The 55,944-nt window shown below is 59.1% G+C and carries 56 protein-coding genes (2 of these 56 running past the window's edge); 20 read left to right on the top strand and 36 right to left on the bottom strand.

Annotated elements, in window-relative coordinates; translation table 11 throughout:
* From ACFSE1_RS15005 to ACFSE1_RS14995, 3 genes are all read right to left on the bottom strand, one after another.
* On the bottom strand, positions 1–459 hold the 5' portion of the coding sequence (locus tag ACFSE1_RS15005) for a YciE/YciF ferroxidase family protein (protein ID WP_377403023.1). It extends 39 nt beyond the left edge of the window; only the first 459 of its 498 coding nucleotides appear in the window; its start codon is at positions 457–459; its stop codon lies beyond the left edge, outside the window.
* 167 nt (positions 460–626) lie between these two features.
* Complete coding sequence (locus ACFSE1_RS15000) at positions 627–788, bottom strand: LPXTG cell wall anchor domain-containing protein (protein WP_377403021.1); 162 nt, start codon at positions 786–788, stop codon at positions 627–629.
* Complete coding sequence (locus ACFSE1_RS14995) at positions 778–999, bottom strand: hypothetical protein (protein WP_377403019.1); 222 nt, start codon at positions 997–999, stop codon at positions 778–780. The genes ACFSE1_RS15000 and ACFSE1_RS14995 overlap by 11 nt, the downstream gene beginning before the upstream one ends.
* Positions 1,000–1,135: 136 nt before the next feature.
* On the opposite strand from ACFSE1_RS14995, the gene ACFSE1_RS14990 reads away from it, so the two are divergent.
* Positions 1,136–1,465 carry a hypothetical protein gene (locus ACFSE1_RS14990; RefSeq protein WP_377403017.1) on the top strand — a complete coding sequence of 110 codons (330 nt, stop codon included), beginning with the start codon at positions 1,136–1,138 and terminating at the stop codon, positions 1,463–1,465.
* Between the two features lie 2 nt (positions 1,466–1,467).
* Here ACFSE1_RS14990 and ACFSE1_RS14985 read toward each other — a convergent pair whose 3' ends face one another.
* Both ACFSE1_RS14985 and ACFSE1_RS14980 read right to left on the bottom strand, forming a co-directional pair.
* Entirely contained in the window at positions 1,468–1,647 is a 180-nt protein-coding gene (locus ACFSE1_RS14985) for a hypothetical protein (protein ID WP_377403015.1), read from the bottom strand.
* Between the two features lie 185 nt (positions 1,648–1,832).
* On the bottom strand, positions 1,833–2,207 hold the full coding sequence (locus ACFSE1_RS14980; protein ID WP_377403013.1) for a hypothetical protein: 375 nt from the start codon (positions 2,205–2,207) through the stop codon (positions 1,833–1,835).
* Positions 2,208–2,336: 129 nt separating this feature from the next.
* Here ACFSE1_RS14980 and ku point away from each other — a divergent pair, with 129 nt between their 5' ends.
* The gene (gene ku, locus ACFSE1_RS14975) at positions 2,337–3,131 is read left to right on the top strand and encodes a non-homologous end joining protein Ku (protein ID WP_377403011.1); all 795 of its coding nucleotides are present in this window, start codon (positions 2,337–2,339) and stop codon (positions 3,129–3,131) included.
* Positions 3,132–3,167: 36 nt separating this feature from the next.
* Here ku and glgX read toward each other — a convergent pair whose 3' ends face one another.
* The 3 genes from glgX to ACFSE1_RS14960 all read right to left on the bottom strand — a co-directional run bounded on the left by glgX (position 3,168) and on the right by ACFSE1_RS14960 (position 5,810).
* Entirely contained in the window at positions 3,168–5,249 is a 2,082-nt protein-coding gene (glgX, locus tag ACFSE1_RS14970) for a glycogen debranching protein GlgX (protein ID WP_377403009.1), read from the bottom strand.
* An 85-nt stretch (positions 5,250–5,334) separates the two neighbouring features.
* On the bottom strand, positions 5,335–5,535 hold the full coding sequence (locus ACFSE1_RS14965; RefSeq protein ID WP_377403007.1) for a hypothetical protein: 201 nt from the start codon (positions 5,533–5,535) through the stop codon (positions 5,335–5,337).
* Between the two features lie 5 nt (positions 5,536–5,540).
* A complete protein-coding gene (locus ACFSE1_RS14960) occupies positions 5,541–5,810 on the bottom strand; it encodes a hypothetical protein (RefSeq protein ID WP_377403005.1) in 270 nt (89 codons plus the stop codon).
* Between the two features lie 107 nt (positions 5,811–5,917).
* Between ACFSE1_RS14960 and ACFSE1_RS14955 the strand changes: the two genes are divergently transcribed.
* The gene (locus ACFSE1_RS14955; RefSeq protein WP_377403003.1) at positions 5,918–6,184 is read left to right on the top strand and encodes a hypothetical protein; all 267 of its coding nucleotides are present in this window, start codon (positions 5,918–5,920) and stop codon (positions 6,182–6,184) included.
* Positions 6,185–6,435: 251 nt separating this feature from the next.
* Here the strand turns inward: ACFSE1_RS14955 and ACFSE1_RS14950 are convergent, their stop codons facing one another.
* The 5 genes from ACFSE1_RS14950 to coxB are packed head-to-tail and all read right to left on the bottom strand — an operon-like array spanning position 6,436 to position 11,977.
* Positions 6,436–7,491: a c-type cytochrome gene (locus tag ACFSE1_RS14950; protein ID WP_377403001.1), complete on the bottom strand. Its 1,056-nt coding sequence runs from the start codon at positions 7,489–7,491 to the stop codon at positions 6,436–6,438.
* Positions 7,492–7,493: 2 nt separating this feature from the next.
* Positions 7,494–8,132: a cytochrome c oxidase assembly protein gene (locus ACFSE1_RS14945; RefSeq protein WP_377402999.1), complete on the bottom strand. Its 639-nt coding sequence runs from the start codon at positions 8,130–8,132 to the stop codon at positions 7,494–7,496.
* Positions 8,129–8,512 carry a hypothetical protein gene (locus ACFSE1_RS14940; protein WP_377402997.1) on the bottom strand — a complete coding sequence of 128 codons (384 nt, stop codon included), beginning with the start codon at positions 8,510–8,512 and terminating at the stop codon, positions 8,129–8,131. The genes ACFSE1_RS14945 and ACFSE1_RS14940 overlap by 4 nt, the downstream gene beginning before the upstream one ends.
* A 4-nt stretch (positions 8,513–8,516) precedes the next feature.
* Positions 8,517–11,036: a cytochrome c oxidase subunit I gene (ctaD, locus tag ACFSE1_RS14935; protein WP_377402995.1), complete on the bottom strand. Its 2,520-nt coding sequence runs from the start codon at positions 11,034–11,036 to the stop codon at positions 8,517–8,519.
* Entirely contained in the window at positions 11,033–11,977 is a 945-nt protein-coding gene (coxB, locus tag ACFSE1_RS14930; RefSeq protein ID WP_377402993.1) for a cytochrome c oxidase subunit II, read from the bottom strand. The genes ctaD and coxB overlap by 4 nt, the downstream gene beginning before the upstream one ends.
* A 321-nt stretch (positions 11,978–12,298) precedes the next feature.
* Between coxB and ACFSE1_RS14925 the strand changes: the two genes are divergently transcribed.
* Together ACFSE1_RS14925 and ACFSE1_RS14920 are read left to right on the top strand one after the other, a co-directional pair.
* Entirely contained in the window at positions 12,299–12,496 is a 198-nt protein-coding gene (locus tag ACFSE1_RS14925) for a hypothetical protein (RefSeq protein ID WP_377402991.1), read from the top strand.
* A gap of 36 nt (positions 12,497–12,532) precedes the next feature.
* Entirely contained in the window at positions 12,533–13,093 is a 561-nt protein-coding gene (locus ACFSE1_RS14920; RefSeq protein WP_377402989.1) for a type 1 glutamine amidotransferase domain-containing protein, read from the top strand.
* 71 nt (positions 13,094–13,164) lie between these two features.
* On the opposite strand, the gene ACFSE1_RS14915 is transcribed toward ACFSE1_RS14920, so the two are convergent.
* Entirely contained in the window at positions 13,165–14,211 is a 1,047-nt protein-coding gene (locus ACFSE1_RS14915) for a DNA topoisomerase IB (protein WP_377402987.1), read from the bottom strand.
* 42 nt (positions 14,212–14,253) lie between these two features.
* On the bottom strand, positions 14,254–15,951 hold the full coding sequence (locus tag ACFSE1_RS14910; RefSeq protein ID WP_377402985.1) for an HWE histidine kinase domain-containing protein: 1,698 nt from the start codon (positions 15,949–15,951) through the stop codon (positions 14,254–14,256).
* A gap of 447 nt (positions 15,952–16,398) precedes the next feature.
* Here ACFSE1_RS14910 and ACFSE1_RS14905 point away from each other — a divergent pair, with 447 nt between their 5' ends.
* The gene (locus tag ACFSE1_RS14905; RefSeq protein ID WP_377402983.1) at positions 16,399–17,454 is read left to right on the top strand and encodes a LacI family transcriptional regulator; all 1,056 of its coding nucleotides are present in this window, start codon (positions 16,399–16,401) and stop codon (positions 17,452–17,454) included.
* A gap of 42 nt (positions 17,455–17,496) precedes the next feature.
* On the opposite strand, the gene ACFSE1_RS14900 is transcribed toward ACFSE1_RS14905, so the two are convergent.
* The 5 genes from ACFSE1_RS14900 to ACFSE1_RS14880 all read right to left on the bottom strand — a co-directional run bounded on the left by ACFSE1_RS14900 (position 17,497) and on the right by ACFSE1_RS14880 (position 23,992).
* Positions 17,497–19,002 carry a tripartite tricarboxylate transporter permease gene (locus tag ACFSE1_RS14900; RefSeq protein ID WP_377402981.1) on the bottom strand — a complete coding sequence of 502 codons (1,506 nt, stop codon included), beginning with the start codon at positions 19,000–19,002 and terminating at the stop codon, positions 17,497–17,499.
* A gap of 10 nt (positions 19,003–19,012) precedes the next feature.
* Entirely contained in the window at positions 19,013–19,474 is a 462-nt protein-coding gene (locus ACFSE1_RS14895) for a tripartite tricarboxylate transporter TctB family protein (protein WP_377402979.1), read from the bottom strand.
* A gap of 129 nt (positions 19,475–19,603) precedes the next feature.
* The gene (locus ACFSE1_RS14890) at positions 19,604–20,584 is read right to left on the bottom strand and encodes a tripartite tricarboxylate transporter substrate-binding protein (RefSeq protein WP_377402977.1); all 981 of its coding nucleotides are present in this window, start codon (positions 20,582–20,584) and stop codon (positions 19,604–19,606) included.
* A 208-nt stretch (positions 20,585–20,792) separates the two neighbouring features.
* The gene (locus ACFSE1_RS14885; RefSeq protein WP_377402975.1) at positions 20,793–22,154 is read right to left on the bottom strand and encodes a sigma-54-dependent transcriptional regulator; all 1,362 of its coding nucleotides are present in this window, start codon (positions 22,152–22,154) and stop codon (positions 20,793–20,795) included.
* An 11-nt stretch (positions 22,155–22,165) separates the two neighbouring features.
* Entirely contained in the window at positions 22,166–23,992 is a 1,827-nt protein-coding gene (locus ACFSE1_RS14880) for a sensor histidine kinase (RefSeq protein ID WP_377402973.1), read from the bottom strand.
* Between the two features lie 158 nt (positions 23,993–24,150).
* On the opposite strand from ACFSE1_RS14880, the gene asnB reads away from it, so the two are divergent.
* From asnB to ACFSE1_RS14865, 3 genes are all read left to right on the top strand, one after another.
* Positions 24,151–26,103, top strand: coding sequence for an asparagine synthase (glutamine-hydrolyzing) (asnB, locus tag ACFSE1_RS14875; protein ID WP_377402971.1), 1,953 nt, complete (start codon positions 24,151–24,153; stop codon positions 26,101–26,103).
* A 63-nt stretch (positions 26,104–26,166) separates the two neighbouring features.
* Positions 26,167–26,379 (top strand): hypothetical protein, encoded by a 213-nt coding sequence (locus ACFSE1_RS14870; RefSeq protein ID WP_377402969.1) that lies wholly within the window; start codon positions 26,167–26,169, stop codon positions 26,377–26,379.
* 174 nt (positions 26,380–26,553) lie between these two features.
* Positions 26,554–26,748 carry a hypothetical protein gene (locus ACFSE1_RS14865; protein ID WP_377402967.1) on the top strand — a complete coding sequence of 65 codons (195 nt, stop codon included), beginning with the start codon at positions 26,554–26,556 and terminating at the stop codon, positions 26,746–26,748.
* A 125-nt stretch (positions 26,749–26,873) separates the two neighbouring features.
* On the opposite strand, the gene ACFSE1_RS14860 is transcribed toward ACFSE1_RS14865, so the two are convergent.
* Complete coding sequence (locus ACFSE1_RS14860) at positions 26,874–27,380, bottom strand: ferritin-like domain-containing protein (RefSeq protein WP_377402965.1); 507 nt, start codon at positions 27,378–27,380, stop codon at positions 26,874–26,876.
* Between the two features lie 142 nt (positions 27,381–27,522).
* Here ACFSE1_RS14860 and ACFSE1_RS14855 point away from each other — a divergent pair, with 142 nt between their 5' ends.
* Entirely contained in the window at positions 27,523–27,684 is a 162-nt protein-coding gene (locus ACFSE1_RS14855; protein ID WP_377402963.1) for a hypothetical protein, read from the top strand.
* 87 nt (positions 27,685–27,771) lie between these two features.
* On the top strand, positions 27,772–29,268 hold the full coding sequence (locus tag ACFSE1_RS14850; RefSeq protein ID WP_377402961.1) for a phospholipase D-like domain-containing protein: 1,497 nt from the start codon (positions 27,772–27,774) through the stop codon (positions 29,266–29,268).
* Here the strand turns inward: ACFSE1_RS14850 and ACFSE1_RS14845 are convergent.
* Complete coding sequence (locus ACFSE1_RS14845; RefSeq protein ID WP_377402959.1) at positions 29,242–30,192, bottom strand: putative bifunctional lysylphosphatidylglycerol flippase/synthetase; 951 nt, start codon at positions 30,190–30,192, stop codon at positions 29,242–29,244. The two genes, ACFSE1_RS14850 and ACFSE1_RS14845, sit on opposite strands and share 27 nt — an antisense overlap.
* 90 nt (positions 30,193–30,282) lie before the next feature.
* Here ACFSE1_RS14845 and ACFSE1_RS14840 point away from each other — a divergent pair, with 90 nt between their 5' ends.
* Positions 30,283–31,038 carry an endonuclease/exonuclease/phosphatase family protein gene (locus ACFSE1_RS14840; RefSeq protein WP_377402957.1) on the top strand — a complete coding sequence of 252 codons (756 nt, stop codon included), beginning with the start codon at positions 30,283–30,285 and terminating at the stop codon, positions 31,036–31,038.
* Between the two features lie 4 nt (positions 31,039–31,042).
* Here ACFSE1_RS14840 and ACFSE1_RS14835 read toward each other — a convergent pair whose 3' ends face one another.
* The gene (locus tag ACFSE1_RS14835) at positions 31,043–31,276 is read right to left on the bottom strand and encodes a hypothetical protein (RefSeq protein ID WP_377402955.1); all 234 of its coding nucleotides are present in this window, start codon (positions 31,274–31,276) and stop codon (positions 31,043–31,045) included.
* A 14-nt stretch (positions 31,277–31,290) separates the two neighbouring features.
* A complete protein-coding gene (locus ACFSE1_RS14830) occupies positions 31,291–31,554 on the bottom strand; it encodes a hypothetical protein (protein WP_377402953.1) in 264 nt (87 codons plus the stop codon).
* 319 nt (positions 31,555–31,873) lie between these two features.
* Here ACFSE1_RS14830 and ACFSE1_RS14825 point away from each other — a divergent pair, with 319 nt between their 5' ends.
* Positions 31,874–33,301: a cytochrome ubiquinol oxidase subunit I gene (locus tag ACFSE1_RS14825; protein WP_377402951.1), complete on the top strand. Its 1,428-nt coding sequence runs from the start codon at positions 31,874–31,876 to the stop codon at positions 33,299–33,301.
* The gene (gene cydB, locus ACFSE1_RS14820) at positions 33,291–34,295 is read left to right on the top strand and encodes a cytochrome d ubiquinol oxidase subunit II (RefSeq protein WP_377402949.1); all 1,005 of its coding nucleotides are present in this window, start codon (positions 33,291–33,293) and stop codon (positions 34,293–34,295) included. Before ACFSE1_RS14825 ends, cydB begins: the two co-directional genes overlap by 11 nt.
* Before the next feature lie 171 nt (positions 34,296–34,466).
* Here the strand turns inward: cydB and ACFSE1_RS14815 are convergent, their stop codons facing one another.
* The 4 genes from ACFSE1_RS14815 to ACFSE1_RS14800 all read right to left on the bottom strand — a co-directional run bounded on the left by ACFSE1_RS14815 (position 34,467) and on the right by ACFSE1_RS14800 (position 37,720).
* Positions 34,467–35,279, bottom strand: a complete 813-nt coding sequence (locus ACFSE1_RS14815; protein WP_377402947.1) for an ABC transporter permease — start codon at positions 35,277–35,279, stop codon at positions 34,467–34,469.
* Positions 35,276–36,007: an ABC transporter permease gene (locus tag ACFSE1_RS14810; protein ID WP_377402945.1), complete on the bottom strand. Its 732-nt coding sequence runs from the start codon at positions 36,005–36,007 to the stop codon at positions 35,276–35,278. Before ACFSE1_RS14810 ends, ACFSE1_RS14815 begins: the two co-directional genes overlap by 4 nt.
* 127 nt (positions 36,008–36,134) lie before the next feature.
* Entirely contained in the window at positions 36,135–36,917 is a 783-nt protein-coding gene (locus ACFSE1_RS14805) for a transporter substrate-binding domain-containing protein (protein WP_377402943.1), read from the bottom strand.
* Positions 36,918–36,946: 29 nt separating this feature from the next.
* On the bottom strand, positions 36,947–37,720 hold the full coding sequence (locus ACFSE1_RS14800) for an ABC transporter ATP-binding protein (RefSeq protein ID WP_377403325.1): 774 nt from the start codon (positions 37,718–37,720) through the stop codon (positions 36,947–36,949).
* A gap of 287 nt (positions 37,721–38,007) precedes the next feature.
* On the opposite strand from ACFSE1_RS14800, the gene ACFSE1_RS14795 reads away from it, so the two are divergent.
* From ACFSE1_RS14795 to ACFSE1_RS14780, 4 genes are all read left to right on the top strand, one after another.
* On the top strand, positions 38,008–38,640 hold the full coding sequence (locus ACFSE1_RS14795; protein WP_377402941.1) for a TetR family transcriptional regulator C-terminal domain-containing protein: 633 nt from the start codon (positions 38,008–38,010) through the stop codon (positions 38,638–38,640).
* Between the two features lie 29 nt (positions 38,641–38,669).
* On the top strand, positions 38,670–39,875 hold the full coding sequence (locus tag ACFSE1_RS14790; RefSeq protein ID WP_377402939.1) for a pyridoxal phosphate-dependent aminotransferase: 1,206 nt from the start codon (positions 38,670–38,672) through the stop codon (positions 39,873–39,875).
* Positions 39,876–39,985: 110 nt separating this feature from the next.
* A complete protein-coding gene (locus ACFSE1_RS14785; protein WP_377402937.1) occupies positions 39,986–41,740 on the top strand; it encodes an ABC transporter ATP-binding protein/permease in 1,755 nt (584 codons plus the stop codon).
* A gap of 113 nt (positions 41,741–41,853) precedes the next feature.
* A complete protein-coding gene (locus tag ACFSE1_RS14780; RefSeq protein ID WP_377402935.1) occupies positions 41,854–44,037 on the top strand; it encodes a putative bifunctional diguanylate cyclase/phosphodiesterase in 2,184 nt (727 codons plus the stop codon).
* Positions 44,038–44,078: 41 nt separating this feature from the next.
* On the opposite strand, the gene ACFSE1_RS14775 is transcribed toward ACFSE1_RS14780, so the two are convergent.
* Both ACFSE1_RS14775 and ACFSE1_RS14770 read right to left on the bottom strand, forming a co-directional pair.
* Positions 44,079–45,995: a PAS domain S-box protein gene (locus ACFSE1_RS14775; protein ID WP_377402933.1), complete on the bottom strand. Its 1,917-nt coding sequence runs from the start codon at positions 45,993–45,995 to the stop codon at positions 44,079–44,081.
* 26 nt (positions 45,996–46,021) lie between these two features.
* Positions 46,022–46,771: a Crp/Fnr family transcriptional regulator gene (locus ACFSE1_RS14770; RefSeq protein WP_377402931.1), complete on the bottom strand. Its 750-nt coding sequence runs from the start codon at positions 46,769–46,771 to the stop codon at positions 46,022–46,024.
* Positions 46,772–46,901: 130 nt separating this feature from the next.
* On the opposite strand from ACFSE1_RS14770, the gene ACFSE1_RS14765 reads away from it, so the two are divergent.
* Positions 46,902–47,627, top strand: a complete 726-nt coding sequence (locus tag ACFSE1_RS14765; RefSeq protein WP_377402929.1) for a response regulator — start codon at positions 46,902–46,904, stop codon at positions 47,625–47,627.
* Between the two features lie 109 nt (positions 47,628–47,736).
* Here the strand turns inward: ACFSE1_RS14765 and ACFSE1_RS14760 are convergent, their stop codons facing one another.
* The 4 genes from ACFSE1_RS14760 to ACFSE1_RS14745 form a co-directional block, all read right to left on the bottom strand.
* Positions 47,737–48,090, bottom strand: a complete 354-nt coding sequence (locus ACFSE1_RS14760) for a hypothetical protein (protein WP_377402927.1) — start codon at positions 48,088–48,090, stop codon at positions 47,737–47,739.
* A 139-nt stretch (positions 48,091–48,229) separates the two neighbouring features.
* Complete coding sequence (locus ACFSE1_RS14755) at positions 48,230–50,011, bottom strand: adenine deaminase (RefSeq protein ID WP_377402925.1); 1,782 nt, start codon at positions 50,009–50,011, stop codon at positions 48,230–48,232.
* A complete protein-coding gene (locus ACFSE1_RS14750; RefSeq protein WP_377402923.1) occupies positions 50,008–50,934 on the bottom strand; it encodes a nucleoside hydrolase in 927 nt (308 codons plus the stop codon). The genes ACFSE1_RS14755 and ACFSE1_RS14750 overlap by 4 nt, the downstream gene beginning before the upstream one ends.
* Before the next feature lie 256 nt (positions 50,935–51,190).
* Positions 51,191–52,231 (bottom strand): LacI family DNA-binding transcriptional regulator, encoded by a 1,041-nt coding sequence (locus ACFSE1_RS14745; RefSeq protein WP_377402921.1) that lies wholly within the window; start codon positions 52,229–52,231, stop codon positions 51,191–51,193.
* Between the two features lie 320 nt (positions 52,232–52,551).
* On the opposite strand from ACFSE1_RS14745, the gene cysG reads away from it, so the two are divergent.
* Complete coding sequence (gene cysG, locus ACFSE1_RS14740) at positions 52,552–54,063, top strand: siroheme synthase CysG (protein WP_377402919.1); 1,512 nt, start codon at positions 52,552–52,554, stop codon at positions 54,061–54,063.
* 2 nt (positions 54,064–54,065) lie between these two features.
* On the opposite strand, the gene malQ is transcribed toward cysG, so the two are convergent.
* Both malQ and treZ read right to left on the bottom strand, forming a co-directional pair.
* On the bottom strand, positions 54,066–55,931 hold the full coding sequence (malQ, locus tag ACFSE1_RS14735; RefSeq protein WP_377402917.1) for a 4-alpha-glucanotransferase: 1,866 nt from the start codon (positions 55,929–55,931) through the stop codon (positions 54,066–54,068).
* Positions 55,924–55,944 carry the final stretch of a malto-oligosyltrehalose trehalohydrolase gene (treZ, locus tag ACFSE1_RS14730; protein WP_377402915.1) on the bottom strand. The gene runs 1,749 nt beyond the window's last position, so the window shows 21 of its 1,770 coding nt (coding positions 1,750–1,770); its start codon lies off the right edge, out of view; its stop codon occupies positions 55,924–55,926. The genes malQ and treZ overlap by 8 nt, the downstream gene beginning before the upstream one ends.

The raw sequence follows: 55,944 nt of genomic DNA, 5'->3' as shown, positions 1-55,944 counted from the left end.
CGCCAGCTTGGACAGCTTTTCATCGGTGGCGCTTTCCTCCTGCAACGTCTGCGAGAGAAGGTCTGCGGCTTCCTTCATGCCAAGCTGCTTTGCCCAGGCACACAAGGTGCCGTAGCGGCTGATCTCGTAGTGCTCCACCGCCTGTGCAGCGGCCAGAAGTCCGGCATCCAGAGCAGGCGTTCCCTTGAATTCCTCAAGAATTTCTTCGCCTTCGGAAATGATGCCCTCAATGGCATCGCAGGTCTTGCCGCGGGCGCGCTTGCCGATCAGCTCGAAGACCTGCTGCAGGCGCTCGATCTGGCCGTCGGTTTCTTCCTTATGCTCAAGGAAAGCCTGCTTCAGCTTTTCGTTCTGGGCACCGCGAGCCATCTTGGGAAGGGTGCGAGAAATCTTGCGCTCTGCGTAGTAGATATCCTTCAAGGTCTCGTAAAAGAGATCGTCGAGGGTCTTCGAAGCCATGTGTTTCTCTCCATTTATCTTTTTTTCAAACGTCCTTGGGCTCAAACCCGCCTTCTAACAGTGGCCTGGACCGGAGGTTCCTGAACGGACGAAAGATTCATTGTCCGGGCTTTGCGCGACCGGACCACGTGTGCGGGGATCAGCATTTTCCAGAGGTGTCCGAGAGATCAGCGCGATTGAGGCCGATCGTAGAGGTCATGATTGGCAGCCCGACGCTCCTCGATTTCATCCTGAGAAAATCGGCGCCTGCGCATCATGGCAAAAACAATGGCGCCTCCCAGCAGGACCGGGCCGAGCGCGACGGCGATGAACCACAGATTATCGGCCATTTTCCAGCTCCTGCTTGCGCCGTTCCTCGTCGGCCAGATCATCCAGCGGATAATCTTGCGCCGTGCGCTTCTTTTCGCCGACAGGGTCCTCCGCGAAAATATTCGCTTCGCCCTGAACATAGCCGCTTGGCCGGTTTTCCGCCGGTCCTTCCCATCGTGGCCACTGGGAGATTTCGCCCGGCTTGCCGCCATCCTTGGGTTCATGTCGCATGACATTCTCCTTCTGAGTTCCGTTGTGTCTGCAATCCCAACGGAAGGCGCACGGGAATGTTCCTCACCGAGGGCGGCGAGAAACTTTCCGCCGGCTGTTCTGTTATTCATCGACAATTCCCCGATGGAGACCTGCCATGTCAGAACGCCTGAAGATCTTTTCACTGGTTCCCAATGCGCCGGATGACGACCCGCAGTGGATGGATAGACCGCCGCAGGGAACGGTCTATGTGCGTGCCCGCACCGCTGGCGATGCCCGGCTGGTGGCAAGCCAGGCGGAAGACGATTACACGGAAATCGACGCACTGCCGGCCGAGGGGAATTCAACCCGTATGGCGAGCGCCTTTCGCAGCGAAAAACTCTATAGTGTCATTGAAGATGAGAGCGGCACCTATGAAGCAGAGGGCCCACGCGAAGTGGTGGCGGGCCATGTCAGGCGCGACGTGCTGTCTGCGTCGGGAGGGTAGCCCTATTTCAGCTTGTCGTGCAAAGCTTTCTGAAGCTCAAGCGCCAGCGTCATGAGACGGTCCGGCACCGGCTCTTTCTCGATTTCAGACAAGAGATCGGCAACCTTGGCACCGACCTTGTGCCCCAAAACCTTTTGGCCCGTGCCAGGCATGTCTGTGGCCTTGGCCTTATCCTCTGTCATCCCGACCTCTTCACAGGCCCAACGCCTTACGGGTTGGGCACATCATATTCAGAATATTCTCATTTAGAACATACGAATAAGTTGAAAACGCCGATTGAATGGCAAAGTCAAGCGATGCAGCGCAAGGAAAAACGCCCGGACGGACCGCGGACCGCGCTCGGGCGTGACATTCGTGCCGCGGAAAGTTAACGCGTGCCGCCGTTCCTGCCAGGGATGGACGTGATGGTTGCCGAGACCGGATCGCTGGCGGGGAAAGTGTCTTCCAGTCCTTCCTCGAGTTGCTGTTCCTGGTCGGCGCGGTTGACGCGGTCATTGGAAGACATGGTCGCCGCACGGCCGTCCTGGTTCTTGCCGTCAACCATTTCGTCCGGCAGCGCATCGCTTGCCACAATCCTGTTCAGGAATTCCTTCGCCTTCGCCACGGCATTGGTTTTGTTGACGCCAGACGCGTTCGACCTGAGGCTGACGGAAACGACATCTCCGCTGTCTTCAACGAACTCGACGGTGTAACCCGCCGTGCCGCTGCCTTCCGCGATAACCTGTGTGCCGACAATGCTCATGATAGCCACCCTTTCCTATCTTTATGATCGGTGCTTGGGCGGAAAACGGGTCTGCGCCAGCTTTGGTTCCCGTACCCTATGGAACCAGCGAAGCGTTCGGCGGGTTTCTGCTCCAAACGGAGAACGACCATGGCACCACGCGCCTTCTGGAAGGGATATCTGAAACTATCGCTGGTTACCTGTCGCGTCGCCATGACGCCGGCAGTCTCGGAAAGTGCGAAGGTCCGCTTCCACAATCTCAACAGCAAAACCCACAATCGCATCGTCATGCAATATGTGGATGCGGTGACGGGCAAGCCGGTGGACGAGGACGATCAGGTCAAGGGGTTCGAACGGGCGGAAGACGACTATGTCCTCTTCGAGGATGAGGAGCTGGACGATGTGGGGCTCGAAAGCACGCGCACGATCGACATCGCAACCTTCGTTCCGCGCCAGGACATCGGCTGGATCTGGTATGACCGCCCGCACTACCTCACGCCGGATGACAAGGTAAGCGAGGAAGCATTCTCCGTCATTCGCGAAGCCATGGGCGTGACCGGCATGGTGGGCATCGCGCGGCTGGTCATGTATCGCCGCGAACGGGCCGTCATGCTTGTGCCGGACGACAGGGGCATCGTCGTGTGGACCCTTCGCTACGGCGACGAGGTCCGAGAGGCCGATCCCTATTTCGACAAAACGGCACCGGGCAAGGCAGATACCAGACACCTGACACTGATCAAGCGATTGATCGGCGAGCGAACCGAGGAATGGGATCCGTCCATGGCGGATGATCCGGTGCAGGATAAACTCGTTTCCATCATCGAAAGCCGGAAGAAGAAACCGAAAGGCCGCGTAAAGCCGAAAAGTACCAAGCGTGAAGACAATGTGGTCGATATTATGAGCGCGCTGAAAAAGAGCCTGGAGGCAGAACGCCGCTCCAAATAGGAGCGGCGATATTCATCGACTGATTGAGCCAGCTTTTCAGCCCCGGCGGAACACCGCCATGCTGCGCCCCTCCAGCTCGTAATCCTCCTCCTGCTCGATCTCCTGACCGCGCATCGCGGGATCGGCGGTGGTAAGCTCCAGAATCCAGCGTCCCTTGTTGAGCGGCGGGATCTTGAAGGGAACAGTCCCTTCGAACGGGTTGAACAGCATCAGCACATCCGACCAGATACCCGGCTGGCCTTCAAGATCGCGTCTTCCCAGATGCAGGCCGAGCGTTGAACCTTCAAGCCACTGTTCAGGCTGCTGATAGCCACCACCGGCATTGAACCAATTCACTTCCATGCCATCGCGCCAGTTTTCGCGCCGGAACAAAGGCTGCTTTGCACGCAGGGCAATGATCTGCTTTGTGAAGGTGCGCAGGGCCTCGTTGCTCTCTGGAAGATTTTCCCACTGAACCCACGAGATTTCGCTGTCCTGGCAATAACCGTTATTATTGCCCATCTGGCTGCGGCCAAACTCATCGCCTGCCAGCAACATGGGCGTGCCGTGAGAGAGAAGAAGCGTTGCAAGGAAGTTCCGCTTCTGCCGCTCGCGAACGGCATTGATGCCTTCATCGTCTGTCGGGCCTTCCGCACCGTAGTTGTAGCTGCGGTTGTCGTTGTGGCCGTCATTATTGTCTTCGCCATTCGCCTCGTTGTGCTTCTCGTTGTAGGAAACGAGATCGTTCAGTGTGAAGCCATCATGAGCCGCCAGGAAATTGACGCTGGCCCAGGGGCGGCGACCGCGCTGGTCGTAAATGTCACCAGACCCCAGCAGGCGGGCTGCAAAATCGGGGGCCGTGTTCTGGTCGCCCTTCCAGTATTCCCGCGTCGTGTCACGATACTTGTCGTTCCACTCTGCCCAGCCGGGTGGAAAGCCGCCGACCTGATAGCCTCCGGGACCGATATCCCAGGGTTCTCCGATCAGCTTCACGCGTGACAGCATGGGGCATTGCGTAATTGCATCGAAGAAGCCGCCACGTTCATCGAAACCTTGCGGCTCACGCCCGAGAATGGTGCCGAGATCGAAACGGAAACCGTCGACATGCATGTGGTCGACCCAGTAGCGAAGCGAGTCCATGATCATCTGAAGGACGCGCGGATGCGAGGTATTGACCGTGTTTCCGGTGCCCGTATCGTTGATGTAGTAGCGGTGATTATCCGGCATCGTACGGTAGTAGGAGAAGTTGTCGATGCCCTTGAAGGAAAGGGTCGGCCCCAGCTCGTTGCCTTCCGCAGTATGATTGTACACCACATCAAGAATGACCTCGATTCCGGCATCGTGGAAGGCGCGCACCATGTTGCGGAATCCCTGCAGGCCCTTCGGCCCATAATAGCGGGATGCGGGCGCGAAGAAGCCGATGGTGTTATAGCCCCAGAAATTATGCAGCCCCTTCTCCAACAGGTGCTGATCGTCCGGGAATGCGTGCACCGGCATCAGCTCGACTGAGGTAATGCCAAGGCTCTTGATGTAATCGACGGTTGCCTTGTGACCCATGCCCTCGAACGTGCCGCGCAGTTCCTGCGGAATGGCAGGGTTCAGCTGGGTAAAGCCTTTGACATGCGTCTCATAAACAATCGTTGCGGGCCACGGCACATTGGGCCGCTCATCGCTGCCCCAGTCGATGGCAAAAGGATCGATAACCCGGCATTTGGGCGTGAAGGGTGCGCTATCACGCTCATCGAAGGTCAGATCCTTGTCGTCATGATAGATGTCGTAGGCGAAATGGGCGTCGTTCCACTCGAATTCGCCAACCAGCTCCTTGGCATAGGGATCGATCAACAGCTTGTTCGGGTTGAAGCGATGGCCGTTTTCAGGATCGAACGGGCCATGCACGCGGTAGCCATAAAGCTGCCCGGGTTTCACGCCCGGCACATAGCCGTGCCAGATCTCATGCGTATTCTCCGGCAGTGTCAGGCGTGCAAGCTCGGTTTTGCCGGATGGATCGAAGAGGCAAAGTTCCACCCGCTCCGCATGGGCGGAAAAGATCGCAAAATTCGTTCCCCTGCCATCGAATGTGGCACCTTGTTCGAGCCAGGTTCCGGGCTCGATCGTAAAACTATGAGATTTGCTGTCCATGCCGCACCTTGTGTTGAATCTGCGCAATCAAAGCGCGACATGCGTTTTCGTTCCGCCGGCTGCAAAGAATGTGCGGCGACTGCGGCTATTGGGTGAAGCCGCCGTTGCGGTTCTCTCTGCCACCGCCTGTGCTGCTATCGGGCGTGGGATCCCTTTGCGCCGGCGCGGTGCCAATACCCTCGGTCGTTACTTTGTCGGTATCGCTTCTGGAATTCTGCTTGTCTGAATCGCAGCCTGCCAAAGACAGGCCAAGAAGCGCACTCGCCACCAAGATCAGCTTTCTCATGATCGTCACTCCTCTGCCGCAGCCGTCCGGCGGCGGTCGCGATCGAAGGAGACAACCTTTTCCACCGCGGCAATATCAGCCTCGGCGGCAGCGGGAATGGGATCTGCGGCAATGGCCTGCAGAACCTCGGGCGAGAGCGCGCCTTTTCGGATCACATATTCCAGCGCTTCCCGTGTATCCCGCTCCGCTTTCAACTGTGCGTAAAGTGCGAGAATGAGGCGGTCGCGAACATCTCCGCCGCGTCCGATTCCGCCGAGTGTGGCATGGCCTGCCATGATGTTTCCTCCTTGTTTCTTGCAGAAGAAACTGCATGTCTCGCCGGGTTGTTCCCATTCTGCCTTGCTCTAGTTGAGAGGGTTCAGGTGCAAGGAGGAGAACGCACATGACCGCCATGAGCCGCGAAGAACTGGAAGCCCGCATCAATGCACACCGGGAATTGCTGATCGACTGCCTGGCCGCGCTGCTCGCCGGTCAATCGGTGCGGGACGCCTTGCTGGAGCGCATCCGCGAAGACGCGAACTACAAGAATTACCAGGAAGATCCGGGTGCTGTGCCCTCTGCGGGCATTGCGCTTGAAAACGGAGCCGCACGCGAAATCGATGCGATCCTGGAAGCGGCAAAATCCCGTGCCGAGGCGTTAAAACGTTAACAATTGTCATCTTTCCGCCAGAGTCTGGCCGCACTGTTCACACTTGTGGCGATTGTGTGGAACCGCAGGCGCAGAACAGCGTTTTGAGGCATACGGAAAAGGGAGAGTCACCATGTCGCGTGAGTGGGTTGAAGCAGCCAGTTTCGTTTTCGCGATCGCCGTCTGCTACATGTTTATCGTGCCTGTATAGGACACACGGGACCCTGTGTGAGACACCAACCGAAAGCCTCGATGGCCCGCCTGTGCGCGGGCTATCGCGTTTCTGAGGCAAAATAGGCGGAGAGGTTTTCAACATCCCGGTCGGTCAGATTCTTCGCCGCAGGCACCATCAAGTGGCGGAATGCCGTTCCGCCGCGATGATCCTCACGGAACAGCCGCAATTGTTGAGCCAGATAAGGCGCGCTTTGACCTGAGAGCCTGGGATAGGCCGGATTGGCATCCTGCCTATCATGGCAACTGAGGCAGGCGGGGATCCTGTCCTGCGATCTTCCCTTTATGGCAAGTTGACGTCCGGCCTCAATATCCGCACCGCGCGGATTGGTGCCTGCGGCATTGAGCGGCTTATGCTCCATGGCCGAATAGAAACGGGCCAGCATCCCCACATCGTCCGCTCCCAATCCCGCAACCGCCGCCTGCATGACACCGCTTGCCCGCTCGCCCTTGAGATAGGCCAGGAGGCTTGTCCGCAAATAGTCTTCCGATTGCCCCGCCAGATTGGGGATCAGGCTATTGCCGTTCAGCCGCTCCTGCGCATGACAGGACTGACAGTTCAGCTCCGCCTGCTCTCCCGCCTCTGCGGTCTCTGCCAGTCCCGCCAGCTGACGATACCGGGCTGCCTCCATCCTTGGCACCTGGCGGAGAAACGCCACCATGGCCCAGACCTCATCTTCGCGATGTTCTGACGGCCAGGCGGGCATGCCGGTAAAGCGCACGCCATCCTGAACGATGTGAAACAGTTCCGCATCCGTCCATTCCGGCACTTTCAGCTTAAGATCCGGCGGCACCGGAAGCATGTTGAAGACCACCTGGGAGCGCGCTTGTGCGGGCGAGCCGTGGCAGAAGGCACAGCCCTGTTCATAATGACCGGCACCGAGCTTCAGCATTTCCGGGTTATCGAGCGGCGGAGGCTCGGTTCCGAGCGACGCCGTGCGTACGGAATTCTTCATGGTCCAGTGCAAGAACCAGTCCGTCACGGCCCAGTGGCCGCTGCGTGCGCCAATCCCCATAATGCCGGACCACGCAAAGGCGAAGCCCATAATAGCTGCCGCGACACCCGCGATGGCGACTTGTTTCCAGCCAATGCGCATCTTCATTCTCCGGACACTCGGGCGGTGGACGGGTTCAGCGTGCGGCCCAGCAGGGCGACGCCTCCTGCCAGATAGACGGCAGCTCCGATCAAAAGCATCACCACAGCGCCGATCTGTTGATCCTGCCCGGCACTCAACGGCACGCCAAAACAGGTCACCTCACCGTCCCCGTAAAGCGGGCGTGGCGAGAGCGACAGAAGCGCACCGAGCAAGGTCATGTGCATCGAGGTGAAAAGCAGCCCGAGCGTACCTGCAAGACGACGGCTCTCTTTCTCGTCACCGGCCCCGCCAAGACAGGAGAGCCACAGGATCAGACCAGCCAGCAGAAAACTCAGCTGCTCCAGACCTCGAACCAGCGCCGATCCTGCCGCCAGGTCGCGCGCCGCTGGCGAATGCCAGCCCCAGACGACGACGAGTTCAATCATGGATGCAAGCAGTGGTGTCAGCACCCGACCGCGAGATACAAAATCGCAACGCCCGCCCGCAAGCCCTGCCGCCAGCAGAGGAGCAGCCCCCGCCACAACCGCCATATGCACGATCATATGGATCGAAAAGCTCTCTTTGTTGCCAAGGATCAGCGTGATCCAGGCCGCCGCCAGAACCAGACATCCGAGGATCAGACAGGCTTTTCTGAACCTCATGACTGACACTCCGCCAGAAAGATCAGCGGAATGGCCGTATAGACCACGGCGACGAAACTGAGGCCGCACAAAAGCAGCGTGGCAAAGCCCTGAAAGAGCTTTCGATCATGGGGCGTCGGTTCGTCATGCGGAGGATCGCCGGACCCGAAGCCCCACTGCCGCCACGCCAGATAGCCTGCAAATACGATGAAGGCGAGCGCGGCAAAGGTCAGCCCGCCCAGAAGCCAGCGCAGACTGACAAATTGCAAACCCAGGACGCCGGGTTTCGCGCAATAGATTGCCGCTGCCACATAACAGGCGAGAAAATGCAACGCCCAGACGGTGGGAGCGGTGAAGAGGGTCCAGAGGGTTTCAACCTCGCGGGGGATAACGCTTTTCATGGCCTCACCTCAATTCCGGGAAAAGACCAATGGTCAGGTAGGTCACCACGGCGGTGAAGGCCATGAAGTGCCAGTAGAGCACCGTGTTGCAGAGATCCTGATCGTAGTCCGATGTGAGATAGCCGGCAAAGCTGCGGGCCAGACAATAGGCCTGCATGATGAGTGCAACCAGCGCGTGGACCGAGGTCCAGATCGCCAGGATCCACACTGTTGCGGGGTAGACATGCAGCGTAGGCTGCATGGAATGGACATAGGGCCCCATCAATCCGGCCAGCAGGCCGCCAATCGTAATCAGGAAGGACAGGCCAAGTGAAAGCCGCATCGGCAGAACCTGATTGCGGTTGTTGAGGAAGCGTGCCCCCAGCATGAGAAGCCAGGCCGTGAGGAAAAGAGCAGCGGCGAGCAGCGGCCAGGCAAGGCCCGGACCGGCAAGACCTGCGGTGAAATCATCATGGATTGTCCAGTAGAAGAAATAGCCGAAGACGAGGCTCGCAAAGGCTGTTCCATCGCCCACCATGGTGATGAACATGGCCCACCACCCGACCGAGGCCGGGCCGGAGACATAGAGCGGGTAGCTCTCGCCCAGCCCAACCTGCCGGTTTTCCGTCTCTGGAACCTGCGCCGTGCCAGTCCACAGCCAGTAGAGGATGGCGATGAGCGTGCCGATGCCGCAGAGGATCGTCACCAGCCACCATTCGAAGGTAAGGGCGATGAAGACACCGCCAAGCAGAAAGGCCGCACCCATGGTGATATAGGAAGAACCGCCGACGCGCAGAACCTGAAGCGGCTTGCCATCGAGAACCGAGGTGACCAGTGTTTCGCGGTGACCGGTCTCCGCATCGGCAAGATAATAGCGCCCATCCTCGATGTTCTGGCGCAGATCCGGCTGGTCCCACAGCGGATAGCGGCTTTCGACAATCGGGATCGACCGCATGCCCCAGCTTTCCTCAGGCTGGTTCAGCCATTCCATGGTTCCGGCATTCCACGGGTTTTGCCCGCAGGGCGGCACCTTGGTCTTAGGCCTCACCACATCGAAGACGACACTCAGGAAACCTGCCGCGAAGATGAAGGCACCGACGGTTGAGATGAGATTGAACCAATCCCAACCCATTTCCGCCGGATAGCTGAAGACGCGGCGGGGCATGCCTCTCAGGCCTGCGAAGTGCATCGGAAAAAAGGCGAGGTTGAAGCCGACGAACATCAGCCAGAAGGCGACCTTGCCGAGCCCATCCGACAGTTTTTTCCCGCTGAAGAAGGGGTAGAAATAGTAGATGCCCGCCGTGACGGGAAAGAGCATGCCGCCGATCAGCACATAATGAAGGTGCGCCACGACGAAATAGGTGTCATGCGCCTGCCAGTCGAAGGGCACCAGCGCAACCATCACCCCCGTCAAACCGCCGATGATGAAGATCGCCAATCCGCCCGCGCCAAACAGCATGGGAACAGAAAAGATCACCCTTCCAGCCAGCATGGTGGCAATGAAGACGAAAATCTGCACGCCTGTGGGGATGACGACCGCCTCGGATGCCGCCGAAAAGAAGGCGAGCGAGATCTGCGGCAGGCCAGTGGTGAACATGTGATGGACCCAGAGCCCGAAGCTCAGAAAGCCTGTTCCGACCGCCGCGAGAACAATCCAGGAATAGCCGACAATGGGGCGCTGCGAAAAGGTCGGCACGATCATCGCCATCAAGGCAATGGCGGGAAGGAAGATGATGTAGACCTCCGGATGTCCGAAGATCCAGAAGAGATGTTGCCACAAAAGGGGATCGCCGCCGCGACTGGCATCGAAGAAGGGCCAGTCGAACATCCGCTGCATCTCGAAAAGAAGATCTCCGGCAATCAGCGGCGGAAAGGCAAACAGGATCATGCCCGCCACGATCAACAGATACCAGGCGAAAAGCGGCATCATGTTGACCCGCATTCCGGGCGCGCGGCATTTCATAATGCCGACGATCAGTTCCACGGCAGCGGCAATGGAGGCAACCTCGATGAAGGAGAGACCCAGCAGCCAGATATCGGCACCGATACCGGTTTGCTCCTTGTCTGTTGCAAGCGGCGGATACATGAACCAGCCGCTATTGGGTGCGGCACCGAAAAAGATCGAGCCACAGACGAAGACGCCACCAAGCGCAAAGCTCCAGAAGCCGAAGGCAGACAGGCGGGGAAATGGCAGTTCGCGTGCGCCCAGCATGGAGGGCAGCAGGAAGATCGCGACCGCCTCGAAGATCGGCACCGCAAACAGAAACATCATCACCGTGCCATGCAGGGTGAAGGCCTGATTGAAGAAATTGGCGCTGAGAAACGTATTTTCCGGCACGGCCAGTTGCAGGCGGATCAGAAGAGCCAAAGCACCTGCGAACAACATGAATATAAAGGCGGCACAGCCATACCAGAGGCCGATTTCGCTATTGTTGACGGATGTCCAATAACGCCAGCCGCCCGGCGTCCTCCACACGTCCCGGAGGCGCTTCTCCTGTGCCTCACGCTCCTCGGCGGGCAGAAGCGGTCCAAGCTTGGGCGTCATTCCAATCCTTTCAGGTAATCGGCGATAGCCGTCAGTTCACTCTCGGGCAGCATGGAGAATGCAGGCATCCGCACGCCCGGCTTGATGGTATCGGGGCTGCGAATGAAGCGAATGAGATGCTCACGCGTGTTGGGCAGCGTGCCAGCCGCAATCGTCGGGCGACGACCAAAGCCTGTCAGGTTGGGGCCTATCGTCCCTTGTGCCTCCGTCCCATCAATCGCGTGGCAGGCACCACACCCCTGGCGAAGAAAGGAAGCCTCGCCCGCGGAGAGAGAAACCTGCTGCAAGCCGGACTGAGCCGATGCGGCAACAGAGGTTTGCTGCAACCATTCCTCAAAAGCATCCGGCTCCAGGGCTTCAACGGTAAAAGCCATCAGGGCATGGGCTGTGCCGCAGAATTCCGCGCAGACCCCGCGATAGCTACCGGGCCTTGTCGCTTCCAGTTGAAGGGAATTCACCCTGCCCGGAATGGCATCCATTTTCCCGCCAATGGATGGGATCCAGAAGGAATGGATGACATCCTTCGCCTTCAGCAAAAAGAGCACACGTTCGTCCACCGGCATATAAACTTCATTGGCGCTTTCGCGGATCAGCTGGCCGCGCTCGTCGAGATAGCGCACGCGCCACCAATACTGTTCCGCCGTCACCTCAATGCGCCGCAGCCCCTCGCCTTCGCCGCCAAACCACGGACGCATGGCGGGCATCAGCCAAACCGCATAGGCAAGAAGCGCTGCGAGCACCGCAACCGGAAAGGCCACACCGCCGAAGACAATCAAGCCGCCAGCCTTGCGTTCTGAAAACGGCTGCTTCTTGAGGTGGCTTGCATAGAAAAGTGCGCCCATGACACCGAGCCAGATCACCCCCCCACCGGCAACCATGACCCAGAAGAGAAGCGCGACAGCCTCCGCCTCCCGTCCGGCAGGGTCCAGTGCGGATTGCACGCCGGAGCACGAGCTGAGACTCAACAGAACGAAAGGGATGCATGCCGAAGGCGATGGATAAATCCGTGACGGTGATCGGTTCGGTCGGCACCGGCCGACCAATCGGTCGTCATGCATGAGGACCTTGGCATAGCTTGAGGAATTTTATTGATGCAGGACGGCAGCGGCGTTCTGAACAACGGTACCCGCGCGCAACGTCGAACATTAGAAAAAGGTTCCAAAGCTTCTGCTGTTTTTTGTCGGAACTCTCCTGCGTCCCTTTCGGTTTTATACACCAGAGGCGTCAAGACCCTCACCGCCAGACTGGAAGGGAAAAGACCGATGGCCAATCTGCTGACGAGGCTGAAGAGCCTGTTCAATCACCGTAATACCAGGGAGAAGGACGAAACGCGCCCCCTCCCTCACATGCATGTTGTCGCGCCTGAAAGCGTGACGCTGCCCTTTCCTCGCCCATCGCGCGAGCAGATCAGCGTACCAGCTTCCATCAATGGACGCGATCTTTCCACCGGCCGTCTCTGACGGCCAATCTCTCAAAGAAAAAGGATTATTGGACCCATGCCCGATATTAATTCCGCACGCATTCTCATTCTTGCAACCGATGGCTATGAGCGCTCGGAGCTTCGCGTTCCTCTCGAAAAGCTTCGCGGCCATGGCGCAGAGGTAAAGATCGCCTCGCTCAAATCCGGCGAAATCAAAAGCTGGGACGAAAAGGACTGGGGTGACACGGTTGCTGTGGATCTCACCGTCGATCAGGTGAAGCACGAGGATTACGATGCGCTTGTCATTCCGGGCGGCCAGATCAACCCGGATATCCTGCGCACCGATGAGAAGGCCGTGCAGGTTGTTCGCGACTTCATCAAGAGCGGCAAGACGGTCGCCGCAATCTGCCATGGCCCTTGGCTACTGGTTGAAGCCGATGCGCTGCGCGGCCGCAAGGCGACATCCTATCATTCCATCCGCACCGACGTGAAAAACGCTGGCGCCACCTGGGAAGACAAGGAAGTGGTGACCGACAACGGCATCATCACCTCGCGTTCCCCGAAGGATCTCGACGCTTTCGTCGCAAAGATCGTCGAGGAAGTGCAGGAAGGCCGCCACGACCGGCGCGCCGCTTGATCGAAAAGCACGGTTCAAACAAGAGGCCGCCTTCACCGGCGGCCTTTTTCGCATGTCCTCTCTGCCTGCCGTCACTCGTGCGCAAGATTGAGATAGGCGCGCAGATATTGTTCTTCCGCACGCAGACCGGAGAGTTTGGCCTCTTTGGCAAGAGGTGAAGAGAACAGCGCTTCCAGTGGCGCAACCTCTTCAACAAGCGACAGAATGGTGGGGTGAATATAGCTGTTGCGGCAGACCGCAGGCGTATTCTGCAATCGCTCCGAGGCGGCCTGCGTCAACAGCTTCATCCGGATTTTCTCGCCCTTCCTGAAAGCCTGTGCCGCTGCCCCGAAAGCCGCAAGGCTTCCTCCCCAGGTTCTAAAGGTCTTGGCTGAAATCGGCAGTCCGGAACATTGCGCCAGATAGCTGTTCAACCGACCGGAATCGACGGGATGCGTGCCACCATCCTCATCCAGCCAGGAAAAAAGCTGGCGACCGGGCAGATCCGCAATCTCCTCGAAAATCCTTTGCAGGCGTGGATGGCGGATGAGATGGCGCACGCGCTTGCCGCCCTTGGCGGTGAAGCGAAGCTGCACGCCATCTTCGGTAAAACTCATATGGCGTTTCAGAAGCGTTGTCGCACCATAGGTCTTGTTCTGCTTCACATAGGCGCGGTTGCCGACGCGCAAATGGGTGACGTCCAGCAGGGACACAAGAGCAGCCAGCACCGCATCGGGTTTATCGAGACCATTGAGAAGATCGCGCTGAACCTTGCGGCGAATGCGCGGCAAGGCATCTGCAAAGGCGCTGAGCTGGTCGTATTTCAGTTCGCTGCGGAAAGCCTGCCAGGCGCTATGATAGCGATATTGCTTGCGCCCGCGCGCATCATAGCCGGTGGCCTGCAAATGCCCCTGCGGATCAAGACAGATCCACACCCTTTCATAGGCCGGTGGCAAGCCGAGCGAGAGAATGCGCTGCTTGAGCGGCCCCTCGCAGACCAGACTGCCATCCGGCATACGATAGCAAAAGCCGCGTCCTTTGCGCACACGGCTGATGCCGGGTTCAGCATCGCTGACATAGATCAGGCCGATCTCCGAGAGAGCAGCCGGTTCCGGGGTGATTGTACTTGAGACATCCATGTCCGCCAAACGCCGCTTGCGCGCGTTCGTTCCGGGCGACAGTCAGGCTTCCAGCTCCTGCTGCGCCTCTGTCGGGCAGCGTTCAAACAGACGCCGCGGACCGCACAGCATCCAGCGGAACCCATTCGGTGAATAATCGACCTCCACCTGGCCGTTAAATGCCGCCGCCGCATGGCGCTTGATAATCGTCGTGCCAAAGCCCGTCGTGCCAGGCTCCTTGACCAGCGGCCCGCCTCTTTCGATCCAGTCGAGGCGGATTTTCGGCTCCCCGCCGTCATCATCCGCAATCACTTTCCAGTTCAAGGCAACACGCCCCTCATTGGCGGAAAGCGCACCGTATTTTACAGAATTGGTCGCAAGCTCATGCAGAACGAGACCGAGATTCTGCACCGCCTCGGCGCGCAGAACAAATTCCGGGCCAGCCACATCAACTCGCTTTTGCGCCTCGGCAAAAGCCTCCAGATGAAGCGAGATGACCCTGGTGATCGGCACGCCTGCCCATTGCTCCTGAGCAAGCATTTCTATGGATTTGCCAAGCCCTTGAAGCCGCTCTCCGATGGCGCGCTGGAAGGAATCAATATCCGTTTCCTTACGGGCCAATTGCCGGATCATGGCCTGGATCAGCGTCATGATGTTCTTTGTGCGATGAACCAGCTCGTGCATGATGAGATGAATGCGATCCTCCGCCTCACTGCGGTCAAAGGATGCATTGGAGAGCGCAATCGCCACCTGGTTTGCCTCCTCCAGCCTTGTCTGGATGGGAGAAACGATTCTGCCGCGGCCGATCTGGTCGGCCATCTCGGCGATCTGGCGGATGGGCGTGCGCAATTGACGTGCGAGCAGATAGGCAATCAACAAGCCCACAAAGAGAAACGCGGCGCTGCCTACGGCAAAATACCGCCATGTGGAGGCAATCGTTGCCTGGGCAGCACTGATTGGCCCCCAAACAACGACCTTCCAGTTCCATGGTGCAAGCAAAGCATAGCCATACATGACCCGCTCCTTGCCTCCCAAGTCCTCGATCGTACCGCTTGCACCCGTCATCAGGGCAAGGGTCGGCGGCGGGATGGGGCTTGGCTCCCCGGCCCAAGCATTGGTGGAGGTAACGACGTGTCCCGTCCTGTCCAGAACAGCCACGGACCAGCCCTTGGGCAGAACCTCTGTCGAGATGAGACGCTGCAAGTCCTCGGCGTTCTGCGTCAGGATCAGCGCATCGCCAGCCGTCTGGCGGAGCTTCTCGGGCAGAGGCATCAAAACGTTGAACACCCAGCGTTTGCTCGTATTGCCGAAGAAAATGTCGGAAACGGTCACCTGCCGACTGGAAAGAACCCTCTGCAAACCGTTCTTGTCCGACAGCGGAGGAAGAGGCGTGCCGTAATTCACACGGGTATTGAGAACCTGATTGCCGCCTTCAGTCGCAATAAGAATATAACGCTGACTGCCGCGCAGGCTTTGCTGGGTGCGCGAATGAAAAGCCGCAAGGTCTCCGGTTTCAAGCTCGGGAGAGGTCGCAACGAGACGCAACGTCGTCATGGCATCCCGCAGTTCCTGATCGATGGCACGGGCGATTACGCGCGCATCATCCTGCGTCTCGCCATTCAGGATTTCCCGCTGCTGATCCTCCAGCCGCAGAATCAAAAAGATGACGAACGCAATCAGGGGCAGTGCGATGACTGCCGCCAGCGCTACGAGATAGGCCCCAATCGGAGCAGTGGGTAGAAAACCCCGAAGCCTCTTCATATGCCGCCAATACGTCCCAGAAGACGTATGACGCCAATCTTCGCCCTTGCGACCATCGCTTTCAGTCCCTCGCACATCCCCGACGGTGATCGTCGTCCCACCTATATCTCACTTCCCGTATACAACCAAGGTCTCATCTCGGTACAGAAAATATGATTATAGTTCATGTTTAAGGTTGAACTTACCTTTGTACGAAACAAGACACAACCTGTAGGGAGACTGAATCGCCGCAGCCGCCCGTTTCTCTTCTTAATGCTGTTTCTCAACAAGATCGTCAAATGTATCAAAACAGGACAATTTGATATTAAACAACACGAGCGCGCAGGTTACATAGATCCAAAAAACTGATCTCCAGACCGATTTTTCCCCTCTCCATGTTTCCATAGCCGTTGGAATGTGGTTGTAGAATGGCGGCAGGTCGGGGACCCTGGGGAGAGACAAACAATCATGACGCTCAAGGAGGGCGGACGCAGCGACGCTCCGTCTGGAACAGATAGCGCGGCAGGCGTCGTCGCCGCCAAGCCCACACTCAAGACAATTTCAGACCTGACCGGCCTCGCCGTTACGACTGTTTCCAGGGCATTGGCGGGCGCACCGCAGATTGCGCTTGAAACCCGCCTGCGCGTGGCGCAGGTGGCCGAGCAGATCGGCTATCTGCCGGATCGGGCTGCCCAGCGACTGCGCACCGGCCGCACCAATGTCATCAGCCTTGTGCTGGATCCGCACGAGGAAATACTGGGCTATGCCACATCGTTGATCAGCGGCCTCAGCGAAGCTTTGAGGTCAACCGCCTATCATCTGGTCATCACGCCCCATTTTTCCGGCACGCGGCAGATCGATCCCGTTCAGCATATCGTGCGCAATCGCATGGCGGATGGCATTATTTTCACCCGTACGGAGCCGCAGGATGAACGGGCGCGCATGCTGATGGAGTGCGATTTCCCCTTCATCTGCCATGGCAGGACGGAACTGCCGGTGCAGCATCCATTCGTGGATTACGACAATTCCGCCTTTGCCTATCGCGCAGCCCTCAGACTGGTGGAGGCAGGCGCCCGCAAGCTGGCAATCGTGCTGCCGCCCAACCACTTCACCTTTGCCCACCATATGCGCCACGGCTTCCTGAAGGCTGTCACACAGGCGGGGGTTCAGTATGAAATACCGCAGGCGATCAGCATAGACAGCAAATCGGACGCAATCCGCGACTGCTTTTACGACTATTTCGGCCGCGAGAATCGCCCGGACGGGGTAATTTGCGGCGGAGAGGTCATTGCCATGGCCGTGATGGCAGCGGCCTATGACAGGGGCCTGACAATTGGCGATGACGTGCATCTCATTACCAAGCAGACCTCCGGTCTTTTCGATCAGGTGCGCCCGCGCATCCATACCATCTGCGAGGATCTATCGGAGGCAGGCCGCCTCATGGGCGAGTTTCTCTTGAAGAGGATCCATGAAAAAAGGCCCGTTAACGACCTGCAACATGTCCAGGACGTGACGGGCCTCTGACAGGCGGAATTGAGCGGCCGGATGTGCCGCTCTCTTTTTTTCTCAATCCTCGTCGACGAAGACTTCGTCACGCTTCTTGCGCACGCTCGGCAGCAGCACAACCACCAGAACAGCCAGCGCAATGGCCAGCAGCGTGGCGCTGATCGGACGCGTGAGGAAGGTCGAGGGATCGCCGCGGGACAGGATCATGGCACGGCGCAGGTTTTCCTCCAGCAGCGGGCCAAGAACGAAGCCGAGCAGAAGTGGTGCCGGCTCGCAGCGCAATTTCACCAGAACATAGCCAATGAAGCCGAAGAAGGCGACCGCATAGAGATCGTAGACGTTCGAATTGACGCTGTAGACCCCGATGGAGCAGAAGGCCATGATGATGGGGAAGAGCACGTAATACGGGATCGTCAGAAGCTTTACCCACAAGCCGATCAGCGGCAGGTTCAGCACCACCAGCATCAGATTGCCGATCCACATCGAAGCGATAATGCCCCAGAACAGCGCCGGTTGCTCGGTTGCCACATTCGGCCCCGGCACGATGCCCTGGATGATCATCGCGCCAATCATCAGCGCCATCACCGGATTGGCAGGAATGCCGAGGGTCAGCAGCGGAATAAAGGAGGTCTGCGCACCGGCATTATTGGCGGATTCTGGCCCCGCCACACCGGCAATCGAACCGTGACCGAATTCCTCCGGCGTCTTAGAGACGCGCTTTTCCACCGTATAGGAGGCAAAGGAGGCGAGAATAGCGCCGCCTCCGGGCAAGATGCCGAGAGCCGAACCGATGACCGTTCCGCGCAGGACAGGCGCAATCATCTGCTTGAAGTCGTCCTTGGTCGGCAAAAGCCCTGTCACCTTGGACATCAGCACCGTGCGGTTCTTCTCGCCTTCGAGGTTGCGCAGGATTTCGGCAATGCCGAAGACACCGACCGCAACAGCCACGAAATTCAAGCCATCAGAATATTCCCGAATTCCAAGGGTGAAACGTGGCGTGCCGGAATAGATATCGGTTCCGACAAGGCCGAGCAAAAGGCCAAGCACCACCATGGCCAGCGCCTTGACGATGGAGCCGGAAGCAAGCGCGATGGAGGAGACGAGACCGACGACCATCAATGAGAAATATTCGGCCGCGCCGAACTCAAGAGCAACCTTGGTGAGCGGCGGCGCAAAAATTGCCACGAGGAAGGTGGAAACAGTGCCCGCGAAAAAGGAGCCGAGCGCCGCAATGGCCAGGGCCGCCCCCGCTCTGCCCTTTCGTGCCATCTGATAGCCATCGATGGCGGTCACAGCAGACGAGCTTTCGCCCGGCATGTTGATGAGGATCGCGGTTGTCGAGCCGCCATACTGGGCACCGTAATAAATGCCCGCCAGCATGATGAGCGAGGAAACCGGCTCAAGCTGAAAGGTAATCGGCAGCAGCATGGCAATTGTGGCAGTTGCGCCGATACCCGGCAGGACGCCGATCAGGGTGCCGAGCAGAACGCCGATGAGGCAGAAAAACAGGTTTTCCAGGGAAGATGCGGTCGAGAAGCCGAGCGCGAGATTGCTGAACAGATCCATCGCCGCCTCCTCAATAACCGAGCCATGGACCGAAGGTGCGGAACGGCAGACCCAGCCCATAGGTAAAGACGACCAGCGAGAAGACTGTCAGCCCCGCCGAAAGCAGCACGGCCAGAAGCGGCGTCATGCGCGTGGATGCGAAGGAGGCAATCATCGCCGTACAGAACAGCGCAGGCACGAATCCGAGGCCGCGCACCGTCAATCCAAAGAAGATGGTCGATGGCAGAATGAAAAGAATGCCGCGCCAGGCGATGGCTCCGATCTGCTCATGCTCCACCCGCAAAGACTGGATGAGAATGACCACCCCAAGGATCACAAGCGCACAGGCGAGAAGAAAGGGAAAATAGCCGGGCCCCATGCGGAAGGCAGTGCCCAGATCCAGATCCAGCGATTGCTGTGCGAAAAAAAGTCCGAGAAAGATAAAGAGCGCGCCGCAAATCGCGTTCGTTTTGTCAATTGCGGTGAATTTCATGATGCCCCCATCGAATATTCAGCAACCGTCGATGCGATGGCTCACGTACAAACGTAATTCATCATGACGGCCAGAGCATGCGAGGTTGCCGCCCCTTCAGCAAAAGGCGCGGCATCCTCGCGGCATGGCTTAGTCAGCGTACTGACCGGCGCCTTCGATCACGGGCTTCCAGCGAGCGATCTCGCCTTCAAGCTTGGCTTTCAGCGCCTGAGGCGTCGCATCCGTCTCGGGCGAAGGTGCGGTGCCAAGTTCTGCAAAGCGGGCAACGACGTTCGGGTCCTTCAACGCAACCTTGAGAGCCTTCGCAAGACGCTCGGTTGCCTCTGCCGGAGTGCCCTTCGGCGCATAGATGCCGTGCCAGATGCCGACCTCAAAGCCCGGCAGACCAGCTTCGACAGCGGTCGGGATATCCTTCATGACGTCGAGACGCTTCGGCGAGGTGACGGCATAGGCCTTGATCGTTCCGCCCTGTATCTGCTTCGTCGTATTCGTGGTCTGGTCGCACATGATATCGACCTGGCCGCCGAGCAGATCCGTCATGGCCGGACCTGTACCCTTGTAGGGAACGGTGACGAGCGGCGTCTGGATCGCGCTCATGAACAGCATGCCGCAGAGATGCGAGGCGGCGCCAATGCCGGCATTGGCAACGGTCACCTTGTCCTTGTTCGCCTTGGCGTAATCGATCAGACCCTTGAGATCCTTCGCCTCCATGTCCTTGCGCGTCACGATGGTCATCGGAACATCGGTCACGAGGCCCACATATTCGAAGGCATTCAGCGTGTCATAGGGCAGCTTGCGATAGAGCGTGGCACTGGTTGCCATGCCGATGTGGTGAAGAAGCAGGGTATAGCCATCGGCATCTGCATTCGCCACACGGCCAGCGCCCAGCGTGCCGCCAGCGCCGCCGACGTTTTCGATGATGATCTGCTGGCCGAGATCCTTCGACATGCTTTCCGCCACGAGGCGCGCAACAGTATCGGTCGGTCCACCGGCAGAAAACGGCACGATCATGGTGATGGACCGTTCCGGGTAACCCGCAGCATGGGCAAGGGAAGAAACAGCGCAGGCAGCGAAAGCCGTGGCGCAGGCAAGAGCCTTGAGAAACTTCATCGACATCCTCCTCAGACGATTTTTGCCAAGGCCGCAGCTCCTCCCGCAGCCCTTGGTTCGCCACTATCTCTCAAGAGAAAATGCCATGCTTCAACGGCAGCATTCGACTTTGCTAACCTGCCGATACACCTTTGCCGCCCTGATGGGTGGATTGCGAAACACAGGCTTTCAAACCACGGGTGGAAATCCACCCATCCGAGGAGCCGGATTACTCGTCCAGTTCGCGAAGGCTTTCGGGCGAGAGAAGTTTCTTGTCCAGCCCGTATTTCTGCATCTTCTCGTAGAGCGTCTTGCGGCTGATTCCCAATTGTTCATAGACCGGCTTCAACGCCCCGCCATGCGCCGCGATCGCACTTGCCAGAATGTTTCGCTCGAAGGCCGCGACGCGGTCTGCCAGCCGCCCGCTTTGCGGCTTCACCAGTGCGCCACCGTCACCGGGCCACATTTCAAGCCCCAGGACCAGGCGATCGGCAGCGTTGCGCAACTCGCGCACATTGCCCGGCCAATCCTTGTCGGCCACGCTGGCAATCACCTCCTGTGGCACATCCATGTCATCGCGGCCGTAGCGCGCGCAGGCTTCCCGCACCAACTGCAAAAACAGCAAGGGAATATCCGGACGCCTCTGCGCCAGCGAGGGAACACGCAGCGTCGCCACATTGAGCCGATAGAACAGGTCGGCACGGAAGCGCCCGCTGGCCACCTCCGCCTCCAGATCCACCTTGCTTGTGGCGATGAAGCGCACATCCAGCCCGACCGGCTCGTTGGAACCAAGCCGTGTAATGACGCGCTCCTGCAGCACGCGAAGGAATTTCGCCTGCAGATCGATCGGCATGGAGCCGATTTCATCCAGCAGGATCGTACCGCCCCGCCCATGTTCGAACTTGCCATAGCGCGGGCGAAGAGCACCGGGGAAGGCACCGGCTTCATGGCCGAAAAGCTCGCTTTCGATCAGGGTTTCCGGCAGCGATGCGCAGTTGATGGCGATGAAGGGACGATTGGCGCGGGCGCTGACATCGTGCAACGCACGAGCAACCACTTCCTTGCCAACCCCGGTATCCCCGATGATCAGCGTATCGGCATCGGCGGCACCAATGGCACGGATCTTGTAACGCAGATCGATCATCACCTGTGTGCGGCCCGGCAGGCGTGTTTCCAGATCATCGCGCTTACCCGCCACGGCCCGCAGCCGCCGGTTTTCGAGAACGAGACTTCGCCTGTCCTGAGCACGCCGCAACACCCCCGCCAGATGCGCGGTGGAGAAGGGTTTTTCGATGAAGTCATAGGCCCCTTCGCGCATGGCCTTCACCGCCAGTTGCACATCGCCATGGCCCGTCACGAGAATGACGGGAATTTCCGAATCCAGCTCCCGCACCCGCTGCATCAACGTCATGCCATCCATGCCCGGCATGCGGATATCGCTGACGATCACCCCATCGAAGGCATAGCCCGCAAGCTCCAGCGCCTGCTCGGCGCTGGATAGCGTCTGCACGTTGAAACCGGAAAGCTCCAGCGCCTGTGCCGTGGAACGCCGCAATTCCTCTTCATCATCCACCAACAGAACGCGCTGCATAGGTCTCCATGTTATTCTGCCGCCTGATCAAGGCAGGCGCCGGCACTGGCAAGGTCGATGAGAAACTCGGCCCCGCCTTGCGCATGCGCCTCGACGCTGAGGCTGCCGCCGAAATCCTTGACGATGTTATAGGAGATCGAAAGCCCAAGTCCCAGCCCCTTGCCGACCCCTTTCGTGGTGAAGAACGGATCGAAAATGCGCTCGCGAATTGCTTCCGGCACACCGGGGCCGCGGTCGCGCACGCAAATGCGAACCCGCCCCCCTTCAGTCTTGCCGGAGAGGTCGATGCGCCGGTCTTCAAGCCCTTCCACGGCATCTGCGGCATTGGTGATGATGTTCACCAGCACCTGTTGCAGGCGGATGGAACCGGCCAGAACCAGCGGAACAGGCTCGTCCATCTGAACCGATAGTTCGGCTCCGGCACTTTTCAGCCGCGCTGCGACAATTTCCAGCGTGTCGCGGATCACCTCATCCAGGGGCACCGCGCTGAGCTTCTCATTCGGCTTGCGCGCGAAGTTTCTCAGGTGCCGGGAAATGGAGGCCATCCGGTCGATCAGCGCCGAAATACGGCGGATATTGTCGCGGGCTTCATCGAGACGCCCCCGCTCGATCAGCACCTCGGCGCTATCGGAATAGGTTTTTGCAGCCGCCAATGGTTGATTGAATTCATGCGAAAGCGCCGCCGACATCTGGCCAAGACCCGCAAGCTTGCCCGCCTGGATAAGATCGGCCTGCGTTTGCCGCAGCTGTTGTTCCGTTGCGCGGCGCTCAGCAATCTCCTCCTCGATGCGACGGTTCACCCGCGCCAGATCGGAGGTGCGCTCCTCCACACGTCGTTCCAGTTCCACCTGCGCCGCTTCCTGCATATGCATACGTTCGGCAAGCCGCGCACGCCGCTGCATGAGGATGGCAAAACCGAGGCCCGCCAGACACAGCAAAAGAAGTCCGGCAATCACAACAGTCTGCGCCTGGGCGCGGGCAGAGGCGGTGTCGGTCAGCACATTCACGGTCCAGCCTGCCTCCGGCATCGTCTGCGAAAGGACCAGATATTCCCGCAAGCTTCCCGATTCCGGAATGCTCATCAATTCGTGGCCATCCTCCACGCGCCGGGTGAAAGCCAGCGGCTTGAGGTCGGCATCGGAATAGCGCCGCGAGGCCGACGTTCTCTCCAGCCGCTCCTTCGTCAGCGGCAGCAGGGAATGATAGAGCCAGTCCTGCGTGCCGGTCATGAAGATGATGCCTTCCGGGTCCGACACAAAAATCCGGGAATCGCCGCCCACCCAGGAGGCTTCCAGAGTGTCGATATCCACCTTGAAGACGATGACGCCCAGGATCTTGCCGCCAATTTCAATCGGAGACGAGAAGTAATAGCCGCGCTTGGCAGAGGTGGTGCCCAACGCGTAGAAACGCGATTGCTTCCCCTCCGCCGCCTCCTGGAAATAGGGCCGATAGCTGAAATTCTGTCCGACAAAGCTGGTCGGCAGATCGAAATTGCTGGCTGCAATCGTCTCTCCGTCCATCGTCAGCATGTAGATGTCGGAGGAACTCAGCAGCGCATTGATGTTTGCCAGATAGAGATTGGTGGCATGCCGTCGCACCGGATCGTTCGGCGCGAGGATCAGCGCCTCGATATCGGGCTGATCCGCAATAAGCGCTGGCAGTGCTTCATAGCGGCGCAAATGCCCCTCAAGTGCAGCCACGGCCAGACGTAGCGTCGTGCCGCCTTGCATGGCCGCCTCGTCCAGATAGCCGCGCTTGATGCTGTTCCCGCCGTGCACGGCAAACACAACGCCCAGAACGACGAAAGCGATGAATGCCGCCAGATAACGCTTCCCCAAGCCGATCCTCCCCCCGCTCAAAGTGAGGTTGGCGCAATTACCCGCACCAGACAAGTGCTTGTTAACTGCAGTCAGCGCCAGCAGGCCAGCTGCCCGCTTTTTGTTAGGGTTCTCCACCTATCTTGCCCGCAACCTTATGAAGCAGGATGGAGAGACGCATGTGCGGCTTTGCTGGCTACCTGAAGGCGGATATCGATCCAGCGGAGGGACACCAGGTTCTCACTCGCATGGCGGATGCGATTGCCCACCGGGGACCGGATGAACGCGGCTTCGATCTGCGTGAGGCAGATGGGCTGGGCCTTGCCCATGTGCGCCTTTCCATTGTGGGCCTCGGCGACGGACAACAGCCGATGCACAGTATCGATGGTCATCTCACAATCGTCTTCAACGGTGAGATATTCAACTATATTGAATTGCGGGAAGACCTGCGCCAGCGGGGCCATGTTTTCCGCACAGCCAGCGATACGGAAGTCATTCTGGCACTCTATGCTGAATATAGAGAAGATTGCCTGCGCCATCTCAACGGCGATTTCGCTTTTGCGCTTTGGGATTCGCGCACAAAGCGCCTGCTTCTTGCGCGCGATCGCATCGGCGTGCGTCCGCTTTTCTTCATGCAGCATGGCAAGGGCATCGCCTTCGCCTCGGAAATCAAGGCCCTGTTCGAATTGCCGGGAGTTACGCCCTGCATCGATCCCATCGCCATGGAACAGATTTTCACTCTCTGGACGACGCTGGGTGAGCGAACGGCCTTTGACGGCATTCAGGAATTGCAGCCGGGCCATATGATGATTGTGGAAGACGGGCGGACCACCACGCGGGCCTGGTGGCAGCTGACCTATCCCCGTCTGGGCGACATTGCGCCTGCAGTGCCCATGCATCAGGCATGCGAGCAGGCAAGAGCGCTGCTGGAGGATGCTATCCGCCTGCGCCTGCGGGCCGATGTTCCGGTAGGCGCCTATCTGTCCGGCGGGCTGGATTCCTCCCTTATCTGCGCCTTGGCGTCTCCCTTGAGCCAAGGGCCACTCAATACCTTCTCCGTCAACTTCGATAGCCACGAGCATGACGAAAGCAGCTTTCAGCAACAGGTGGCGCAAGCGCTTGGCACCCGGCATCGCAGCATCACGTGCAGCCTGGAGGATATCGCCAATCGTTTCGAACAGGTTGTGGGCTTATGCGAAAGACCGATCCTGCGGACTGCCCCTGCCCCCATGTATGCGCTGTCGGGTCTGGTGCAGCAAGCTGGCATGAAAGTGGTTTTGACCGGCGAAGGCGCGGATGAGATTTTCGGTGGCTACGATATCTTCAAGGAAGCACGACTACGCCGCTTCTGCGCCAGCCAGCCGAAATCACAGCGCCGGGCTCTCCTCTTCCGCCGCCTCTACCCTTATCTACACGGACTTCAGAGCCAACCGGCAAGCTATCTCGCAAGCTTCTTTGGCGTGGGCCAGGATCGGCTGGACGATCCGTTGTTCTCCCACCGGCCCCGCATGCGCAATACCGGCGGCACCAAGATCTTCTTCTCCGAAGCCTTGCGACACAAGCTCAAGGACTATGATGCGGCGGCGGAATTGACCGAGCTTCTGCCGGATGATTTCAAGCATTGGCACCCGCAGGATCAGGCGCAATATCTGGAAGCGCGCTATCTGCTGCCCGGCTATATTCTCTCTGCTCAGGGCGACCGCATGGCCATGGCACATGGCGTGGAGGGACGTTTTCCCTATCTCGATCACCGTGTGATGGAATTTGCCGCGGAGCTTCCGCCAAGCCTCAAAATGAAGGTGCTCACCGAAAAACCTCTGCTGAGGGAAATGGCGAAAGGCTTGCTGCCGCAATCAATTCAATCCCGGCCGAAACAGCCCTATCGCGCACCCGATAGCGCGGCCTTTCAGGGGGATTTCGGACGAGCGCTCGTGGCTGATCTCCTGTCACCGGACGCCCTTGCGACAGGCGGTCTGTTCGACCCCTCTGCCGTGGCAAAGCTATGCCGCAAGGCAGAAAGAGCACCTCTGGCAGGTTTCCGCGATAACGCCGCCTTCATCGGCATTCTGTCCACACAATCCCTGCTGCGGCGGTGGGTGACAAACCGAAAGTGCAACCCGCAAGCGGCGTGAAACGGGATCAAAATCCGTCCTGCCCGGTTTGATCTTCGTGAACAATACGAAGGAGAATGAGAAATGGCGAATGCCAGCTCCAAGCACATGGGTGCAAGCGCACAGGGCAAAGGCACAGGCACCGGGGCCATGACCGATATCGAAAAGGAAAAGCTCAACGAAAACATGGTGCTTTCCAACCGGGACAAGGCCCAGCATTCCCGCGAACGCGGCCTCGACAGCAAGGCAGTTCAGACGGAGCAATATCAGGACCACGAAGCCAACAAGCTAAGTTGAACCGGATGTGACCAATACCGCGTGCCGCCTCGCGCAAGAACGTTTTCGTGAGGCGGCGCCCACTTGCATTTACTGCATTTAAGCGTAACCTGAATTCACCGTCGACTGATTGACAGGGCATCGGCGGCTGGAAGACGACATCGCTTTCGCCCCTCCAGCACGGAGGTGACAAAGATGCAGATATCCTCTGAAACCACAGTCATCGAACCGCAGGAATTGTCCTTCCTGAAGGACGTGTTCAACGACGCCTTGAAGCGCCGTGGAATGGACAATGACCCCACAGCCGCCAGCAATCTGGCAGCGCAGATCATCGAGCTTTATCAGACAGGCGTTCGCGATCCTCAGGAATTGAACGAACGACTGAGGTGACCTGATGACGCGAGCCGCGAGCTTCGCGTCTCACGCTTTTGCGTGACATCGCGGCCTGCCGCCATCCGTGGCGCATGTCGTTCTCGCAAAACCGCTTCACACTTTTGCGCGACATGTTGTGCCTCTCAACGCTTGGCGAGCAGGTCTCGTTCGTCGCGCATCAGATAAAGACGCGTGACGCCGTCCAGATAAAGCTCCAACCAGTCGGCCATGGCCTTTTCTTCCGAGAGAATGCGTTCGCACACGGCAACGGCGGTGGAATCTCCCAGCTCATCCGCAGCCGCCAGCAATACCTTGTATCTGGCAACTTCTTCATGGGCGAAGACATAGGCATTCATGCAGGTCCGGACGATTTCGTCTGCGGAAAAGGCGCCCGTCAGCCCCTGCGCGGTTGCCGACAAGCGCCCAGCCACGTCCTTGATCAACGATTGCGCGCCGGGAAAACGCTCCATCAGTCCGCGAAGCGCCTTCTCATGCCCTTCGCTATTGGCAAGATGCTCAATCATCTTCTCACGCAGATCGGGATAATTCTCGATACGCGCGATCTGGCTTTTCAGCAGGGCAATGGATTGCAGCTCAAGAGCATGGGCATCGCTCAGCCACTTGGCAAAGTGATCTTTAGCATGGGTCATAACCTCTCTCCTCTCCTTGGCCGCTTCCTCCTCCTGCATGTGGGCCGCACCCTGCCTTTTGCAAGAAGCCCGGCGCAAGATGGGGGAACCAAAGCGTATGGCTCGTGTTGTGGAGAACACACCAGAACGGAAGGAGCCATGCATGTCTGACCCACGGGAACCAAGCGAGCAGCCTCCGATGCCAGCTCCCGGCTGGGCACCCGAACCGCCGATCCAGGAGCCGGAACCGGATCGTCTTCCGGACGAAGACCCCGTTCCAAACCCGGATGAGACGCGTGAACCGCCGATCCAGGCGGACAACTGATCCAGTCACCTGTGAAGCATTGAGGCCGCCGCGGGAACCCGCGCGCGGCCAAGTGCGTTTTCGAGAAAATGTTTCAGGGGTAGCAACGTGGATCTCTCGTCAAAGGCAACAGTATCGGAAGAGCAGATGCGGGCAGACATCATTCGCCCGGGCCGGAATGCCTGGCGCAGCAGCCGCTGCGATAGAGCGGCCTTTCTCGTCGATGGAGCGGACTATTATCGGCGTCTCGAACAGGTTCTTCTGAAGGCACGCAAGTCGATCTTCATTGTCGGATGGGATTTCAACCCCAATATCCGCTTGCGACCGGAAATTCCCGGCAGCCCGACCCTTGGGCAGATCCTGCGCCAGCGCGTGGATACGCAGAATGACCTGAAGGTCTACATTCTCGTCTGGGGCATGGGCCCCATCTATTCGGGCAAGAGCCTGAAGCTTTTCAAGAAGAGCGGCTGGAACGACCACTCGCGGATCACGATGGAGTTCGACTTCCGCCATCCGGTGCGGGCAAGCCATCACCAGAAAATGGTTTGCGTGGACGACGCGGTTGCTTTCCTCGGCGGGATCGATCTGACCGCGAGGCGCTGGGATGATCGGCGTCACGCCCTGCCGAACCCCTTGCGCTGCTCTCCCGATGGAACCTGCTATGGCCCGGTTCACGACGTGCAATCCATCGTCTCCGGGGAGGCTGCCAAAATGGTGGGGGACGCCTGCCGCAAACGGTGGAAATGGGCGCGCAAGGAAAGCCTTCAGCCTGTTTCCGGCGAGCCCGATGCACTGTGGCCGCAGGATCTTGCCCCCGCCCTCACCCACTGCACCGCCGCGCTGGCCTTGACCGAGCCGCTTCGCTGGAACGGAAGAAAGGGACGTCGCGAGGCGATCCAGCTGACGCATGACGCGCTGCATGCAGCCAAACGGCATATCTATCTCGAATCCCAGTATTTGGCTTCGTTCAATGTCGCCCGCACGATCATCGACCGCCTGCAGGAAGCAAACGGACCGGAAGTGGTTATCCTGGTCACGCGGGAATCGCACGGTTTTCTTGAAAAGGTGATGATGGGCCACAATCGGACGCGGCTTCTGCGCCGGCTCAAACGGCATGACCGCTACGGCCGCCTTCGCGTTTTCTACGCCGTCACACAGGATGAGGAAGACAAGGAGCGCGAGATCGTCGTTCATGCCAAAGTGGTCATCATTGATGACCGATTTGTCCGTGTCGGCTCATCCAATCTCAACAACCGCTCCGAGGGGCTGGATACCGAGTCGGACCTCGCTTTCGAACCGGCCGATGCAGCCAATCGGCAGGCCATTGTGCGGTTTCGCAATGATCTGATTGCCGAACATCTGGAAACGACACCGGAAATCGTGGCACAGACCCTCGATGAAACCGGATCGCTGATCCGCACGATCGACCTTCTGAACGTCAAGCCACGAGGCTTGCGCCAGTTCGATGTCGATGTCCTGAACGGCGAAACGGATTCACTGGTCGGCACGTCACTGGTCGATCCGCGCCGTCCCTTCTGGCCCTATCGCCAGTTGAAGGTCGGCACGCGCTGGGCTCTGTCACGCCTGATGCGCAGCTTTACCTGAGACCTCTTCATTCTTGGGGCCATTGCGGCGAGCCAGGATCTCCGTCAGCAGGAATAGGGGCCCGCCGATCAACAGCGGCACGAAATAATACAGCACCCGGAATGCCACCAGCGCGCCAATCGAGGCACCGGCGGGCAGAAGCACCAGCATCGTCGCTTCCAGCACGCCGAGCCCTCCCGGCACGTGGCTCAGCATTGCAGCAATGGTCGCGGTCACATAGGCCGAGGCCACCTGCAGGTATCCGGCATCGGTAAAGGGCGACAGAAGCTGGTGCAGCGCTGCCGCGACGAAGCCGAAATTGACGGTTCCCACCGCAATCTGCGCAAGGCACATGCCGGTCGTTGGCATCTCCATGCGGAAACTGCGGAATTTCAGCGGTGGCCGCCAGCGCAGCGAGGCAAGCACATAGGCAACAGGATAGGCAAGAAAGGCAATGCCCAGCCAGAAGCGCGGCCATGGTTCCAGTTGCAGGATCGTTTCACCCGTCGGCGGCATCAGGATAAGTGCCAGTCCCGCCAGCATGCTCAGCCCCAACAGAACGGTGGCACCGCAGAAGAGAATGACCTTGGCCACCTCGTCGCCGGTCAGTCCCCAGCGCGTATAGAAGCGATACCGCACGGCCCCGCTGGAGAGCGCGGCACCGCCAACATTGTGCCCGATGGAGAGAGCGCAGAAGGAAGCCAGCGCCGCACGGGGATAGCTTTGCGGCTTGCCCACATATTTCAGCCCCAGCCAGTCGAAGAGGGAAAGGCAGACATAGGACGCCAGCACGCAGCCAAACCCGCTGACGATCCGGGACAGCGGGATCTGCGATAAGGAGTCTGTCACTTCCTCAAGGCTATACCGGCTCAAACTCCGGTAGACGAGAACGAGAGCGATGCAGATGACCAGAAAGATCAGAATTCGGAAGAGTTGCCGCGTCACGAGATGTCCTCGCCCTTCTTCAGCCGGGGATTGGCTTTCGATAATCAGTGCTGAGGGAACGAAACGCGGTGCAAACGGGTTCCCCGCGTCATGAACGAACCCATCCTCTCTACGTCCCCCACCCATCACCGGACCATTCGAATCCTCAGCTACAATGTTCACAGTTGTGTGGGCACGGATAGAAGGCTGGACCCCGGCCGCGTGGCCGATGTCATCGCATCCCTCAATCCGGATATTATCGGCCTGCAGGAACTGGATGTCGGCCGTCGGCGAAGCGGAGGCATCGATCAGGCTGAAGCCATCGCCTTGCGCCTGAAGATGGATTTCCACTTTCACCCGGCACTGCATCTGGAAGAAGAGCTTTACGGCGACGCGCTGATGACGGCGCTGCCCATGCGGCTTGTGAAGGCCGCGGCCCTTGGATCCTACGGCGAACCTCGCGGCGCTTTATGGGCAGAAGTGGATGTGCAGGATACATCGGTCCAGGTGATCAACACGCATCTCGGCCTGTTGCGGCGTGACCGCCTTCGGCAAGCCCGCGAACTTCTCGGACCGCACTGGATCGGTCATCCCACCCTGCGCGGCCGTCCAGCCATTCTCATGGGCGACTTCAACTCCATCCCCTCCTCTGCTCCCTATCGCGAACTGGGCGCAGCCATGGCGGATTCGAAAAGCCAGACCGGCAGGCTTCCCGATCCAACCTTTCCGTCACGCTTTCCACTCCTGAGGCTGGATCATATTTTTGTGGCCAACGGGCCGAAAATCGTGGAGGCGAAAGCCGTGCGCAATGACGCGACCCGCCTCGCCTCCGATCATCTGCCTTTGATTGCCGATGTGACGATATGAAGGCTCAACCCTTACGGTGCGGGCTTTCCTGATTGACGCCCCGAATGATGCCGGGATCGTCATGCATGGACACTTCACCCACCTGCGGGTTGATGCTCTCGCCCTTGCGGAAGGCTTCCCGCGCTTCCGGCGTGCGCTCCAGATCCGCGCGCGCATCGAAATCGGGATCCGCATTGGCGGTGTTTTCCCGCTTCTCGATAATCGCACGCTGCTGTTGATGCGTCTTGTTGCCTTGCATGGCCGATCTCCCGATCAGTGGCGTGAAACGAATTTGTTGAAACGGCTCGTCTTTCCGTCCTTTGTCTTGTCCTGATAGAGAAAGCTCAGCTCGTTCTCGTCGAAGATGGAGAAGAAATCGTCCCACTCGATCTTCTCCAAATTTTCTTCCGGCGCGCCGAAATCCACACGCAGCAGACCGCCCTCCTTTGCCCCTTTGACCCGGGAGGGATGGCCGCCACGCTTCTCGATCCAGCCACGGATTTCCTTGTGATCGGTCGTTTGAACGGATTCGCTCATGTTGGTTCTCCTGATGAACTGACACGGTTTTGAAACCAGTCCCCGGGACCAATGTTCCCCGAAGAATATCGCCGTCCTCTGGAACCAACCGCACACTTGCCAGTTCTTTGGCTGTCGCAATGCGCAAGCGCCTCGCGACAGCGTCATAGAACCTCCCCCCCTCGGGGCGCCTCCTTTCCCGGAGGCGCCCTTTCTTTAGGGCGCTTCAAACTGGCTCACATCGTCATGCGACGAAACTGACCATTGCCGAAGTTCAGCTTGCGGTTAAATACTTTCCCAAGAGGCCGATCGCAAGTTTCCGGCCGGAAAGAGAGCCGACATGTTCGAGCATTTCGATGCCACAATGCTGGCGCGAGTTCAGTTCGCCTTCACAGTATCGTTCCACATCATCTTTCCCGCCTTTTCCATCGGACTTGCGAGCTATCTGGCTGTGCTGGAAGGCCTTCATCTCTGGACCAGAAAGCAGATCTACATCGAGCTTTTCGACTTCTGGAAAACCATCTTCGCCATTGCGTTCGCCATGGGCGTCGTCTCGGGGATCGTGATGTCCTACCAGTTCGGCACCAACTGGAGCGTCTTCTCCGACAAGGCAGGGCCGGTGATCGGGCCCTTGATGGGCTATGAAGTACTCTCCGCCTTCTTCCTCGAAGCCGGGTTTCTGGGTGTCATGCTGTTTGGCCGCAAACGTGTGGGGCCAGGGTTGCATTTCTTCGCAACCCTGATGGTCGCGCTCGGCACGCTGATGTCGGCGGTCTGGATCCTTGCGGTGAATTCCTGGATGCAAACACCCGCCGGTTTCGCCATGAACGACCAGGGCCAGTTTGTGCCTGCCGATTGGTGGGCGGTCATCTTCAACCCGTCTTTCCCCTACCGCTTCACGCATATGGTGCTTGCTGCCTATCTTACGACAGCGCTGGTGGTCGGCGGTGTGGGGGCATGGCACCTCCTGCGCCGCACGGCACCTCTGCGGGCGGGAACCATGTTTTCCATGGCCATGGGCATGATTTCCGCGGTTGCGCCGTTGCAAATTCTGGCAGGCGATGCCCACGGGCTGAATACGCTGGAGCATCAGCCCGCCAAGGTGATGGCGATGGAAGGTCATTTCGAGAGCCATCCGAACGGCGCGCCGCTCATCCTTTTCGGACTGCCCGATCAGGAGAACCAGCGCATGCATTACGCGCTCGAGATCCCGAAAGCTTCCAGCCTCATCCTCAAGCACGATCTGAATGCGCCGCTGGCAGGGCTCGACACTATCCCGCGTGAAAAGCAGCCGCCCGTAGCGGTTGTCTTCTGGTCCTTCCGTGTCATGGTCGTGCTTGGCTTCGCCATGCTGGCACTCGGGCTTTTCAGCCTTTACTGTCGGTGGAAGGGTTCGCTCTACCAGAACGCATGGCTGCATCGTTTCGCCTGTGTCATGGGACCGGCTGGCTTCGTCGCCGTCCTCGCGGGCTGGATCACAACGGAAGTGGGCCGCCAGCCCTACACAGTCTACGGTCATCTCCTGACGGCGGACTCGATCTCGCCGATTTCTGCCCCTGCGGTCGCCGCGTCGCTGATCGCCTTCATCATCGTCTATTTCCTCGTCTTCGGTGCAGGCACCTTCTACATTCTCAGACTGATGGGCCGACTGCCCCGCGACCCGGATACACATTTGAGCGGCGGGCCGATCCGCAGCGCTGGCATTACGCCAGCCCCCGCTCTGACCGAAGACCACACCCGACACGGAGGCGCACATCATGGAGCTTGACCTTCCCTTCATCTGGGCGGCCATCATTGCCTTCGCCGTTCTGGCCTATGTGGTTCTCGATGGCTTTGACCTTGGCATCGGCATCCTCTTCCCCTTCTTCCGGCAAAAGCACGACCGCGATGTGATGATGAATTCCGTCGCCCCCGTCTGGGATGGAAACGAAACCTGGCTTGTGCTGGGCGGCGGTGGCCTGCTTGCGGTTTTCCCGCTGGCCTATGCCACTATTCTGCCCGCCCTCTATGCGCCGCTGATTGCGATGCTTCTTGGCCTGATTTTCCGCGGCGTTGCCTTCGAATATCGCTGGAGAACCAAGCGGGCCGAATGGCTGTGGGACTGGGCCTTCGCGGGCGGTTCCATTGTTGCGGCCTTTGCGCAGGGCATCGCGCTCGGCGCGCTGGTGCAGGGAATTCCGGTGGCAAACCGTGCCTATGCCGGTGGCTGGTGGGATTGGCTGACCCCCTTCTCCATCCTGACAGGGATCGCGCTGGTCATCGGTTATGCCCTGCTCGGCGCGACATGGCTGGTGATGCGCACCGAGGGGGAGCTGGCAGAACGTGCGAGGAACTTCGCCTTCTTCACCGTCTTTGGAACCGTCGCCGCCATGGGCATCGTCAGCGTCTGGACGCCTTTCCTCAAGCCGCAATATCTGGATCGCTGGTTCGCATTTCCCGGAGCGCTCTTGACGGTTACCGTGCCGCTTCTGGTCTTTGCCTGCCTTTATGGCGTGCTCACAGGTCTGCGCGACAACAAGGATAAACGCCCCTTCCTTTGCTCGCTCGGTCTTTTCGTGCTGGCCTATGCGGGCATCGGCATCAGCTTCTATCCCTATATCGTGCCAACCTCGCTGACGATCTGGGATGCCGCCGGACCGGATGAGAGCCTCGGCTTCCTTCTGGTGGGGGCCGCCGTTCTGGTGCCCGCCATCCTGATCTACACGTCCTATGCCTACTGGGTCTTCCGCGGCAAGATGAACCCGGATGAAGGCTATCACTGATGGCCGGGCAAAAGACACGTCAGATCGCCTGGTTCATCGGCCTGTGGCTGGCCGGCGTCCTTGCGGTCGGCTTTGTCGGCCTCGTCATCAAGCTCTGGCTGGGAGCCTGATGCCTTCTGCCACCCGTTTGTCTTTTCGGGAAAAGCGGTTTGAGCTTTTCCCTGCCAGACTTCAGGCTCCGCGGTTCGGAATGCGCTTTTCGAGAAGGCGGAAGGCATAAACCAGCATGCCGGTCAGGATCAAATAGATCAGCGCCAGGAACAGCAATGGCTCGTAAGTCAGGAAAGTGTCCTGGCGGACGCGCGAGATGACGCCATAGACATCAACCACCGTGATCGTCGCGACAAGCGGCGTTGACTTCAGCTGAAGAACCGTTTCCCCCGTCAAGGTCGGCAATGAACGCTGCACGGCACGGGGCAGCCAGATGCGGCGGAACATGGTGAAGCGACCCATGCCATAGGCGCGCGCTGCTTCCAGCTCTCCCTTCGGCACACCGGCAAATGCGCCGCGCATAACCTCCCCCTCATAGGCCGCGAAGGAAATGGTCAGCGCCGCAAAACCATAAGGCCAGGCCTGCCGGAGATAGGGCCAGAGAAAGGACTGGCGGATTTCCGGATATTGCGCAAACAGCGACCCCAATCCGTAATAGATCAGCCAAAGCTGCAAAAGCAGTGGCGTTCCGCGAATGAGGGTACAGAAGCCACGTGCCAGCCAGGCCAGAGGCTTCGGCCCCGTCACCTGCACAAGGCCAAGCGGCACGGCAAGCAGAAAGCCGGCGATAGAGGTGGAAAAGAGCAGCAGAAGCGTTTCCCAGATGCCCCAGAACAACCGGGTCTGATATTGCGGCAACCAGTCCCAGCGCATGAACCACGCCATGCAGAAGACGATGCCTGCGAAGACGGCCATCAGGAAAATACGGTGCGGCTCAAAGAGGCTGCGTGCTTTCGGCGGCTCGTAAGCGGGAATTCCGGTCACTTCACTCATGCGGCACCTTCCGGACGGCTCATGCCGCGGCGCGCACGCTTTTCAAGCATTCCAATGAGAACGTTGGAGATCAGCGTGACCAGGAGATACAGCACGCCCGCTGCCAGAAAGAACATAAGATAGGCCTTGGTGGTGCCCGCCGCCTGCCGCGTTACCAGCGTGAGTTCCGCAAAGCCGACAACGGCGAGAAGCGCTGTGTCCTTGGTGGCAATCAGCCACAGATTGGAAAGGCCGGGTATCGCATAGGGCAACATGGCAGGAAGCGTGATGCGGCGAAGCGCCAGCAAGGGGGCCATTCCATAGGCGCGCGCCGCTTCGATCTGGCCCGCAGGAACGGCCAGGATGGCGCCGCGCAAAACTTCGGTGGAATAGGCGCCTTGAACCACACCAATCACGAAAATGCCTGCAGCAAGGCCACTGATATCGACCGCCGGCAGGCCAAGAAGCCCCATCAGCTGGTTCACGGCATCAGTGCCTGCGTAATAGAGAATAAGGATGAGGATGAGTTCCGGCACACCACGCACAACGGTGGTATAGACCTCAAGAAGATCGCGCAGGATCGGGCCGCCCCACAGCTTGCCGGCGGCACCTCCGATACCGATGAACAGCCCCAGCAGATAGCCGCCGATGGCTACCTTCAACGACATCCAGAGCCCCTGCAGCAAAACGCCACCCCAACCGGGGGAAGACAGGGCAAGAAGGCTCAGGTCAAAACTTGTTGGGCCCATGGGTCCGGTTTTCCGGGCTTATGCATCATATCCCGCCTGCCGAAGATGGAGCGGGCGACATGATGCAGCGCATCAATAGAAAAGCCGAAACCCGTCGGATGACGGGCTTCGGCCACGATGAAGGCGATTACTTGCCGTAAACGTCGAAATCGAAATACTTCTTCGAAATCTTGTCATAAGTGCCATTCGCGCGGATAGCCTTGATTGCCGCGTTGAACTTGTCCTTCAGCGCCGTGTCGTCCTTGCGAACGCCAACGCCAACACCCGCGCCGAGGATTTCCGGATCATCCTTGACATTGCCCTTCAGATCGCAGCAGGCCTTGCCCTGATCCGACTTCAGGAAGGAATCCAGTGTAATCAGATCGGCCTGGATGGCATCGATACGGCCAGCGGCCAGATCGCTGTTGGCCTCATCCTGCGACTGATATTCCTTCAGTTCGGAAATGGCGCTGCCGAAATACTTTTGCACATAGCGCTGGTGAATGGTCGAGGCCTGAACGCCAACGATCTTGCCCTTCAGCCCTTCTGCCGTCGGCTCGAATTTCTCGCCCTTCGGGCCAATGATGGCGGAGGGAGTGTTGTAATACTTGTCCGAGAAGTCGATCATCTTCTTGCGCTCGTCGGTGATCGACATGGAGCTCATGATCGCATCGATCTTCTTGCCGTTAAGGGCCGGGATCAGGCCATCGAAGGCAATCGGCGTCAGGGTGCAGTTCAGCTTGGCTTCCGCGCAGAGCGCGTCCATGATTTCCACTTCCCAGCCGACCCATTTGCCGCTGGCATCCGGAGAGCTGAACGGAGGGTAAGGACCGGAATCCACGCCTACCTTGACATCCTGCGCGACAGCCGTGGTGAGGCTCGCGGCACCCATGGCAAGCGCGACAAGCGCTGTCTTGACGATAGTTTTCATGATTTCCCCTTTCAAGATTATCTTCTTTGTTAGTGAATTGAACTGATGAACTTCTTCAAACGCTCGGATTGAGGGTTCTCGAAGATGGCTTCCGGCGGGCCCTGCTCCTCAATGACACCGCCATGCAGATAGATGACATGGCTTGCCACCTGGCGCGCAAACTTCATCTCATGCGTGACAAGCAGCATGGTGCGCTTTTCGCGCGCAAGATCGCCGATAACGTTCAAGACTTCGCCGACAAGCTCCGGATCGAGGGCCGAGGTCGGTTCATCGAACAACATGACGAGCGGCTGAATGGCAAGCGCACGGGCGATGGCTGCACGCTGCTGCTGCCCACCGGACAGGAAGGCCGGATAGGCATCGCGCTTCTCATAAAGGCCCACGCGCCGCAAAAGCGTTTCCGCCACCTCGATGGCCTGGTCCTTCGGCTGTCCAAGCACATGGACCGGCACTTCGATGACGTTTTGCAACACCGTCATGTGCTGCCACAGATTGAAGCTCTGGAACACCATGCCGAGCTTGGTGCGAATGCGCTGCACCTGGCGGCGATTGGCAGGCATCAGACCGCCAGCCCCGTCATCTTTCATCTGAATGGCTTCGCCATGTATAGAAACGCTGCCGGATGTGGGCAGCTCAAGCATGTTGATGCAGCGGAGGAAGGTGGATTTCCCCGAACCGCTACCGCCGATCAGAGCAATCACATCGCCCTGCCTGGCGGTGAGAGAGACACCCTTGAGGACCTCCAACGGACCAAAACGCTTATGGAGATCGCGAACTTCAATGGCTTGCGCCGTTTCCGTCATGTTACCTTCACTGCCAGCCTTCATTGGCCGGTCTTGCCTTAACCAACGTTCCCCCAGCCTGTTTTTGATGACGGCGCTGGTACCGATGCATTAAGAGGCGACTTTTGCACTTGTCCATAAATTACTCAAGCGTATATTATTCGTTCTGAACAGTCTTCAGTTCTGGCATCCGGAGAAGGATCCATCGGAACAGCTCGCTGCACCGACCTGACACTCTCCCTCCCTCGCTTTTATGGATGCCGTATTTCGAAGAATTTGCGTTTTGCAGCCGCAAGAGGGAAGTTGAGTTGACCCGCCGCAGCTATCACCGCGCCTCGGAAAGCGAGCGTCGCGAAGATCTGATCAACGCCACATTGGATTGCATCGCGGAGTTTGGCATCCAGGGCGCGACAGTGCGCCAGATTGCCACCAGAGCCGGGGTGACCGGCGGCCTGATCCGGCATTATTTCGACAGCAAGGACCAGATGATCCAGGCGGCCTACCGCCAGATCATGGAAAACATGCTGGAACCTGCCCTGACGGCTGCCGATCAGGACCTCCCTGCCCGCAGGCGTCTTTGCGATTTCATCGTCGCAAACCTTACGCCACCGGTGACGGATGTGAAAATGCTGTCGCTCTGGGCAGTCTTCATCGGCCAGATCCGCATCGATCCGGCGATTGCCGCCATTCACCGGGAAAACTATCTCGTTTTTCTAAACAAGCTTGAGGATCTGATTTCGTGCTTCTTTCGTGAACGCGGGGAAGTTATCGATTCCGAACGTTGCCGCCAGGACGCTATCGCGCTAAACGGCCTCATCGACGGGCTGTGGCTGGAAGGCACGCTGGCTGCGGATATGTTCCGTGAATGCGAACTGGCGCAAACAGCCCTCACTTCGGTGGAGCGCCTTCTCGGGTTGAGACCCGGCGAGCTGTCCGCCTGACGATTTCAAGACGCCTTGAGGAGATTCACGTGCGCTACGCTTCCATCACCGACCGTTTGGCAGATCTTGGCTCGGGCCGCTGGGCCTTGCATATGGCTGCACGCCGCATGAAGGCCGAAGGCGAGCCGATTATCGAGCTGACCATCGGCGAACCGGATCTCCCCCCGCATCAGGATCTGCTGGATGAGTGCGCACGCGCCATGTATGCCGGTCGCACGCGCTACTCCAACGGACGCGGCGAACCTGCGGTTCTGAAGGCCCTGGTGGAGAAATATGCAAAACGCCGCCCCGGCGTGACCGAGAAGAACTTCCTCTGCTTCCCCGGCACCCAAAGCGCCCTTTATGCGGTCATGACCGGCCTTGTCGAGGCAGGTGACGGCGTGCTCGTTGGCGATCCGCTCTATGCGACTTATGAAGGGGTCATCGCATCCACCGGCGCGCATCTGATCCCGGTTCCGCTTCGCCCGGAAAATCGCTTCCATCTGCAGGTGCAGGATCTGGAGCGTGCCATTACGCCCGAAGCACGGGTTCTTCTCCTGAACACGCCGCATAACCCGACAGGCGCCGTTCTGACAGCTGCGGAAATTGCCGCCATTGGCGCGATCTGTCGCAAGCACGACCTGTGGATCGTCTGCGATGAAGTATATGAACAGCTGATCTTCGGAACGGATTTTGCCTCCCCCTTCGACATGCCTGAGCTGGCAGAGCGAACGATTGTCGTTTCCTCCATCTCCAAGTCGCATGCCGCCCCCGGCTTCCGCAGCGGCTGGGCCGCCGGACCGGAGGAGTTCTGTGCAAAGCTCCTGCCGGTTTCCGAAACCATGCTCTTCGGCGTCCAGCCCTTCATTGCCGACATGGCGGCGTTGGCTCTTTCCAGACCCTTCGAAACAGCAGGCATCATGAAGGCAAATTACAGCCGTCGTGCCGCCATCATCGAAAAGACCCTCACCGGCAGCAACCTCTTGAAGCCGATGATGCCGGAGGGTGGAATGTTTGTGGTGGTGGATGTCACCGGCACCGGCCTGAGTGGCGAAGCCTATGCCTGGGAACTTCTGCGTAAGGAAAAGGTCGCCGTCATGCCCGGCTCCTCCTTCGGCCATCAGGCAGCGGGTTTCGTCCGCATCTCCCTGACGGTGCCCGATGACGTGCTGGAAGATGCCGTCAAACGCATGGCGCATCTGGCAAGCAGCCTCATTGCCAATCCGCAATCGGACAGCGACAAACTGCGCGCCTGAAAACAGGGCATCCGCCTGCCGCAAGCTTGCCATGAGAAGCTGGGATTTACCAATTGCCTGTACAAACAGGCATGGTGGAGACTTCCCGTTTCCGCGGGTGGATGCAAAGCATGGCGAATACGGAACAAAACGCGGATCGATCCGACATTGAAAACGAGTATCCCGACTTCGGCTTCGGGAGTCAGTTGAAGATGATGGCGGGTGCCTTCTGGACATCCCAGGTGCGTGGCCGTGTCCTGATCCTCACTGTGGCATTGCTGACGATCATTCTGACGACGGTTTATGCGCAATACCGGCTGAATTATTGGAACACGCCGTTTTACAATGCGCTTGAACAGCGCAACCTGCCCGAATTCTTCACCCAGCTGAAGGTTTTCTTCGTTATCGCCGGCTCGCTTCTGGTTCTCAATGTCATCCAGGCCTGGCTGAACCAGATGACGGCGCTTTACATGCGTGAGGGCCTGACCCGCGACCTGGTGGATCAATGGATGAAGCCGCGGCGCGCCCTGCGCCTCAGCCGCCTTGGCAAGATCGGTGTGAATCCCGATCAGCGCCTGCATGAGGATGCCCGTAATCTTGCCGAACTCACCACTTCGCTTGCCATTGGTCTGGTGAACGCCACGATCCTTCTCGTCAGTTTCATCGGCGTATTGTGGGTTCTCTCCGCCGACTTCTCCTTCGTCTTCGATGGAAAGCCCATCCATATTCCGGGCTATATGGTCTGGGCAGCACTGATCTACGCGGGCTCGGCCTCGATGCTGAGCAACTATGTCGGGCGCAAGCTGCCAATTCTGAATTCTCGAAAATTGTCGCAGGAGGCAGAGCTTCGCTTCACCCTCATGCGCACCAATGAAAACATGATGGCCATCACCCTGACAAAGGGCGAAGGCAATGAGCAACGGCGCATCAACGGGGCCATCGACAATGTTTTGGCGATCATCCGGCGTCTGGCCCTCGCCTATACCAACCTTACCTGGGTTTCGGCGGGCTTTGGCTGGCTGACAACCATTGCCCCCATCCTCATTGCAGCGCCCGTCTATTTCAGTGGCAATCTTTCCTTCGGCGGTTTGATGATGGCCGTGGGCGCCTTCAACCAGGTGAACACGGCGCTACGCTGGTATATCGACAATTTCCGCCCGATCGCCGACTGGAAAGCGGCACTCTTCCGCGTCTCGGTCTTCCGCCGCGCCTTGATCGATCTCGATCAGGCAGAAGATGCCCCATCAGGGCTTAACCTGACCACCGGCAAGAGCGAGCAATTGGTTCTGAAAGATCTGGTGCTGACAGCAAACCCGAGCGGCAACGGTGGAGATCGCGGGCTGCGGCTGGACGGTGAATATGTCATTGGTCCCGGCGAACGCGTGATGATAAACGGCGATCCGCGTGCAAACCGTCGGTTGCTCTTCCAGGCGCTCGCGGGTCTGTGGCCATGGGGCCAAGGCGAAATCCGGCTGCCCAAAAGCGGCCGCTTGCTGTTGATCCCGCAAAAGGGCTATTTCCCCGATGCACCTCTGCGCGAGGTGCTGACCTACCCGCTTCCCGCCGATGCCTATCGCGACGAGGAGTTGCAGAAAGCCCTTATGGATGTCGGGCTGCCGCGACTGGTTGACCATCTGGATTCGCGCGACCGCTGGGAAAGAATACTGGAAGAGGAAGAGCAGATGCGGCTTCGGCTGGCCAATGCTGTTCTTGTCAAACCCGGCTGGATTATCCTGGACGATGCTTTGGAAGCACTGGATCCCGAGACGCAAAAGGATATTATCGGCATCCTCAACGCAATAGGTGGCGCAACAGTGATCTACGTGGGCAGATCGGAAACCTTTCTGTCTATCGAGCCAAAATCAATACATCTTCAACCTTATTGATCGAGGAGTCATCTCAAATAGAGAATATTAGCATTTGCCGCTTCTACGTTATGCTTTTTCTAAACTTTATGACTCTAAGTTAGGAGCCAACAGACGCACCAATCGGGGTTGGCATGCATCAGGCTTCCACAGACGCACAAGGCCGGAGGTCGCGAGCTTCACTGCTCGACCACTACTATCTTGGGCGCAACTATGACGACGCCTTCACCCGGTCCTTCTGCAAACTGATTTCCAGCCTTGCCAAGGTGCCAATCGCCTATGTCTCTCTGATTTCCGACGATCAACAAATCATCAGGGCGTGCAGCGGAGCAGAGATCGGCGAGATTTCCCGTCAGGATAGTATCTGCAATCTGGCCATCGAGCAGAAAACGCCGCTGATCATTCTGGATGCCGCTCTAGATGAGCGGGTTCGCAATCTGCCGATTGTGGCAACGGCTCCCCATATCCGCTTCTATGCCGGTGTTCCTTTGACAACGCCGGATGGCCATGTGCTCGGCGCTCTGTGCTTTGCTGATACCAGTCCCCGGAAATCCTGGAGCGCGGCAAAAACAGATCATATGGTGCGGGCAGGACGCCTGTTGATGGAACATTATGAGGCCCGTAGAGAGGGCTTCCCGGCAACCACGGCTGCAAGCTTCATCAATGCCACGGAACTTTCGATGATCTCGGTCGATCGCTCCGGCACCGTTCAGTTCGTCAACGAAAGCCTTTTGCGCCTGCTGGGCTACGCGCGCGAGGAGATTATCGGGCAAAATGTGAGCGTGATCGTGCCACAGCGCTTCCGGGCATCGCACGACCATAGCTTCGATCGGCTCTCCACTTCGCAAGGCCCCCTGCTGAACGGCAAGACCGTGGAGGTTTTCGCACGGCATCGCAACGGAACTGAAATTCCGATCGAAATCACGCTGACCGCCTGGACCGACGCAAATGGCCTTGGCGTCGGCGCCATCATCAACGATATTTCCGAGCGCCGTGCGAGAGACGCGCGTTTGCTGCGGCTGGCCAACCAAGACCCAGTGACCGGCTTCAACACCCGTCATCACTGGGAAGAATTGCTGGAGCAGCACATTGCGACGCATCGGTCCGGCACCGTCATTCTGGCTGAACTGGATGGCCTGCGCGAGACAGGCGACCGCCTCGGGCAGGATGTGTTCGATACTCTGCTGCAGAGCATTGCAGTTCGTTTGCCCCGCGTTCTGTCGAAAGACTGCCTGATAGCCCGGTTTACGGAAGAACAGATCGGCATTCTCGTCCCTTCCGCCCAAACCGTTGCCGACGCGCAAACGCTCAGCGAGGCTGTCCTGAGCGAACTTGCCCTGCCGTTTGACCTCGGCACCATGCGGCTGAAGATCCGTCCGATGATTGGCTATGCCCGCCGGGGAGAAGCGGCTGACGCGCGCGAATGGCTGGCCAATGCCGACTTTGCCCTGATGCATGCCAAGCGTGGCGGCGGCAAGACCGCCGTGACCTATGAGGGGCCGCTGGCCCAGGCAGCACTCCGAAATCGCGTAGCACGCGATGAATTGCTGGAAGCGTTGAACAAGAAGCAGTTCGTTCTGCACTACCAGCCGCAGGTGATGCTGGAAACGGGCGAACTCAGCGGTATCGAGGCACTTATTCGCTGGGAACACCCTGAACGCGGTCTCATCCTGCCGGGAGCCTTCCTGCCCGCGCTGGAGCAGAGCGCATTGAGCCTCGACGTCGGGGCCTGGGTGATGCAGGAAGCGACACGGCAGCTGGGGGAATGGATCGGCAAGGGGCTCCCGCCCATTAAGATGGGCATGAACCTTTTCCCATCGCAAATTCGCGGAAGCGATCTTCCGCGTGAGATCAGCGATCTGGCATCACGCCACGGCATCGATCCCAAATGGCTCGAGCTGGAAATCACGGAAACGGCCACGCTGGAAGACGAGGATCGCGCTTTCGAACTCATCAGCGAGTTGAGAGAGCTTGGGATCGGTATCGCATTCGATGATTTTGGCACCGGCTATGCATCTCTTGGCTCCCTGCAGCGCTATCCGATCACCACCCTGAAGATTGATCGTGGCTTCGTGCGCGATCTCATGAGTCGCCAGAGAGACGCCGCAATCACCCGCGCACTCATCATGCTCAGCCATGACCTCGGACTGAAGACGATCGCAGAAGGCGTGGAGTCGCTGGACCAGCAGATCGCACTGCGGCTCATGGGCTGCGATTACGGCCAGGGCTTTCTCTACGGGCGCGCGCTGCCTGCCTCGGATATAGAAACCATGCTTGCGGCCCGCATGCCGCGACGCCGCAACAGCTCCAAGGCCTGACGCCTTTAGAGCATTTACCTGAGAAAAGTGCGTAGCGGCTTTTAGTCCAGCAGGGCGCGCAGCTGGATGGCAAGTTCCCGGGCAGTATAGGGTTTCTTCAGCCAGCTTTCGTCAGCGGCAAGCTGCTTGCCAGCCACGTCCGGCTCCGCATAGCCTGAGGTGAACAGAATACGCACCTGCGGCCAGCGCTCCCGCACATGCCCTGCCAGTTGATCGCCAGACATGCCCGGCATGGCAATATCGGTAAAGACAAGAGCAAAACCCTGCTCCTGCTCCAGAACAGCCAGCGCCTCCAGCCCGTTGCCCGCCTGGCGCACCTCGTATCCCATGGTCTCCAGACGTGCCACGGCAACGCGCCGCACCCGCGCATCGTCTTCGACCACCAGCACCTTTTCGGTACCGCCGGGAAAATCGAGTTCGGGCGCGTCATTCTCTCGCGAAGGATCCGCCGCCTTGGCATCCCCCTGAAGCGCGGGCAGGAAAAGCCGGATGCTGGTGCCCTGTCCAGGCTCGCTGTAAATCTGGATATGTCCGCCCGATTGCCGCACGAAACCATAGACCATGCTGAGGCCAAGACCCGTGCCCGCCCCCATGGTCTTGGTGGTAAAGAAGGGTTCGAAAGCCCTTTGCTTCACCTCCTCGGACATGCCGGTTCCGGTGTCTGTCACGGAAATCAGCACGTAATCGCCTGCCCTCACCTGCGGATACATCTGGGCATAATCGAAATCGAGGTGGCTGCGGCTTACCTCTATCGTCAACTGCCCGCCAGAAGGCATTGCATCCCGTGCATTCAGCGTGAGATTGAGCAGAGCATTCTGCAATTGCGGCCCATCCACCAGGGCCTCATTCTCGCCAGCGCGAATGACAGTGCGAAGCTCGATCCGGTCGCCAATGGTCCGGCGAATAAGTTCAGAGAAACTCGACACCATCTGCCCCAGATCCGTCAGGCGCGGGTTGAGAGGCTGGCGACGTCCGAAGGCCAGCAATTGACCGGTCAGTTTCGCCCCGTCATCTGTCGCACCCTGCGCTTCACGCAGAAGCACCAGCGCCTTGGGATCCTTCACCCGCATTTCCAGCATTTCAAGATTGCCGCTGATAATGGTGAGAAGATTGTTAAAATCATGCGCCAGACCGCCGGTCAGCTGGCCGATGGCTTCCATTTTCTGGGCCTGGCGCAGCTCTTCCTCAATCTTGTGACGGGAGGTCAGGTCACGGATGAAGCCGGTGAAAATGCGCTTGCCGTTCGAGGCCGCCTCGCCGACCGCCAGCTCCATGGGAAAGGTGGAGCCATCCTTGCGCAACCCCTTGACCACCCGGCCAAGCCCGATGATGCGCCGCTGGCCGGTGCGAAGATAGTTGCGAATATAGTTGTCGTGACTGCCACGGTCGGGTTGCGGCATCAGCATGCTCACATTCCGGCCTTCCACCTCCTCGGACTCATAGCCGAAAAGATCCTCGGCCGTGGTGCTGAACGAGGTGATGATGCCTGCTTCATCGATGACCACCATGGCCTCGGGAACAGTCTGGAGAATGGAGCGAAAATGCGCTTCGCGCGCCGCAAGGCTTTCCTGAATGGTGGCCGCAGCGCGAAAATCCTCGTTGATCTGCAAAATGACGGCCTGACCGTCCACATCCTGCCCGGCTGCAAGCCAACGGCTGAGCACGGAGATCGTGTGCCCATCCTTGTGTCGGTATTCCAGATTGGCCTTCCAGGCACCTTCGGCGCGAATGGCAGCTTCCTGCTCGTCCAAAGACAGGCCGGGCTCAGGCGACAGCAATTCGATCACATGCAGGCCAATGGCCTCGTCCCTTGACCAGCCGAAGAGATCCGTACTGCCGGAACTCCATTCGCGAATGATGCCGTCGTGGGAATGCACGATGAAATTGATCGGATCGAGCAGCGACAGCAGACCCATCAGGGGTGCTACAGATGCATCACTTGCCTTGCTGTCTGCCATACGACGTCCGTGAACCTTCCATCCTGTCAATTCGGCCAGACAGCCTGACGCGTTTTCACGCCGCTGCCGCCAAGCTCCTCATAACTATCTCCATCTCCGCAGAGAGCAAGCAGTTTTCCTGGCTTCGTGACATCGAAAGCGTGACGTCCGTTTGGCGTAATGATGCCGCGTTGAATGAGCTTGGTAATGGTGCGCGATACCGTTTCGATGGTGAGGCCCAGATAATCGGCAATATCCTGGCGGCTCATGGCAAGCTCGACCATGCGTGGAACCTGGCCTCCGGCATGGCGACGGCCAATCATCAGGAAGAAGCTGCAAAGACGCTCTTCGGCGCTCTTGCGCGAAAGAAGCACCATCTGCTCCTGGGCCGCAGCCATTTCATCGCACATCAGGGAAAACAGCTGTGGACGAAGCTCGGGCGAATTCTCAATCGCATCCTGGAATGCCTTGCGCGTCAAACGGCGAACCTTGACCGCCGTTACGGCTTCGGCGCTGTAGAGGTAAACATCCTTCAGCGACAGACCGACCATATCGCCCGCATAGAGAAATCCGGTGATAACGCGACGCCCATCACCGATGATCTTGAAGATGCGCAACACTCCTTCAGTGATTTCGAATATATGTTGTGCCCGATCACCTTGCCAGAACAGGCCTTCACCGATATCCAGTGTTTCGCGGGGTGTGGAAGCAAACAGCTCGTCCAACGTTACCAGCTGCGGTTTCATGCCAGCAAAGGCGCCGAAGTTTGGTTGTGCGTTGGAAGCTGTCGAAAACATGATATGTCCCTCTGTCTTGATGGCGGGAATATGGCGGTGGCCAGTGACAGAAGAATGCCGCACGTGTTACCCTTCGTTTGGATTGTGTAACGGTTTGTAACAGAGCAGAAAAAGCAGTCGGGTCAGTCGGATGACGAAAGTCGAGAAGCGGGCGGAACGGATTCTTGTCGTCGATGATGATCCCCGCATCCGACAGATGGTAACGCGCTATTTTGAGGATGAAGGCTTCCACGTGATTGGTGCGTCCGATGGACAGACCATGCGCCGCGCCCTTCAGGATCATACCGTCGATCTCATTCTCCTCGACCTCGTTTTGCCCAATAGCGAAGACGGTCTGGCCCTTGCACGCGAAGTGCGCGCCTCCTCCGATATCCCGATTGTCATGCTGACGGGTCGCGATGATGTGCTGGACAGGATCATCGGCCTTGAGGTGGGCGCGGACGACTATATTCCGAAGCCGTTCCATTTGCGTGAAGTGCTGGCCCGCGTGCGCAGCATTCTGCGCCGCCGCCGGCCCGTGGAACAGGCTCCTCCGGATGCAGGCCAGGTGCTGGAATTCGAAGGCTGGCGGCTTGAGATCAACCGGCGCCGGCTGCTCAATCCCGAGCAACAGGAAATCGAACTGACCACGGGCGAGTTCGATATGCTGACAGTGATGATCCGCAATGCGGGCCGCGTCCTGACGCGGGAAATGCTGATGGACAAGACACGCGGCCGATCACTGGAAGCTTTCGACAGGGCCATCGACGCGCAGATTGCGCGCCTGCGCAAGAAGATCGAACCCAATCCGGCACAACCGACCTTCATTCGCTCCGTGCGCGGGGTCGGCTATATATTCACCGGCGAAATGAAATAGGGCGATTAGCGCATTTACCTGAGAAAAGTGCGCAGCGGTTTTCCGTCCGGAAATGCGTAAAAACAAAGAGTGAGAGCGTTGTCGTGTTTCTGTTCGATACGAAAACGCTCTACGATCTCAGGCTGCTGCCAGTTCGGTGCGCCAGCGCATTGATGCCCTCCTGCAGAGCTTCGCGAACGCCTTCCTCATCGAGAACGGTTGCGACAACCTGCATGGGAACGTCCAGCACGGCACCTTCCTGTGTCTGCGTCAACCGGGCAAGACAGACCGCTTTCAGATAGCCGCGCGCATTGGCGCAAATCATCAGACGCTCATCGCCATCCAGCTGTTGCCGGGCAATGATGCCCTCGCAATAACGTCGCCACTGGTCCAGATCGGTCGCTATATCCGCCGCAGCCGCAAGCGGGAAAGCGAGATCAATCTCGGAAGCCGTCATTTCAGCGACGTGATAGGCCCGTTCCATGGTCGTTCCTTCGAGGGACTGCCCTCAAATGCGGCGCGGATTGTCTCTCGCGCCTCAAATCCAGGATCAGACTTTAGCCGCGCAACATGGCTCAGGCTTTGCGCAGAATCAACTGCGACAAAAATGTACACCTTTTGCGTCAGAAGCTTCTTATAATTGGATTTTCTAAAACTTTTCCCGAAAGAACATCGGCAATGCCGAGATCCGTCTGGTGGGGACCGGCATTACACGCAAGCGTGGCGCCGAAGCAGGCCTTGAAGACGAGATAGGGCGGCTGCCAATCCACGAGTTCATCCATGACCTGCCGGATCCTGGCAAATTGCGCGGCAACCTCCGAAACGGGGCGACCCGAGACCAGGCCCGCCAAGGGCAAGGGAAGGACGGCCTTCACTTCACCATCCGCCGCAACGGCCAATCCGCCACCGGCGGCAATCACCGCGTTGGCGGCGGCGGCCATGTCGTCAGGATCGCTGCCGAAAACCGTCAGATTGTGGCTGTCATGCGAGACGGTGGTTGCGAAAGCGCCCCGCCAGTTCCCCCAGCCTCGCAGGAAGCCGATACGCGGAACGGCTGGCACTCGTCCGTGGCGGTGGATGACGGCAATCAGCACCACATCAGCCGGCGGCACAACGGCACCATTCACCACATCCGCCTCGACCTCACCCCATTGTGTGAAACGGGGGCGATCGATAGTGGCGAGGCAAACTCGCTCACCTTCTGCACGAAGGCAAAAATCATCGGCTGTCAGTGCCGCAAGCTTCATGCTGCCTTCAAGCGCACCTGCCTCGATGCCAATCGGGGGATGAAGCAAGGCACCGCCTGCCGCAACCTCCCTTCCGGAAACGAAGACCCGCCGCGCCTCAAACGCCGACAGATCTTCGAAAAGAACCAGATCGGCGCGTCGTCCGGGCGCAATAACGCCGAGATCAGGCCGGCCAAGCCGCCGTGCCGCATTGATGGTTGCCGCCTGAAGCGCCCATTCCGGCTTCAAGCCATAGCGCACGAGACGCCGCACCACATCGTCCAGTGCGCCAGCGCCATGCAAATCATCGGGAAACACATCATCGGTGCACAGCGTCACGGTTTGCGGCAAGTGCCCAAGCCTGTTCAGCACATCGACGAATTCCGGCAAAAGATGGTCGTGGCTGCCGCGCAATTCGATGGTGAGCCCCGCCCGCAATTTCTCCATAAGATCATCGCCAGACACCAATTCATGATCGGAGGTCACCCCTGCCGTCACAAAAGCTTGCAGATCCTGCCCCGTGAGGCCACGGGCATGGCCGCAGATTAGTTTCTGCTCCTGAAGCCCGGCCTGAATGATGCCTTCCATGCGGCCATCGCCCTCGATGATGCCGCGCATATTCATCATTTCCGCAACGCCCGCGATATCGGGGCGGGCAAGAAGAGAGGCAAGAACCGTTTCATCGAAATCGGCGCCTGCCATTTCCAGGCCCGGTGCAGAGGGCACAGAAGACGGCGCAAGCAGAATGACGCGCAGCGGCAAATCGATCGCGGCATCGGCGGCCCAGTTCACGCCTTCGACACCCATCACATTGCCGAACTCATGCGGATCCCAGACAACGGTGGTCACGCCTTTCGGCACTACGGCCTGTGCATAATGGGCGGGTGTTACCATCGAACTTTCGACATGCATATGCGTATCGATCAGACCGGGACAGATAATGCTGCCCGCCGCATTGACGATGGTTGCCGCCATGTCATGCATGCCCGGCGCGTGCACACTGGCAATCATGGGTCCGACGAGCCCGACATCCGCAAGGCGCAACTCACCCGTCACGACATCCAGAACGGTGCCACCCTTCAGAAGCACGTCGAAGGGGAGTTCCCCCCTCGCTGCCTGCACGGCACGGCGCCGCAGTTCCGGGAGATTGAGATCGAGAAATTCAAACGGACGGGTCATAAACCGGCTTCATCCTGAAGAACCTGAAGGATCAGATCGCGCGCCTCCTCGACCCTGATCCCATGCGCATAATGCGCGTTGAACGCCCCTCTTCCAGCACGCGTTTCGATGACGGTACGGCCCCGTGTGTGCTGTCCGTGCAGCTCCACATCCAGCCGTGCTTCACGCCATTCGAGAAGATCGGGACGGATGAAGGCAACGGCTGCCACCGCATCGTAGAGGGACATAGCCCGGCGTCCACGACTGACGGCGATATCGATGAAGCCGCTGAGGAGATCGGCAATCAGCGCCGCATTGCGGCCACCTGCGGCACGAACCGGCGAGACATCGGCGGGCGCAGCCAGAACCTTGCGGCACAGGTCGAGATCCACCATCCGGATCGGCAGGCCGTGCGACAGGAGGATGGCCAGCGCTTCCGGGTCCGCCAGGGCATTGAATTCGGCAGAGGCGGTGTGATTGCCAGTCGTCAAACCGCCCCCCATCCACACGATTTCCGCGATGCGGCCGATCAGATCGGGACGGGCAAGCACAAGGGCTGCGAGATTGGTGAGAGGACCGAGCGCCAGAATGCGGCGGTCGCCCCCTTTTTCAAGCCAGCGGCATAAGGCTGGGAAAGCATTCTCGGCGTGCAGGACCACAGGCACTTGCGGCAGGCGCAAGCCCGCCGTCGGCATGCCGTGGGCGCCGAGAATGCTCTCCGCTGTTTCGAGCGGTGATAAAACCGGCCCGGAACGACCTGTATGGATGGGGAATTTCCATTGGAATGCCTGCGCGGCACCGGCGGCATTCGCCTCTACCTGCTGCAGGGTGCTGTTGCCGAAGACAAGCGAGACCCCATCGATCACGAACTGCGAATGCGCCACGACGAGAATCGCAACGATGTCATCGAAGCCCATGTCGGTGTCGATCCATACGCCCGTCACGCCCTAGCTCCCTTTTCGGAAAAACAGGACGCAAGTGCGCCGCGCACGGTGACATGGAAAGGACCTGGGACCATGTTCACCGCACGCGGCGGCCCGGCCAGTCCCGCCGCCAGGGAGACTGTTCCGGGAATAGGCAGGCGGCCACGCAGAGCGGCGCCCATTGCAGTTAGGGGGATGCGAAAATCAAGAGTGACAGGAAAGGCCTCAAGCAAGGCCAAATTAGGGCATGCACAGCCAATCAAGGGAATATCTTGCCTCATGACGCCACCTCAGCCGGAACGGCTTTGCGCGCAGGGCCGCTTGAGGCCCGAACTACAAGCGTCATGGCCACCCGATCGATCGGCGAGACGACGGCGAGAGGCTGGCTGTCTCTGGCGCGAGGCAAATCCTCTATGGCCCGGACAAGAGCATCCATGGCAAGGCGCGCAATCTCTGTCATGTTCATACGCATTGTTGTCATGCCCGGCGTCACAACCGATGACCACAGAAGATCATCGAAACCCGTGACAGAGACGGCCTGAGGCACAGACAGGCCCGCCCCCTGAAGCTCGGTCAAGGCACGCAATGCCGTCAGGTCCGAAAGGCTGGCAACGGCAGTCGCCCCACCGGCCACACGATCTGCAAGCCCCAGCGAACAACCCGGGCCAAATTGCTGTTCGACAGCATCAATATAGACGACATCCAGCTCGGCATCGGCCCCAAGCCCGTCTCGCAGGCCCTGAATGCGGTCGGCCTGCACGATGGATCGGGCGCTGGTGGCCAGCACGACAACCTTTCGATGGCGCAGACCCGCAAGGTGCTGCCCCATCTGCCTGCCAGCATCGCAGTGATCCGCAGAGACCGTGTTTCCGGGTGTCGAGGGCGAGTCAATCATGGCGACAGGACAGCCGACATCCGCCACACGGGTGCCCCGGCGCGGGATGACGACCATGCCATCGACACCACGATCGATGAGACGTGACACGGCCTCAGCCTGCCCCAGTGCATCACCGCGAGAATCGCCGATCAGGACGCCGTAACCGCGCAGCGAAGCCGCATGTTCGATAGCCTGCGCAATCTGCGGAAACAGCGGATTGGAAATATCGGGCAAGACAAGACCGAGCACACCGCTCCGGCCCGTTCGCAGGGCGCGTCCGGCACTGCTCGGCACATAACCAAGCTCACGCGCCGTCTGCCGGATTTTTTCCGCCAGCTCAGGCGATATGCGGCCCTTGCCCGAGAGGGCATTGGACACAGTCGCCACGGAAACATTCAGAGTTTCCGCCAGAAGCGTGAGTTTCGGTTTGACTGACGACATGGCTCGCAACTTGATTAATCGTTTAAGCGGTAGCCGCTAACCCTGTCCTTGTCGAGAGATTTCTGGATGAACCGGATGATACAAGCAGGCACCGAGGTTTCCGGCTGCCCCAAAACGCCTGGATGAAGCTGCATCGAAAGACGCTGTTTTTCCATGAACCGCAGGGTTTTTGCAGTATTATTCCTTGCGGGAGAAGGCCAGCAGATGGCAATACCAAGGAAATGATGGGCTCCACCACACGCTGGACCGGAACGAGACCCTCGACCTGAACGACACCAATGAGAGCCGTAGGGCAGTATGGTCTGCCTGGAGACTGATGAATGGAAGCCTTGCATCCCATGCGCAGTGACAGCAAGCGAGCCACGCCGGGCCGGATGGAACCCCTGGCCAAGCTGCCGGTGTTCTTTGCTCTTGACGGAAAGCGGGTCGTTCTCGCTGGCGGGTCGGAAGGTGCGGCCTGGAAGGCAGAGCTTCTGGTGGCCTGTGGTGCGCAGGTTGATCTCTACTGTCCTGAAGAAGAGCTTTCGGAAACCTTTGTCCGTATGCTGGAGGAAGATCGGGCCAAGGCGGAGCCAGCCTTCCGGCATCACGATCATCCCTGGCATATCGGCATCTTTCAGAATGCAGCCATGGCGCTTGGCGATTGCGAGACGGATGAGGAGGCCCGGGCCTTCTATTGCGCAGCCAAGGCGGCTGGCGTGCCGGTGAATGTGATCGACAAACCAGCTTTCTGCGAATTTCAGTTCGGCTCCATCGTCAACCGTTCGCCGGTCGTGATCGCCATTTCCACCGATGGCGCAGCACCGATCCTCGCACAGGCCATCCGGCGCCGGATCGAAACCTTGTTGCCCCCTACGCTGAAGGCATGGGCGCAAATTGCGCAAGCCATTCGGGAAAGCATCAACCAGCGCCTGAAACCCGGCACCGAGCGCCGAACCTTCTGGGAGCGCTTTGTCGACCGGGTGTTCCGCGAAGCACCCGCCGAAGAAACCCCGGACCAGCTGATCGCAGAAGCCCAGAAGATTGCGAATACGCAAGGCGTTCAGACCGGACAGGGCCGTGTGACCCTGGTGGGCGCAGGCCCCGGCGATGCTGAACTCCTGACGCTGAAGGCCGTGCGCGCGCTTCAGGCCGCCGATGTCATTCTCTTCGATGATCTTGTATCGGCCGATGTGCTGGAGCTTGCCCGTCGCGAAGCCAAGCGCATGCTGGTTGGCAAGCGCGGAGGCCGCGAAAGCTGCAAGCAGGAAGATATCAATGCCACGATGATCTCGCTTGCGAAATCGGGCAAGCGCGTCGTTCGCCTCAAATCGGGCGACCCCATGATCTTCGGGCGGGCCGGTGAGGAAATCGAAAGCCTGCAGCGCGAAGGCATCACCGTAGATGTGGTTCCCGGTGTCACCGCGGCAACGGCCATGGCTGCGCGTCTTGGCGCATCCCTCACCCATCGGGATCATGCGCAATCGGTACGTTTCGTCACGGGCCATTCCCGCAAGGGTGAGCTGCCTGCCGATCTGGACTGGGCGAAACTGGCAGACGCCTCCGTCACCACGATCTTCTACATGGGCGGGCGGACTGCTGCCGCCATTGCCGACAAGCTGACCGGGCATGGAATGCCAGCCTCGACACCAGCAGTGATCGTCAGTTCGATTGCCCGGGAAGAAGAGCGCCGCTGGGTGGGACAGCTCGGCGACATGCCAACTGCCATGGCCGCAATCGGTTACGAAAATCCCGTGCTGCTGGGCATTGGCGACGCCTTCATCAAAGCGCGAACCGATTTTCAGGTGACGGAGGAGCCTGCAACGCCGCAGGCTGACCTTCGCCAGGCCTGAGATCAGACTGCAGCACCCCGTTCATCCTGAAGGGCACGAACCACGCGCTTGAGGAGCGGAAGCTCCGGCAACTCGTCTAGACCTGCCGAAAGCTTGGTTTTCCAGTTCGGGTGGCTGTCGCTGGTGCCGGGAATATTGGTTGGCTCTGTTTCCCTGGTCAGATCCGCAAGCCGCACGGAGAGAAGCAGGCTGGGTGTGCGCGCCAGAAAGCGATGCAGGCTGACGATCAGATCGTCCATCACCGCATCGTCAGGCTCGGTTTCATCCGGGTCGGGCGCGGGCAGATCTTCCGCTTCAAGAATGCGAACAAGATCTTCACGCTCGCCCGGCCGTGCCTCCAGGTCCTTGCGGGCAAGCTTCTTCGAAACCAGATCGTGGTCGATCCGCGCCTGCACATCGGCCCCCGCCCACCAGCCGCCAAGGGTCTGGTGGTCATGGGTGGAAACGCAGGCCAAAGCCAGCGCCGGATAATCTTCCGCCGGAATGAAGCCCCGGGCATCCCGCTCATAGGAGAAAATGCGATAGGAGAGGATGCGCGCCGCCGCCAGATCCTCCTTCAACTCGCCCGGCAGATTGCCGAGATCTTCGCCGATGACAAGGCAGTGATGGTGATGCGACGCCTGTTCCAGCACGCGCAGCAGCTCCTCCCTGGGATAATCCACATAGGCTCCGTCCGACGGTGTGTCATCGAAGGGGATCAGGAACAGACGGCTGAGCGCTGCGGCGTGGTCGATACGGATGGCACCGGCATATTGCATCGCCGCGTCGAGCATCCGGCGGTAGGGAGACGTTTCCCCTTGCGCAATCCGGTCTGGCAGGAACGCCGCAAGGCGCCAATCCTGCCCAGTCGTGGCCCATGGATCGGGAGGCCCGCCAATACTGGCGGACGACACATAGATATCCGGCTCGCTCCAGGTGGCGGAGCCATCCAGCGCCTCGCCAACCGCAAGATCGAGATAAAGACCGATGCGAAGCCCAGCTGCCCTGGCAGCTTCCGCCGCTTGCATCAGTTGAAGATGGGCCACCCATTGCAGCCAGACATGAAAATCAACCTCTTCGAGCCTGGAGCGGGCAAATTCCTCAACCGCCGGACTGTCTGGACTTTGAAGCTCGTCCGGCCAGTTCCGCCAGCCTGTACTGCCATCGCGCTCTGCCATGGCGAAAGAAATGGCCTCGAAAAGCGCATGCAGATGCAGCGATCGTCCGCCCTTTTCGCGAAATTCCTCAAAATCCTCAGGCAAAAAACCCTCTTGCGGCGCAGCGCCCTTTCGCCAGCGCTTCCAGAGGCCCTGCAGGGCCTCCAGTTTCAGTTCTGCAAGCGCCACATAATCGATCCGCGTCTTGTTGCGCAGCGTGGCGGCCCGCTTCTCCACGGCCTCGTCAGCTTCAAATCCGGGTATGCGATCCACCGCAATGTATAGCGGATTGAGCCAGCGGCGGTTGGACGGCTCATAGGGGCTGCAACGGGCGGGATCGGCCAGGAAGGGCGCATGCAACGGGTTCAGGCCGATGAAATCAGCGCCCCATTGACCGGCAAGCGCTGCGATGGACTCCAGATCGCCAAAATCGCCAATCCCCCAGTTCCGTTCAGAACGCAGTTCATAGAGTTGAAGCGAGAGGCCCCAGACGCGCTCCTTCGACAAAATCTGCGGCAGGAAACACACTGGCCCATGTGGAAGGTCTTCGCCATCGACCGTCACGTTCAGCGCCGCCAGAAGCTTTCGCTTGGTTTCCTGCGTGATGGGCACTTCGGAACCGTCAGCTTCCGGCCTTGTCGGCGCAATGCCGTGAAGCCTTGCCAGCCTGTCCAAGGGCGAGGGATGAGGGTCAAGCGGCTTCTTTTTCCGGCTGTTCTCTGCCTTAGCCATGGGCAATACTCCA

It is taken from the genome of Affinirhizobium helianthi (assembly GCF_042680945.1).
GTDB lineage: Bacteria > Pseudomonadota > Alphaproteobacteria > Rhizobiales > Rhizobiaceae > Neorhizobium > Neorhizobium helianthi.
This window is presented reverse-complemented; position numbering and strand designations above follow the sequence as displayed.

Coding starts and splice junctions, on each gene's coding strand:
- ACFSE1_RS15000 (WP_377403021.1), bottom strand. CDS start 788: ATGGCCGATAATCTGTGGTTCATCGCCGTCGCGCTCGGCCCGGTCCTG.
- ACFSE1_RS14995 (WP_377403019.1), bottom strand. CDS start 999: ATGCGACATGAACCCAAGGATGGCGGCAAGCCGGGCGAAATCTCCCAG.
- ACFSE1_RS14990 (WP_377403017.1), top strand. CDS start 1,136: ATGTCAGAACGCCTGAAGATCTTTTCACTGGTTCCCAATGCGCCGGAT.
- ACFSE1_RS14985 (WP_377403015.1), bottom strand. CDS start 1,647: ATGACAGAGGATAAGGCCAAGGCCACAGACATGCCTGGCACGGGCCAA.
- ACFSE1_RS14980 (WP_377403013.1), bottom strand. CDS start 2,207: ATGAGCATTGTCGGCACACAGGTTATCGCGGAAGGCAGCGGCACGGCG.
- ku (WP_377403011.1), top strand. CDS start 2,337: ATGGCACCACGCGCCTTCTGGAAGGGATATCTGAAACTATCGCTGGTT.
- glgX (WP_377403009.1), bottom strand. CDS start 5,249: ATGGACAGCAAATCTCATAGTTTTACGATCGAGCCCGGAACCTGGCTC.
- ACFSE1_RS14965 (WP_377403007.1), bottom strand. CDS start 5,535: ATGAGAAAGCTGATCTTGGTGGCGAGTGCGCTTCTTGGCCTGTCTTTG.
- ACFSE1_RS14960 (WP_377403005.1), bottom strand. CDS start 5,810: ATGGCAGGCCATGCCACACTCGGCGGAATCGGACGCGGCGGAGATGTT.
- ACFSE1_RS14955 (WP_377403003.1), top strand. CDS start 5,918: ATGACCGCCATGAGCCGCGAAGAACTGGAAGCCCGCATCAATGCACAC.
- ACFSE1_RS14950 (WP_377403001.1), bottom strand. CDS start 7,491: ATGCGCATTGGCTGGAAACAAGTCGCCATCGCGGGTGTCGCGGCAGCT.
- ACFSE1_RS14945 (WP_377402999.1), bottom strand. CDS start 8,132: ATGAGGTTCAGAAAAGCCTGTCTGATCCTCGGATGTCTGGTTCTGGCG.
- ACFSE1_RS14940 (WP_377402997.1), bottom strand. CDS start 8,512: ATGAAAAGCGTTATCCCCCGCGAGGTTGAAACCCTCTGGACCCTCTTC.
- ctaD (WP_377402995.1), bottom strand. CDS start 11,036: ATGACGCCCAAGCTTGGACCGCTTCTGCCCGCCGAGGAGCGTGAGGCA.
- ACFSE1_RS14925 (WP_377402991.1), top strand. CDS start 12,299: ATGGCCAATCTGCTGACGAGGCTGAAGAGCCTGTTCAATCACCGTAAT.
- ACFSE1_RS14920 (WP_377402989.1), top strand. CDS start 12,533: ATGCCCGATATTAATTCCGCACGCATTCTCATTCTTGCAACCGATGGC.
- ACFSE1_RS14915 (WP_377402987.1), bottom strand. CDS start 14,211: ATGGATGTCTCAAGTACAATCACCCCGGAACCGGCTGCTCTCTCGGAG.
- ACFSE1_RS14910 (WP_377402985.1), bottom strand. CDS start 15,951: ATGAAGAGGCTTCGGGGTTTTCTACCCACTGCTCCGATTGGGGCCTAT.
- ACFSE1_RS14905 (WP_377402983.1), top strand. CDS start 16,399: ATGACGCTCAAGGAGGGCGGACGCAGCGACGCTCCGTCTGGAACAGAT.
- ACFSE1_RS14900 (WP_377402981.1), bottom strand. CDS start 19,002: ATGGATCTGTTCAGCAATCTCGCGCTCGGCTTCTCGACCGCATCTTCC.
- ACFSE1_RS14895 (WP_377402979.1), bottom strand. CDS start 19,474: ATGAAATTCACCGCAATTGACAAAACGAACGCGATTTGCGGCGCGCTC.
- ACFSE1_RS14890 (WP_377402977.1), bottom strand. CDS start 20,584: ATGAAGTTTCTCAAGGCTCTTGCCTGCGCCACGGCTTTCGCTGCCTGC.
- ACFSE1_RS14885 (WP_377402975.1), bottom strand. CDS start 22,154: ATGCAGCGCGTTCTGTTGGTGGATGATGAAGAGGAATTGCGGCGTTCC.
- asnB (WP_377402971.1), top strand. CDS start 24,151: ATGTGCGGCTTTGCTGGCTACCTGAAGGCGGATATCGATCCAGCGGAG.
- ACFSE1_RS14870 (WP_377402969.1), top strand. CDS start 26,167: ATGGCGAATGCCAGCTCCAAGCACATGGGTGCAAGCGCACAGGGCAAA.
- ACFSE1_RS14865 (WP_377402967.1), top strand. CDS start 26,554: ATGCAGATATCCTCTGAAACCACAGTCATCGAACCGCAGGAATTGTCC.
- ACFSE1_RS14860 (WP_377402965.1), bottom strand. CDS start 27,380: ATGACCCATGCTAAAGATCACTTTGCCAAGTGGCTGAGCGATGCCCAT.
- ACFSE1_RS14855 (WP_377402963.1), top strand. CDS start 27,523: ATGTCTGACCCACGGGAACCAAGCGAGCAGCCTCCGATGCCAGCTCCC.
- ACFSE1_RS14840 (WP_377402957.1), top strand. CDS start 30,283: ATGAACGAACCCATCCTCTCTACGTCCCCCACCCATCACCGGACCATT.
- ACFSE1_RS14835 (WP_377402955.1), bottom strand. CDS start 31,276: ATGCAAGGCAACAAGACGCATCAACAGCAGCGTGCGATTATCGAGAAG.
- ACFSE1_RS14830 (WP_377402953.1), bottom strand. CDS start 31,554: ATGAGCGAATCCGTTCAAACGACCGATCACAAGGAAATCCGTGGCTGG.
- ACFSE1_RS14825 (WP_377402951.1), top strand. CDS start 31,874: ATGTTCGAGCATTTCGATGCCACAATGCTGGCGCGAGTTCAGTTCGCC.
- cydB (WP_377402949.1), top strand. CDS start 33,291: ATGGAGCTTGACCTTCCCTTCATCTGGGCGGCCATCATTGCCTTCGCC.
- ACFSE1_RS14815 (WP_377402947.1), bottom strand. CDS start 35,279: ATGAGTGAAGTGACCGGAATTCCCGCTTACGAGCCGCCGAAAGCACGC.
- ACFSE1_RS14810 (WP_377402945.1), bottom strand. CDS start 36,007: ATGGGCCCAACAAGTTTTGACCTGAGCCTTCTTGCCCTGTCTTCCCCC.
- ACFSE1_RS14805 (WP_377402943.1), bottom strand. CDS start 36,917: ATGAAAACTATCGTCAAGACAGCGCTTGTCGCGCTTGCCATGGGTGCC.
- ACFSE1_RS14800 (WP_377403325.1), bottom strand. CDS start 37,720: ATGACGGAAACGGCGCAAGCCATTGAAGTTCGCGATCTCCATAAGCGT.
- ACFSE1_RS14785 (WP_377402937.1), top strand. CDS start 39,986: ATGGCGAATACGGAACAAAACGCGGATCGATCCGACATTGAAAACGAG.
- ACFSE1_RS14780 (WP_377402935.1), top strand. CDS start 41,854: ATGCATCAGGCTTCCACAGACGCACAAGGCCGGAGGTCGCGAGCTTCA.
- ACFSE1_RS14775 (WP_377402933.1), bottom strand. CDS start 45,995: ATGGCAGACAGCAAGGCAAGTGATGCATCTGTAGCACCCCTGATGGGT.
- ACFSE1_RS14770 (WP_377402931.1), bottom strand. CDS start 46,771: ATGTTTTCGACAGCTTCCAACGCACAACCAAACTTCGGCGCCTTTGCT.
- ACFSE1_RS14765 (WP_377402929.1), top strand. CDS start 46,902: ATGACGAAAGTCGAGAAGCGGGCGGAACGGATTCTTGTCGTCGATGAT.
- ACFSE1_RS14760 (WP_377402927.1), bottom strand. CDS start 48,090: ATGGAACGGGCCTATCACGTCGCTGAAATGACGGCTTCCGAGATTGAT.
- ACFSE1_RS14755 (WP_377402925.1), bottom strand. CDS start 50,011: ATGACCCGTCCGTTTGAATTTCTCGATCTCAATCTCCCGGAACTGCGG.
- ACFSE1_RS14745 (WP_377402921.1), bottom strand. CDS start 52,231: ATGTCGTCAGTCAAACCGAAACTCACGCTTCTGGCGGAAACTCTGAAT.
- cysG (WP_377402919.1), top strand. CDS start 52,552: ATGGAAGCCTTGCATCCCATGCGCAGTGACAGCAAGCGAGCCACGCCG.
- malQ (WP_377402917.1), bottom strand. CDS start 55,931: ATGGCTAAGGCAGAGAACAGCCGGAAAAAGAAGCCGCTTGACCCTCAT.